We start from the raw sequence: 57,671 nt of genomic DNA, 5'->3' as shown, positions 1-57,671 counted from the left end.
GAACGGCAGCGGCCAGCCCAAGATCGACAAGAACAGCCCCGAATACCAAAGCGGCTACCAGGACGGCTACAAGAAGGGCACCGAGACCGCCGGCGGTGACGGAAAGAGCGGTGGCGGTGATGGCAAGGGTGGCGGCGGCGACGGCAAGAGCGGCGGCAGCAGTGGCGGCCCCGGCAACCAGGGCGACACCTCCGGCTCTAATCCGTACGGCAACAACCAGTCGAATCCGAACGGCGACAACAAATCTCCCGACCGGCCGGTCAAAACCCTGCCGACCAACCCGCCGGGCGGGCCGACCCCGAAAACTCCGAAGGAACTGCTCGACCAACTGCTACAGGGCAAGAATCCGTTCAAGGATTTGAGCCCGGAGACGATGCAGAAGATCGGGAAGGAGCTGCTCGGCGGTTTGAGCCCGGAGTTGTTGAAGAAGATGACACCGGAGGGTTTGCAGAAGCTGGGTTCGGATCTGCTGCAGAACATGACTCCCGAGCAGCTGAAGAAGTTCGGGTCGGACATTCTCGGTGGTCTCACCCCGGAGGGACTGAAGACGTTGAGCCCGGAAACGTTGAAGAACCTGGACGCGGAAACGATACGGAACCTGAGTCCGGACACGCTTCGCGATATCGCGAAGGTTCTGCCGCAGGTCCCGGGCGGTACGGATCTGCTCAAGACGCTGACCGACGGTTTGAACGGCTTCACGAAGACGATCAGCGATGTCGTCAAATCCGGCACCGACATACTCGCGGGTCTGGCGACCAACGGCATGCTCGGCATTCCTGGCATCGGCGAACTGCATCCCATGAACGTGGACAGTGCGCTGCCGAACAATTTGGTGACGGCGCTGCAGAATGGGGCGGGACTGCCAACTCATGTCGGTGGTCCGGGCCCGGGGCCTGGCCCGGGCGGTAACCTGCATCCGCCGCTGACAACGCACAACGCCCCGCTGGAGCCGTCGAGATTGTTCCCGCGGGCGGCGATCACGCCCGCCATCGAGGGACAGCAGATGCATTCTGCGTCGTCGAATGCCGGGTCTTCCGGTGTGCCCATGGGCCCTGGCCCCGGGCCCGGCGGGCATAACGCGAGCACGGAGTACAAGCGGGGCAAATTCCTCGATTCGGAGGCCAACCTGGATGACTTCCTCGGGCCCGACGTCGAGCGGTCGAAGCCGGTGGTCGAGCCGTGACCCAGCGCTGGGAATTCACCGCGCTCGAGTTCATCGTCCTGTGCGAGCATTATCTCGCGGGTCCGCCGCCGCTGCCGTTCCTCTTCGTCAGCGACGAGGTGGTCCTGGTCGACGAGCTGGAACGGCGCAAACAAGCGGCATGGACAGACCTGCGGCGCCGGCTCGACGGCTCGTTCGACAGCGTGATCGAGGTGCTGCGTACGCCCGAACTGTATGTGCTGGCGAGCACCTGGGACGAGAAGGACAGTCTCAACACCGAAAAGCACCTGAACCTGCACGCCGCGCGGTCGGGTGCGCTGGGGTACCTCTTCGAGCAGCTACCCGGAAAACTCACCTACGACTCGCCGATGGTCACGGTGACCGAGTGTCATCCGACCGAACTGGTCGTCGCGGTGGTGCGGGCGCTGCCGAAGGTGGAAGCCGGTCGGCTGCGCGACATTCCGATCGTGACCGACTCGCCCGATCAGGACGAGTCGAGCCAGGGTTTCAGCTTCGTCCGCGACGACATCGAGGATCGGCCGACCTATCGCACCAAGCAGTTCCTCAAGCGAACCGCCGATTGTGCCGGCATGATCGCCGTCGTGCAGGGCCGCTCGCGGTTCGGCCCGCGGGGGATCCACGAGACGACATTGATGTGGCGCGACGTCGCCGACGACGGGCGATATGTCTGGTCGCGGGAGGAGGCGCCGATCGCCGTCGGCACCAGCCGTAAACAACTGGCCGCCCGGCTCCAGCGCGATATCGACCATCTGATGGAACGCCTCGAAACCCATTGGGAATGGGGACGTCCCGAGGACCGATACTGAATTCGGATCGACAAGACAGGAGAGTGACATGCCCGCAGATGGCAGGATCCGCGTGGACACCGCGCGGTTGCGGCAGGCCGCGGCCAAGATGGAGGGGGTCGGCCGCAGGACCGGCGACATCATCAGTGCGCTGAAGAACAACCTGAACGCGCAGGGCGAACCGTGGGGCACCGACGACTACGGTGACAAGTTCACCAAGGGTGACAACGGCTATACGAAGTCGTCGAAGAACCTGCTGACCGGTGGCGACAACCTGACCGATTCGGCGGGCAAGTTCGACAAGGGCATGCGCGATGCCGCGACCAAGATGGACAACATGGACGGCGCCTCCTGATGGTGAACAATTCGCACTTATCCCGCTAGTTCCTTGACGGGGAAGCTGTCCCGATCCGTAATACCTATCGTGACAGCAGCCAGTCGCGGTCGGCCCATGACCACGGGCGCGGCGGAGTTCGCCATGGACTCCACGCTCCCTGGCGCCGCGGCACGGGGATTCGACGCGCATCGGCGTGGCTGGGAGGCGAAGTTCGGTCCAGGGCTGCCCACCTTCGACGCGGACACGACCGATGACTTCCGGGTCAAGGCGCATGCGGTCCTGATGGACAACGTGTTCATGGTCGACATCGATGGCGCCTCGGGCATCTCGACCGCGCACCCGTTGGCTGAGACGGACAAGGAAATCCAGCTGTACGTGGTGTCGCGCGGCGCCTACACGCTGCCCGATTCGTCCGGTCGCAGTGCGCACACCGTGTCGGCCGGGCAGTTCCTGCTCCAGCATTTCCAGCGGCCGCCGCAGTTGGACATGGCACCCGGCACCACGGCGAAGGTCGTCGTCACCACACCATCGCCCGCCCTTGCACCGCTACTCCGGAACCGGATGATCGCCGGACCCGCGGACTCGGCCGAGCTGCGGCTGCTGCTGGCCCACGCGGAAATGGTCCGCGCGACGATCGCAGACCTCGGCCCGGCCGGCATGAAAGCCGCAGGCAACGCCTTACTCGAACTGCTCAAGGGCGTGGCGCTCGGCCACATCGATGACGTGGAACCCCGACTCACTCCCGCCCTCACCCAGGCGGCAAAGAACCTCGCGGACCGCAGACTCGCCGATCCCGAACTCTCCCCGACGGCGCTGGCCCGCGAACTGAATGTCTCCATCCGCACCCTGCAACGAGCATTCGCCGCGGAGGGTGCATCGATTGCCGCCTACATCCAGCACCGGCGCCTGGAGGAGGCCCGACTCGCCCTCACCGCCCCCAACCACCTCAGCGTCTCCGAACTAGCCGCCTACTGGCAATTCGCGGACCGAAGCCACTTCATCCGAGCCTTCAAACGTGCCTACGGCCAGACCCCCACCCAATACGCCCGCGCCACAACCTGATCCAGTTCCTCTACTGCTGGGTTTTCCATCACCCGTTGCTGTCGGTCGATCGCACGACTGCCGGAGCCCGATCGGAAGCGGGAGAATCGACGCAACGCTTCGTAGCGACTATTCGGAGCCGGCGAAAGGCATTGCCGTGCGGTTTCTTTATGAAAAACTGGGGGCCACAATATTCATCCTGGTCGGCACAGCACGAGAACGTTGATTGCGCGATGGTGCAACAACGATTGAAACGCTCGGACCTGGGCGCTGTGCAGCAGTTGGCCGCAGGTGGCCAGGGGGTTGTCTACACCGCGCCGAACGCGCATATGGCGTACGCGGCGGCACTGGTCTACAAGGAGTACAAGCCGCAAGTGTTGCCTGCGGTGAATGTCGCGGCGCTGGAAGCGATGCCGGTATTCCTGGAATCGTTGCCGTTCGCCGAGGGCATCGATCTGCTCGCACGCGCGGCGTGGCCGTGCCGGCTGGTCGAGGAGGACACCTCGCCCGCGGTCATCGGATTCGTCATGCCGACCATTCCGAGCGAGTATTTCATCACCATGTCCGTCGCTTCGGGGACGAAGTCGACCACCGCGGAATTCCAGCACCTGCTCAATGACGACAATTTCTTGGCCCGGCGCAATATCGCACTGACGGACCGGCATCGGTACGAGTTGCTGATACAGGTCGCCAAGTCGCTGGTGATTCTGCACGGCCATCAGATCGCGATCGGTGACCTGTCACCGAAGAACCTGTTGTTCTCGCTACAGCCGGAGCGGATGGTCTACGTTATCGATTGCGACGCAATGCGATTGGGCTCCAGCACGGTCACCGACCAGGTCGAGACCCCCGATTGGGAGGTGCGTGCCGCCAACTCTGGTGAGGAACTGGCCACCCCGCAGTCCGACGCGTACAAGCTCGGCCTGCTCGTGTTGCGGCTGCTCGCCGGTAATCAGAGCACCCGGGATGCCGACCGGCTGCCCTCGTACGTGCCGACCGCGATCCGCCGCCTCACCAAGGCGGCGCTGTCACCCACTCCAGCATCGCGGCCCACCCCGGCCGAGTGGATATCGGCACTTACCGACGCTGTCAGCCTGGCGTCGACGCAACCACCACAGACCACGACACCTATCACGGTCGTCACGGGGCCGGTGCCGCCCGCTCACCTGCCGTGGCGGCCGCCGATTCGACCGGCCCCGATGCCCCCGTCCGGTCAGGCGCCGCGAAGGCCATCGCGGCGGTGGCGGCTGGCGGCGGTGGGCGTCGTTGCCGTACTGGCCGCCGCCGGGTTCCTGTTGTTCGATCGCGGTGGCAGCGGTGGCAGCGGCGGCGAAAACCCGAATCCCGGGTTCGCCGTAGCCCTACCGAACACCAAATGCACTGTCCCCCCGAAGTTCTCGGTCGCGCGAACCGCATCCGCAGGCGAGTCCCTTGATGTCACCCTCAATATCGTCGCGGGCTGCCCCGATGGTGACGTGCTGTCGTCGAGCCAGACTCAGGTGACGATTTCGATGGGCTCGGACACCATCGCTTCGGCTGCCTTCGACCTGGCGGCCGCACCCGTGCCGATGCCGTCGTCGTCCCGATCCACGCAGCGGGTCTTCCGGTTCCCCGCCGGGCAGTTCTGGCGGTCGGCGGACACCCTCCCCACCAGCGCGAATTGGACGGTCGCTGTGGACCAATCAGGTAGCCAGGGCATTATGAACGTGGCGAGTTCGTCGTCCGGTGGGGTCGTGACGGCGGCCGCCGCGGCAGCACCACCGGACGCCGAATATGTCGAGGCGAGGAGTCTGGCAGGACTGCAGTCGACCGCTGAGACAGACCGATCCGTTGTCCTGCAGAATCTCGCGGATCGCTGGGTACCGCAGCTCAGTTCGAAACGCTTCGGCCTCGTCGCCGAAGGAGTCACCTGGCACCATGCCGAGATCCTGCGCGAGCATCTCTTGCTGCGACAGCAGTACCCGAACGTACGCTTGCTGTGGTCCGGCGCCTGGTCGACCTTCAACTCGCCCGACTTCTGGATCACCATTGCCGGCGTCGCCTACCCGACACCCGACGGCGCGATCCAATGGTGCGCCGAACACGGCTTCGACCGAGACCACTGCTACGCGAAGCTGATAAGTGCGACCCACCCGATCGAGGGCAGCACCCGATACCAGCCGTAACTACCGGATCTCCTGGTAGGGCGACGGGCACATATCGATTCGTATACGGGCCGCCAGGATCTCGCGGCCCGTGTACCCGAACCTATTGCAGCCCGCCATGTTTCGTTGGCCACACGGCGACCAGCGTGCGATCGTCGTCGAAGGTTTCCCGCGAGAAGTCCAGGGTGTGGGCGAATTCGATCAGTGCGGGCACTCGGCCATGGAGCAAGGATCTGAACAGGGATCCGACGTCGCCGTCTCCACCGCCCAGTGGATCGCCGAAGCCGTCGGTCCCGACCAGCAGTACTTGGTCCGGTTGGATCAGCACATTGACGACTTCGATCTCCGGGGGGACTCGCGGTAATCCGCTGACCGCCGACGACGACAGTCCGGACTCGGCGGGTTGCTTGCCGCCGAGGACCTGGGTGAAATGGCCGTCCGACAGGATCCAGGCTCCGGAGTCGCCGACACCCGCCACGTATGCCGACAACCCACCTTCCGGGTGCGGTTCGCAGACAACGCAGGTGAGGGTCGTCGCCAGTGCCTGTTCGGCCTGCTCGGCACTCGCCTCCGGCAGCGAAAGCACGGATGCGGCGAGTTCAGTCAACTTCCATGCGGTGTTTTGGAACAGCGAATGCCAGTCGACGCCGGCGATGTCGCTGGGTGAGGTCTCCTCGAGCCATTGAGCCGAATAGCGCACAGCCGTTGTCGCGCCGATATGCGACTGCGCGGCAGCGGACACACCGTCAGCGACCGAAACGATCAGACGATCGTGATCCATGGGCAGTGCGACGGCGAAATCGTCCTGGCGCGGTGCCCCGTTGTATCGGTGCAGGTGCCCACGCACCGACGCCGCCCTGATCGCGAACGGGCCGCGAGACCACCCATCGATCAGCGTGTCCGGCCGATACGGCGTCCGGCGATACTCCTCGCCCACGGCGTTGGGCTCGAAGGTGGCCGTTGGCTCGCCGACCACGATCGGGTCGCTCGACGGCCAACCCGCCTTGACCGGATCGGGGACCTCGGCCGCGTCGTCGGGTTCTTCGCTCGTGACCTCGAGCTCGGCCGGTGCGTCGACGGTCGGTTGCTTTTCTTTCTTCTTGGTAAACCGCATCTACACGGTATCCACTGCGAGGGATACGAAACCGTCGGGCTTCGCGACCTGTAGCGATGCCTGTCCGGTCGCCAGCGCTTGCCCCGAGTTGATCACCGATTGGGTCAGTGCGGTGATGAACTTCGAGATCGCCACCCCGGTATCGGTACCTGCCGCGGTGATGAACGCATATTGCGGACTGGTGGCGACCATTCTGATGACATCCACATTGGCCTGACCGATCCCGAACGCGAGAATATTGGGGCGCGCCGGGAAACTCGTGAGGCGAGCGTGCGCGGCTTCCCAACCGTCGCCGCCGTTCGGTGCGCCGTCGGTCAGGAAGAACACGGCGGGCCGGTTCACCAGATAGCCGTCGGACTTGAGTTTGGCGATGTCCTGCGGGATTCGAGTGGTGAGCGCGTCGAATGCGGCGGCGAACGATGTCGAGCCACGCGCGGTCAATTCCGGCATGGCATCTATCTGCCGCAAATCGGCCGGTTCCAGATAGCAGATCGCGGTATCCGAGAACCCCATCACGCAGAAACGGACTTTGGCCGCGGCCATCGACTCACTCTGTAGTGCGTCCAGCAGACTCGTCAAGCCGATGTTCAGATCGGCGACGTCATTACTCATCGAATACGACTCGTCCGCTACAAAGTACACTGGCAGAATCGTCGCCCGGGGTTCACTCATGTGGCCACGCTTCCTCTCTTCTGAATCCGCCCAGCAGGTAACAGCAGCTCAGCGACGTCCCCAACGGTAGTCCGCACCAACGGATTTCACTGTCGTTCGTTCAATCGACACGGCATGTTCAGCGGTCCAGGGGAGGGGATAATCGCGGTATCGTCCGCTGTCGTCAGGTCGGCTGCTAAGAATTGACAGGGGCCCGACGGTAATACAAGGCTGTGGTGCGGCCCGGATCGAAAGTGGCGGTGCTCAATGAGACGCCCGCGTGCCGAGACCAATGGCTGAGTTACGGCTACTACGGTTTCAGTGCGGGACAACTTTCTTGACCCGCCGCGCCGCCACCCTCGCCGCGGCTGAGCGTGGTGAGGTGGTCAGCTGCGCTAGACGAGTTGGTCGAGGGCGATTTCGAAGGCCGTGCTCGCCACGTTCGTGGTGAGGTCCGAGCGGGCGTGGCAGCGGTCGAGGGCGGTGGCGATGGTGGTCGAGATGTCGCCGAAGATGGCCTCGTCCGACACCTCGACATCGCCTTGCATCAGCAACGCGAAAGCGCGGGCCATGCCGCAGTTGGCGATGAAGTCGGGGACGACCGCGACGCTCTTGTCCGCGTGCTCGTAGATCGGGCCGTAGAAGATCTCGGAGTCCGCGAAGGGCACGTTGGCGCCGCTGGCGATCACTTCCAATCCGTTCGACGTCAGCCGATCGATCTGGTCATGGGTGACCAGCCGGGACGCCGCGCACGGCAGGAACACCTCGGCGCCGAGATTCCAGATGCGGTCGTTGATCTCGTCGAACGGCAGTGCGCCGTCGGCGTGCAGCGCGTTACCTTGCTTGGCCAAGAACAACTCTCGGGTTTCTTCCAGGGTGTACCCGGCGGGATTGACAACCCCGCCGTCGCGATCGATGATGCCGACGATCCGGGCCCCGGCCTGCGCCGCGTAGTAGGCGGCGGCCGCGCCGACATTGCCCCAGCCCTGGACGATCACTCGTTTCCCGGCGAGTTCGCCACCGTAGATCCGATAGAAATGACGGACCGACTCGGCGACGCCCCAACCGGTAATCAGGTCCGCGACAGTGTATTTCCCGTTCGGATTCGGGGTGAAGCGCCGATCCTCGATCACCTTGGCCACCCCGAGCCGGAGTTGGCCGACCCGCTGGACGAGTTCCCGATCGTCAGTTCCGTAGTGCCCGTTGACAACTCCTTGCTGCGGGTGCCACAGCCCGTAACGTTCGGTGATCGGCACCACCTCGGCCATCTCGTCGACATTGAGATCGCCGCCGGTGCCGTAATAGGCCCGCAGCAGCGGAGCGACCGCCCGATACCATCGGCTGAGCACCTCGCCTTTGCGGGGATCGCGCGGGTCGAAATCGATCCCCGATTTCGCGCCGCCGATCGCGGGCCCGGAGACGGTGAACTTGATTTCCATGGTCTTCGCCAGCGATTCGACCTCATTGCGATCGAGTCCGCGGCGCATCCGCGTCCCGCCGCCCGCCGCTCCGCCGCGCAACGAGTTGATCACCACCCAGCCCTTGGCGGTGGTCTCGGAATCCTGCCACTCGAACACGATCTCGGGTGCCTTATCCTCGAACTGGGCAAGCAGGTTCTTCATGCGCGTGTTCCTCACCGGCCGGGAAGTGCAATGTGTCAGCCACTGTGTATTCCCGACGATTTCCGCGCAACCTGACTAGTGGTTCCAGCGCAACATGCGCAGAATGCCTCCCGTAACCGGACTGTGATGAGACAAGATGCCTAGTTGTCCGACAGCGCGATCATGCCAGAGGCGAGCCAGGTCCGCGCGGAGTGATTCGTCCGCCTTCGGCGGCCCGGAGCCCCCGGCAGTAGGGGCTCGCACAATCATCTGGCGCGCCGTAGCTTGAAAAATGGTTGCGGGTCTTGCACACCGACTCTCTTGGAGCGGGGCCCTCGGGAGTGCCACTCGGCGACGGCCTCTCTGGGCGCACGTTCAGTTGTGTGCTGCCCGATTTGCTCTGGGAGGTAGCAGGACATGGTACGAGTACATCGTTTCCCGCCCGATTGCACTGCGGCAAGGCGTATCTGGAGCGCGCGACAGTCGCCTCCGATGGTCGGGCAGCTTCAGTAACGGGTAAAGGCCTTCTCGGGTGGTGGGAGAGAAGGCCTTTGCACGCTGAACAGTCTCACGCTATTTCTCAAAAAGGCCGGTAGTTCCGGCCTTTCGGCGTGGGGGGGAGTATGCGCACGCATCGCCACATTCGTGTCGATGGACGTTGCCATGCCGTGATAGGGATCCACAAAGAGTTAAGGAGGGCGGTCGTGGTAACTCAGGCCGTTGAGATAATGCCGAGTGCATGGCTCCGTCATGAATCGTCGGTTAGTAAGTCTACCGAAGTAGTCGAGGTCATGGTAGCCGAAGAGTTCGAGTTGTCCAGAGTAGCGCTGGTGGCCCTGCTCAGGCGAAGCGAAAGAATCGATGTGATCGGCGCGGCGGGCGATAGCGATGACGCAGTGAAACTCGCCTCGCGACTTCGGCCATCGGTCGTAGTTGTCGGATCGGAGAGCGGTCAGACGAGCGCCGTCGGAGTTGCGGAGAAGCTGGCCGAAATTCCTGGATGCCGGACCATTTTGCTCGGTATGCGGTTCGACCGTGCCGTCGTTCGCCGGGCCTTCGCGGGGCCGATCGCCGGTCTGGTGCAGAAGGATGTGCCCACCCGCCAGCTTTTCGACGCGATTTACCAGGTTTATCGAGGTCAGCGGGTGTTCGATCCGGATATGACGGTCGCGGCGATGCAGAATGGCGACTGCCCGCTGAGCCCGCGCGAGATCACGGTGCTGGAGTGCGCGGCGCTCGGTGATACCGTCGCCGAAATTGCCGCGTGCTGCAATCTATCGGAGGGAACTGTCCGGAACTACCTTTCCTCCACCGTCGCGAAGCTCGGCGCGCGCAACCGGATCGATGCGGTCCGGGTCGCGCTCGAGGCGTCCTGGATATGTGCTCAATGACCTCGTCGTAGCGGTCCCTGGATCGCAAGTACTACCGATCGCTTGCTTGGTTCGAATCGTCCGTAGCCGCAGGCGTGTCGAAATATGGCGCGTCCTGCGGTGGTTATTTTCGAATAGTCGCAATGTGCATTCTTCACGGCGGTGATAGGTAATGTTCACGACCTATCGTCGGGTGATTTTTTGTATTGCCAGATGTTCGAAACGGCTGTTAGAGTTGAGGACGCCAGCATCGCCGGCGGTACTCACCAGCTGTTTCTTGCTCCTGAATTTACCGTCAGCGCATTGAATTGTATCGGTCCTGCAGCGGGGAGGATTATTCGGAAGTCGCTCGAGTCGGACCTGTCGTGAATCCGAAATCTGCCGGATATTCGCGCCTTTCACGATAGTTCCGGATTTCATGTAGCGCTTCGGCCCGGCTCGCACCGGGTGACGATGAGATGCCTGCGGCTGCTTTGTGATTCGTGCTGAGCCGATGGCATGCCGATAGCTGTGCGGAAGACGGCGTTGCGACGCCTGCTGCTCGGTCTCGACGGGCAGAATTGCTTTAAGGAGTACTTGTGCAGGTCAATGTCAAAGAGTCGGTCAAATTCGTACGCTGGCCCGCGGAAAGGGATATCCGCGAGCAGTGTAAAGCAGGCCAGCATCTCTGCCTCCTGATAGTCGAGCACGGCGCCCAACCGCCGGAGCAGTTGAGCCTCAACGAGGACTGGGTACGTCCGCCTATAGGTTCGGAAGATCTCTATGCCCGCGTTCGTCAGCTGGCCGCCCGCGCCGTGCTCAATTCGAAGCCGTTACTCGACCCGGCCGGCATTCTCTATTACAAGGACGCATCCGTCACGCTCTCCATGACGCAATGCGAAATGGTTGCGCCGCTGATCTCGCGCTACGGCAATCTCGTCTATCGCAGTGAACTGCGGCAGATACTCGAACATTCGGGTGCCAGCTCGTCCAGCAATGCGCTCGACCTGCATGTAATGCGATTGCGCCGCCGCCTGCAATTAATTGATCTCGCGGTGCGGAATATCTGGGGTCGCGGTTTCGTCGTCGAGCCCGCCTAGCCCCTGATCGGCGGCGACCGGTCACGGCCTGACAGACTCGGGAAAGAATCTCCTACGTTGCCACGCCTGCGGCGTATTCTCTTGTATCAAACGTAATGAAGTATGCGCCGGAGGCTGAGCGAAGTTGAATACAGTTTCGGATTTCTTCGAATCCACGGTTGCCGAGTCGCCCCATACTCCGGCGGTCATTTTCGGGGAGACCGTCGTCGACTATTCGGAGTTGAACGCCCGCGCGAACCGGCTCGCTCGACGCCTGATCGCGGCCGGCGTCGGGCCGGACGCACTGGTCGCGGTCGCGGTGCCGCGATCGATCCGGCTGATCGTCGCGGTGCTCGCGGTGCTGAAGGCGGGCGGCGCGTACCTGCCGCTCGACCCGAGCTATCCGGCAGAGCGGCTCGCGCACATGATCGGGGACGCGCGCCCGGTCCTGTTGCTGCGGACCGAGGACGTCACCGCGCTGCGGCTCGAGGTGCCGGAGATGGTGCTCGACGCACCGCCGTTCGAGGCGATGTGCGAGCGGGAACGCGGCGAAAACGTCACTGCGAGCGAGCGTCTGGCGCTACTGACGCCGGCTCATCTGATGTACGTCATCTACACCTCCGGCTCGACCGGCGTCCCCAAGGGGGTCGCGGTCAGCCATGCCGGCGTCGCGGATCTGGTCGCAACCCAAGCGCGGGTGTTCGATGTCGAACGCGGCGACCGGGTGCTGCAATGGGCGTCGTTCAGTTTCGACGCCTGGTTCTGGGACTTCACGCTGGCGTTGCTGCGCGGCGCGACACTGGTGATGGCCGACGCGGACGCGTTGCTGCCCGGCGATTCGCTACGCGAAACCTTGCTGAAGTACGACGTCAAACACGCGGTCCTGCCGCCGGTCGCGCTGGGCGGCACCGACAGCGCGGGGCTGCTTCTCGGCGGCACCATCACCTCCACCGGCGATGTGTGCACCGGGTCGCTGGCCGAGGCGTGGTCCAAGGGCAGGCGTCTGTTCAACGGTTACGGCCCGACCGAGGTGACCGTCGGTGCGGCGGTCGGCGGCCCGATCGACGGCGTCCAGGCGGAGGTGACCATCGGGTCGCCGTGGGACGGCGGCGTGGTGTACGTGCTCGACGAACTGGTTGGCGACTGCGGCGACGGCGACGAGGGCGAGTTGTACTTGGCCGGAACCGGATTGGCGCGCGGTTACCTGAACCGGCCCGGCCTGACCGCGGCTCGGTTCGTCGCCGATCCGTACGGCGCCCCGGGCAGCAGAATGTATCGATCGGGCGACCGCGGCAGACACGAAGCCGACGGCGAATTCTATTTCACCGGCCGGATCGATCATCAGGTGAAGGTCCGCGGCTTCCGTATCGAACTCGGCGAGGTAGAAGCGCGACTGGCCGGCCACCCGGCGGTGGAGATCGTCGTCGCGGTCGTCAGCGGTGCCGATGTCGCCACCGCGAGTGTCGCCGCCTACGTCAAAACCTCGGCACGGCACGCTGTTACCGAGGCGCAGTTGCGCGAACACGCGCGCCGGACGCTGCCCGAACACATGGTTCCGTCCACGTTCGTGCTGCTGGAGCAGTTTCCCACGCTCTTGAACGGGAAGATCGACCGCAAGGCCCTCGCTGAGCGGGCCGTGCGTCCGGCGGCCGAGCCGGCACCGTTCGCCGCTTCCGTCGCGAACGAGCCGAAGTCCTACGAACAGCTGCTGTGCGAGCTGGTGATGGAGACGCTGCAGATCAGCGGCGTGACGCCACAGGACAACTTCTTCGATCTGGGCGGCCACTCGGTGCTCGCCGCGAAACTGGCCAGCCGGATGCGCAAGGAGCTCGGTGTGCACGTGTCGATGCGAGCGATGTTCGCGGCGGCGAGCTTGGCGGAGTTGGCGCGGCTCATGGAGCAGGCAGAGCCCGTCCGGGCTTGATTCTCGAAATCAATTCACACACTATCGATCTGGAGGGCCGCGAGAATGTGCGGTATTGCAGGGTGGGTTTCGTTCGACTCCGATCTGACTCGTCGGTCGGAGGTGATCGACGCGATGACCGAGACCATGGCCTGCCGTGGACCGGACGGGCGGGGCACCTTCGTGCGGACGCATGCCGGGCTCGGGCATCGGCGGCTGGCGGTGATCGATCTGCCGGGCGGTGCGCAACCGATGACCGTGGCAACGCCGAATGGCGATGTCGCGCTGGTGTATTCGGGCGAGGCGTACAACTTTCTGCAGTTGCGCAACCGGCTTGCGGCGCTGGGGCACAGCTTCACCACCGACAGTGATACCGAGGTGGTGTTGCGGGCGTACCTGCAGTGGGGCGACGGACTGGTCGATGAGCTCAACGGGATGTACGCGTTCGCGATCTGGGACCAGCGTGACGAAAAGCTGGTGATGGTGCGAGACCGTATGGGGGTCAAGCCTTTCTACTATTATCCGACGCCGGACGGCGTGCTGTTCGGGTCGGAGCCGAAGGCGATCCTGGCGAATCCGCTGGCGCGCAAGACCGTCGAACTCGACGGTCTGCGCGAGGTGTTCGCGTACACGAAGCCGCCGGGCTGGGCGCTGTGGAAGGGGATGGCGGAGGTGCTCCCCGGCACGGTGATGACAGTGGACCGCAAGGGCATTCGGAAGCGCACCTATTGGAAGCTGACCCCGGCCGAGCATCATGACAGCCTCACCGACACCGTGGACCGGGTACGCCACCTGTTGACCGACACCGTGCGGCGGCAGTTGATTTCGGATGTGCCGCAGGGCGTCCTGCTCTCGGGCGGGTTGGACTCCAGCGCCATCACCGGCCTGGCGGCGCAGGAACTGGCGCGCAGGGGGGAGCGGGTGCGCACGTTCTCGGTCGACTTCATCGACCAGGAGAAGAACTTCGTGCCCGACGAGATGCATGACACCCCGGACTCGCCGTACGTGCGGGACGTGGCCACGCTGGTGCAGTCGATGCATCAGGACGTCGTGCTCGATCCTGCTGAGCTGTCCGATGTTTCGGTGCGCCACGCGGTGATCGGCGCCCGCGATATCCCGGTCACCTTCGGCGACCTGGACAGCTCGCTGTATCTATTGTTCCGGGCGATCCGTGAGCATTCGACGGTCGCGCTGTCGGGAGAGTCGGCCGACGAGGTGTTCGGCGGCTACAGCTGGTTCCATGACGACAGCGTGCACGCGAAGACGTTCCCGTGGCTGCCCGCCTTCCGGCAGTACCTCGGCAGCGCGGACTCGATCCTGCGCCCCGAGTTGCGGGAGCGAGTGGGTTTGGACGACTACATCGCCGACCAATACGCCACCGCCATCGCGGAGGTCGAGCACCTGGACGGCGAATCCGAGGTCGAGTACCGGATGCGCACGATCTGTCACCTGAGCCTGACGCGGTTCGTGCGGCAGCTGCTGGACCGTAAGGATCGGATGTCGATGGCGGTCGGGTTGGAGGTGCGGGTGCCGTTCTGCGACCATCGGCTCGTCGAGTACATGTACAACGTTCCATGGTCGATGAAGTCCTTCGACGGCAGAGAGAAGAGCCTGCTGCGGGCCGCCGCCAAACATGTGCTGCCCGGGTCGGTGGTGGAGCGGGTGAAGAGCGCGTTCCCGTCCACGCAGGACGCGGCCTACATCGGGAACCTGCAACAGCAGATGAAAGAACGCCTGGCCGAACCTGATTCGCCGATCTTCACGCTGGCCGATCGGGAGCGGGTAGAGAATGCGGTCGCGCTGGACCCGGCACGGATGCCCTTTCCCACCCGTGCGGGCCTGGAGCGCACGATCGCACTGGCTGTCTGGCTCGAACTGAACTCCCCAGAATTGCTGCTGTGAGCTAGTGCCTGGCCGCAGAAACAGCCGCACACCATCTGATGTCCCGCACAGCAGCTCGCCGCACTGACACGCGTGCGGATGTCAGAAGGTGTGCGGCTGCGGTGGGGTAGCGCAGCATCGTATCCGGCGGCGGCTTGGCCGACGTCGCGAAGCGGTCCTCGGGTGGAGATTCCCAGTCTGGCAATGGGAATCGTCGACCAAGGGCCGCTTCGTCGTGGTGCGGCAGGTCGGCTCAGTAGGCTGGGTCCCGCTTCATCAAGCCCACCGCGGTCAGTACCCGTGCGCCGCCGATGAACGCCGAAGCCAGCAGCATCTGAACCGCACTGAATCCGGTCGGCAAACTGAGGATCGTGGTCCGTGCGGTCTCGGGATCGCTGTGCGGACCGTACAGCCGAAAAACTGGCGGCACCTGGGAACCCCACCAGAGGTGAAATGCCAGCCGGGGATTCAGGAAGACCTCCGGACGCCACGGCGAGCAGCCGAGCACCTTCGCGAAGTCGATCATGTAGCGGGGGTAGTGCACCAGCGTCCGCAGCTCGGGATTGCCGAAGAAGACCTCGTTCTCGTATGCGGCCTGCCGCTCGATGTGGCCGAGGAGGCGGACGCGGTCGGGCAGCTGGAGTTTGCCACTGCACAGCAGGGCGAAGTAGCGGCTCTGCATTTCGGAGCAGGCAGGCACGCCGCCGGTGCCGGGCCGGGCCCATCCGATGAAAACTATGCCGGCGCCGAGATCGGGATGGATCATATGCTTGTACATTCTCCGCACGTCGTCGATGCGCACGTCCCGCACCAGACTGAAATCCTCGACGTATCCGGTGTTCAAGACGATGGTGTCGATATTCTCCCGGTGACCGTCCTTGAAGAGCACGTAATCCTTGCCGAGGCGGTCGATGCCGGAGGCGTTGACGGCCAGCTTGCCGTCGACGACCCGATGGATGAATGCTTCGTTCTTGGTATAGAAGTGATTGAAGAAGTGCTTGTTCTTCGAATTCCAATCGGCCACTGCCCTGGTGATGGCCGTCTTGCCGTACCTTTTACCCAGTTGGGCCCCCACTCGCTGCACCGCGGTGGCGGCCGGTAGCGGTACCGAATTCAACACGTAGGAGGTGTAGGTGTCATTCGTGAAGGTTCGGGAGCCTGGATATCTGGCGACGACAGGCTGATAGCGTCGCACGGACAGCGTGCAGCTCGCCGCCACCTGGGCGACCTCGTTCACGACATCCGCGGCCGTTTCGCCGATGCCGACGCAGAGGATTCGTTTTCCGCGAAATCGCTCGGCATTGCGGTAATAGGCCGAGTGCACGATCTCGCCGGTGAAGTCCTCCTGACCAGGGAGGTCGACGTAGTTCGGGATCCGGTGGGTGCCGGTGGAGACGACTACCGCATCGAACTGGTGCGCAGTGCGTCCCGCCGGGTCGTCGACCGGCGCGACCTCGACCGTATAGCCGCCGCTGTCATTCTTCGACACGCTCACGACATCCGTTCGGTAACGGATGGTCGAATCGACGCCGAATTTCTTGGCGAAATCCATCAGATATTGCCGATATTCGGCTGCGGACCAATATCGACGTTCGTCGTGCTGCGGCGGAAAGCTGGAGAAAGTCATCATGTAATTGGAGATGGTCAGCATCGTCGAGTCGTAGGCGCCCATTTCGTCGGGGCCGATTCCCGAACGGAATACTCCACCGAGTTCGGTGCTACGGTCGAAGCAGGTCACCGTGTGTTTTTCATCCAATAGCTCTTTCACCGCGACCAAGCCGGAGGGGCCGGCACCGATTACACAGACGTTCTTTCTCATTACTCAATGTTTTCAGGTGCGCCCGGCGACTGCGCGGACTCTTGCCGGTTTCTTTCCATCGGGTGCCCGCTTATCAGTGGCTCGCGAAGTGCACCGGAAGGCTGTCGCAGCCGTAGATGAAATTCGAGTAGAGGGGGCGGGGTGCCCCGCGCAGTTCCATCCGCGCGACGCCGGCCACCAGGGCACCAAGCAGCACCCGCAGTTCCGCCCGGCCGAGAAAGGCGCCCAGGCAGAAGTGCGGGCCGTGGCCGAGTGAGAGGTGCTTGTTGGGGGAGCGCGACAGCAGAAAACGGCGTGGTTGCGGAAAGGCCGATTCGTCATTGTTGGCGGAGACGTTCCACAGCGTGACGATGTCGCCCTTGCGCACCGCGGTGCCGCCGATATCCAGGTCCTGCACCGCGGTGCGCGCGACGTGCAGCGGCGGCGTCGTCCAGCGCAGCACCTCCTCCACCGCCGAGTCGACGGCGACGTCGCCGGACCGCAGCGCGTGCCACTGGTCGGGGTTCTCGATCAACGCCAGTACCGCCCCGATCGCCGATACTCGGGATGTTTCGTCGCCGCCGAGAATGAGGCTGTAGCAGTTGACCGCGATCTCCGCCACGGTGAGCGGCCGGTCGTCGACGACCGCGGTGGCGAGCATGCTGATCACGTCGCTGCCCGGGTCGTCCCGCCGGTCCTGGGTCAATTCCATGAGGTAGAGCAGTATTTCGTTGCGGGCACCGAGGGCGTCGAGCTCGGTGCTGTCGGCCCGATCCGACGACAACGCCATCTTGTTCCAGCGCAGCAGATCCGCGCGGTCCGCGGCCGGAATGGACAGCAGATCGCAGATCGTGTTCATCGGAATGTGGTCGGCGACCTCGGCGGCGAAGTCGAAGCTGTCCAGCCCGGCGACCGTCGACAACAGCTCGGTGGTGCGTTGCCTGACCTTCTCGACCACCTCGCCGAGCACCCTGGGCGTGAACGCGCGGTGCAGGACGGTGCGCAGCCTGCGGTGGTGTGGACCATCGGTGACCGCGAGCATGCTGCCGCCCGCCGAGTCGTCGCCGCGCAGTACGACATCGAGGACGTTGCCCCGGGCCGAGCTCAGCGCGGGGTTGCTGTACGACGACTGAACGTCGGAATAGCGGGACACCACCCAGAATCCGGGTTTCCGGTCGGTGGGATCGTGCCAGTAGACCGGATGTTCCGCCCGCGCTCGACGCCAGAATTCATGGATGTCGTTGCTGAGGAAGGTCGCCGGGTCGGTGAGGTCCAGCGAACGAACGTCTACCGTGAGCTGACTCATTGTTCCTCCGCCGAGTTGCGTTCCGCCGCACCGGGATTCGGTGGATACCGGGCGCTGATCAATGCACTTGCCTTGGGACCGCGCACGAAGAAGTAGCCGGTGCCCTCGACTGGTCGGCCGGTCCAGCGGTCCACGAGCACCGGGTCCGCCTCCGCGCCCGTCGCGGCGTCGACCAGGATGAGACTGCGATCCTGCGGCGCCAGTAGATGATTCCCCCACGCCGCCATGGCCAGGATGACCGGGCGCAGCGAACGACCGAGATCGGTGAGCCGATAGTTCCGGTCCCTCGGATTCGCGGAGTCGTGCTCGGTTTCGAGCAGCCCCTTCGCCAGCAGAGCGGCCATTCGATCCAGGAGAATGTCGGCGGGCGTCTCCAGATTCCGGCTGATCGACTCGAATTCGGTGTATCCGTCGAACATCTCGTGCAGGATCTCCAGGGTCCACCAGGGACCAATCGTCTGGGCCGTGCGCGCGAGCGGGCAATCGGGGATACGCGGTGTCGGCCCGGCCGCCGCTCGCCCGGCGCCGATCAATTCGCTACTCACCGTCGCCTCCGGACCCCGGGTTGACCGCCAGTGACCAGTACCGCCGCATTCCGTACAGCAGCGGACTCGACGATCGAACCGCCGGTGACACCACCCCGAACACCTCCCCGAAAACCACCATGTGGTCGCCGACGGACAGTGTGTCGCGCACCCGGCAGTCCGCGATCGTATGGGCGTCTTCGGTCAGGTGCGGCACCCCGGACTCCGGTTCCCGGACCCAGGCGACCCGTTCGAATCGGTCCGCCACGGACGAGGCGAACAGACTCGCCGCTGGTTCGGCCCGGTCGTGTAAGAGGTTGACAGCGAACGCGGACACCCGAAGCAGCGCCGCCAGCGTCGGGCTTTCCGCGCGCAGGCACACGAGCAAGGTCGGTGGTTCCAGTGCCACGCTGCATATGGACGAACAGGTCATCCCCCATGGCCTGCCATCCGGGTCCGTGGTGGTCACGACGGCGACCCCGGCCGGATGCGTTGTCATCAGGGACCTGAACTGCGCCACGTCGACTGGTGTTCGCAGCAGTGTGTCCGGTACGGGATCCCGCATGGTGAGCTACCTCCTCCTGGCCGCGGCGGCGATCACGAATGGATCCCGTGCCGCTGCCCGTCGCCGTCGCATTCGTCGACGAATTCCACCAGCCGTTGCACCCCGAGCTCGAGCTGTGCCGGATCCACACAAAAGGCGATGCGGATCAAATGCCGCGCCCATGGCGCGTAGCCGAAGGAACGGAGCCGACCCCGATCGTCCAGGTCGGGCCGCATGGCGAAGCCGTTGCCCGCCACCACCGCGACACCGGTGCGCGCGAGCAGCCGCATCGCGAACGTCTCGGCGTCGAGCCCGGTCCGGCTCACATCGAGCATCGCGTACCACCCGCCCGCGGGCAGTTCGCTGAGCAACCCCGCCTCGATCAGCGGCGACAGTGCCACATCCCGGCTGCGCTGCACCAACTTTCGATTGGTTGCCGCAGCGTCGGCCCGGCCGTGCAACGCGGCGATCCCGGCATGCTGAACCGGCGTCGACGTGCCGATGACATTGGCCTCCTGGACGACCTTCATGACATCCGCGGCCCGGTCGTTGGCCAGCGCGATATAACCGAGCCGATAACCGGTCATCGCAAAGCTTTTGGAGAAGGTGAAGACGCTGTGCACGATGCGCTCGTCCACCGGCACGTCTCGCTCGAGCGAGGCGACCGAGACGTGCTCGTCCTCGTAGCAGAAATGCTCGTAGGCTTCGTCGCTGATGACGTGCCAGCCCCGCCTGCGGGCCAGGTCGAGCACGGCGGCCAGCACCTCGGGATCGAGGGTGACGCCGGACGGGTTGGCCGGTGAGTTGAGCAGCAGCACCCGGGTGCGTGGCGTCGCGACGGCCGCGATCGCCTCGGGATCGGGCCGGAAGTCCGGCCCGAGCGGATACAGCACCGGCCGGAAACCCGCGAGCAGGCTTTGCTGCAGGTGCACGGGCCAATGCAGTTCCGGCAGCAGGATTTCGGCGCCTGGCTCGGCGAGCGACTGCATCAGGGCGGCCAGACCCTGACAGGAACCGGGGGAGATCAGCACCCGGGAAAACTCGGTGTCCACCGCGTTGTCCGCGCGCAGTTTGTCCACCACCGCCTCGCGCAGCGGAGTCAGGCCCTCCGGGCCGGTGTACTTGGTGTCGCCGCGGCGCACGGCATCGATGAACGCCTCGGCGACCGCATCGGAGGGATGGAAGTACGGCTCACCGACGTGCAGCTTCACCACCTCGGTGCCGGTCCGTTCCTCTTGGGTCTGCGCCGCTCGGAAGATGTCGTGCAGACACGACGACGGAATCGATCCAGCGACGGAGAAGATATCTGGACTCACGCTCGTACCACCTGTATTCGTCGAATTATCATCGGAGTCAACCGTTTTCACGCGGTGCGGCCGCCGTCGACCGGGATCAGCGCGCCGGTCACCCAGCTCGACAGATCCGGGTCGAGCAGCAGGCACGCCCATCGGCCGAGTTCGGTACTCGCACCGAGGCGTCCCATCGGGGTGGACGAGAGCAGGTCGGTGCGGAGCTGGTCGGTCGCGGCCTCGCTCAGACCGGTCTCGGTCCACATCGGGGTGTCCACCGGCCCGGGGAGGATGGCGTTCACCCGCACGTCCGGGGCGAGTTCCCTGGCCAGCGAACGAGTCAGGCTGTTCATGGCCGCCTTGGTCGCGCCGTAATAGGCGCGGCCCGGCATGGACAGCACGCCGCCGACCGACGAAATGTTGACCACGCTGCCATGATTGGCGCGCAGCTGAGGTAGCGCGCAGCGGATCAGGTCGGCGGGCGCCCGGACATTGACGGCGAACATCGCGTCGAACTGCGCGGGGTCGATCGCCTCCAGCCTGCCGAACCGGGCCGAGCCCGCGTTGTTGACCACGGCGTCGAGTCCGTCGAAGCGTTCGATCGCCGCCGCGACGATCCGTTCGGCGGCACCGAGTGCGCAGATATCCTGGACCAGCACCGCGGCCGCGTCCCCGTATCCATCCGCCAGCTCTCGCAGCGGCTCGGCGCGGCGCCCGACCATCGTCACGCTGGCGCCCGACTTCAGCAGGCATTCGGTGATTCCCCGGCCGATACCGGTGGCCGCACCGGTGACCACGATCGACTTGCCGTCCAGAGTCATTGCGGCACCCCGCTTTCCGCGAGCGTCGCGACGATGTCGCCGATCAGTTCGGTCGAGTCCGTGAGCGACTGGAAATGGCCGCCCGGCCAGGCCCGTAGGCCGAATCGGCCGGTACCGACCGCGGCCCACGCGACGAGCCGCGCACTATCCACCAGAGGATCCTCGGTGTTGTAGTAGCAGCGGACCTGGCAGCGTAGCGGTTCGGTCTCCGGCGCGGGACGATAGGTCTCGTGCAGCGCGATGTCGGACCGGAGCACCGGTAGCAGCAGCTCACGCAGCTCGGCATGGTCGGCGATGTCCGCCTCGATTCCGCCGAGATCCCTTAGAGCTGACCATAATTCGTCGTCGGTGGCCCGATGGGTTGTGCCGCCACCGGCCTGCCACGGCGCGGCCGCGCCCGAAACGAACAGGCAATCCGCCGGTGTTCCGTTGTTCTGCAACACTTTCGCGGTCTCGTAGGCGACTACGGCGCCCAGGCTGTGCCCGAACAGGGCGCAGCGAGCCGGATCCAGTCGAGCCAGTTCCCCGGCGACCGACGATGCCATCTCCGCTACGCTGCCCGCCGGCGCCGCGGCGATCCGATCGGCGTGACCGGGGTATTGCACCGCAATCAGTTGAAAACCCGCCGGCATCGCCGAGGCCCAGGCGCGATAGGTTGCCGCCGAGCCGCCGGAGTATGGGAAGCACACCAGCCGGACAGCGGGGTTGGCCACGCTGTTGAGGGCCCGCACCCACCCGCGGTCGCGGGTTCGTACCTGGTTCATGTCACCGAGAGTCGCACGCCGAACCCGGCGAAGTACCAGTATCTTTCGTCTCTCCGTCACCCCGCGCCGGACTCGGATCAGATCCTCGGCACCGTCGACGCGATCACCCGGTCGCACATTTCTGTCGCAGCTCTGTTGGGGCTCGGTACGCCGTCGAGGCCTTTGCCCGACGCTGAAGGCACGTTACCGAGGAGGACACATGCTGGACGGGTTCGTACCGTGGCCACCCGACTTTGCCGAGCGTTATCGCAATGCGGGCTATTGGAACGGTATCTCGCTCGGGCAGCTGCTCGCCGACAGTGCCCGCCGCCGCCCGGACAAGGTCGCGGCGGTGGACATGACACGTCGGGTCAGCTACCTGGAACTCGTCGACGAGGCCGATCGGATCGCGGCCGGGCTGCTCGAGCTCGGCATCGGCTGGCGCGACCGGGTGGTGCTGCACCTGCCCAACGTGGTTGATTTCCTCACCACTATCTTTGCGCTGTTCACCATCGGCGCGATTCCGGTGATGGCATTGCCCGGTCATCGCCGCGACGAGATCGTCCACCTCGCGCGCCAGTCGGCCGCGGTGGCCTATATCGGCCCGGATCGGTTCCAGGGTTTCGATTACCGAGCGCTTGCCCGCGAGGTTCGCGATGCGGTCCCCGGTCTACGGCATATCGTGATCGCGGGCGAGGCAGCGGAATTCACGCCGCTGTCCGAGATCGCCCGGGCCGCGGCGCGGGAACTGCCGCCGGTCGACGCGTCCGAGGTGGCGCTGCTGTTGCTGTCCGGCGGCACGACCGGGGTGCCGAAGCTGATTCCGCGGACCCATGACGACTACGCGTACAACATCTTCCAGTGCGCCAGGGCCGCCGAATTCGACAGCGGCGGAGTCTTTCTCGCCGCCAACCCGGTGCCGCACAATGCCGCGCTCGGCTGCCCCGGCGCGCTCGGCGCGCTGCTCGTCGGCGGGAAGGCCGTGCTGGCCGCCAATCCCAGTCCGGACCATGTCTTTCCGCTGATCGAGCAGGAGGGGGTCACCCTCACGGCGCTGGTGCCCACGCTGGCCCTGCTGTGGGCGGAGGCCGCGCAGCACACCCCCATCGACATGAGCGCGATGACCATGCAGGTGGGCAGCTCGAAATTCGGACAGACGGCCGCGGCTCGGGTCAGCGCGAGTCTCGGGTGCCGCATCATGAACTGGTTCGGCATCGGCGAGGGCCTGCTCACCCATACCCGCCTCGACGACCCGCCGGAGATCGTCTTCGGCACCGAGGGCAAACCGCTCTCGCCCGCCGACGAAATCCGCATCGTGGACGCCGACGATCATCCGGTAGCGCGCGGCGGAATCGGCGAGTTGCTCACTCGCGGCCCCTATACGATTCGGGGCTACTTCGCCGCGCCGGAAGTCAATCGGCGCGCGTTCACCGAGGACGGATTCTTCCGCACCGGCGACCTGGCCAGGCTGACCGACGCGGGGCACATTGTCATCGAAGGTCGGCTGAAAGACATCATTCACCATGGGGGAGAGAAGGTTTCGGCCGAGGAGATCGAAGGCCACCTGCTGGCGCACCGGCTGGTCCGCGATGCCGCGGTGGTCGGCATCCCCGACGATGATCTCGGCGAACGCCTCTGCGTCTTCGTCGTTGCCGGTGCGGAGGTAGCGGCGCCCGCGGTCTCGCTGCGGACGATTCGAGAGCATTTCCGCGATCGCGGTCTGGCGCCGTACAAGCTGCCGGATGAGCTGATCATCGTGCCCGAATTGCCTCGCACGCCGGTGGGAAAGATCGACAAGAACGCACTGCGTGCTGGCCAATTGCAGTCTCGCTGAATGGAATCGGACGAGGAGGGTAACGTCACGTGACAACCAATTCGCCAGCTACCGAACGTGATCCGGCGTATGGGGAAATACTCCGACTGGATGAACTCCTCGAAATCGCCTGTGTGCGTGACGAAGCTGACCGCACGCTGTTCTTCGCGACGCACCAGGCGTGTGAGATCTGGTTCGCGGTCGTGCTGCGCCATTTGGAGTCCGCGCGGGCGGCGTTGGACTCGGACGAGGCGGCCGCGGCCGCCGCGCAGCTCGAGCGACTGCCGCACATCATGCAGGTGATCAGCCAGCATTTCGCCGTGCTTGCTACCTTGACGCCGGAATCGTTCGACGAGCTACGGGCCACGCTCGGCACCTCGAGCGGATTCCAGTCCGCCCAGTACCGCGAGATCGAATTTCTGTGCGGCGCAAAAGATCCGCGATTCCTGAACATCACCGGGTTGACCGACGCCGAACGCGCAAGGATGCGGCGCCGCCTCGACGAGAAGTCGGTGTCCACTGCTTTCGCCGAGTATCGCGATCGGGTCGCCGCGGGGACACCGCACAGCGACTCGTCGTCGACCGAGCGGATATATCAGGCGCTCTCGAATATCGATGGCTCGGTGCGTGCGTGGCGGGCCCGGCATGCCGAACTGGCCGAGCTGTTTCTCGGCGGCGCGCAGGGCACGGCCGGCTCGTCCGGCGCGGCATATTTGTGGCGCTCGACCGAGCGCACATTGTTTCCAGAAATATTTACTCGAGCTGAGCGGCGCGAGGGCACGGTCATGACTATGAATTGCCCGATCTGAGATGGATCAGCCGATGTCGTCGAGCGAGTTACCGATGGTTAAGGAGAATGCAGCAATGTCCGATAATGGCAACAGAAAACGAGTCGTGATCGTCGGTGGTGGCACGGCGGGCTGGATGACCGCGTCGTACCTGGCGGCCGCCTTCGGCGAGCGGATCGATCTGACGGTCGTGGAATCGGACCAGATCGGCACCATCGGTGTCGGCGAGGCGACGTTCAGCGACATTCGGCATTTCTTCGAGTTCCTGCGCTTGGCCGAGTCCGACTGGATGCCGGCCTGCAACGCCACGTACAAGCTCGCGGTCCGGTTCGAGAATTGGCGAGAGCCGGGTCATCATTTCTATCACCCCTTCGAGCAGTTGGGATCGGTCGACGGATTTCCACTCAGCGACTGGTGGCTGCGGAACCCGATCACCAGCCGTTTCGACAAGGACTGCTTCGTGATGGCGTCGCTGTGCGACGCCCAGCGCTCGCCCCGCTACCTGGACGGCAAACTGATCGACCAGGATTTCGTCGAACACGATCTGAGCGATACCGCGGCCAGGTCGACAATCGCCGAATACCAGGGCGCGCAGATCCCTTACGCCTATCACTTCGAGGCCCATTTGCTGGCGAAGTTCCTGACGAAATATTCGACCCAGCGCGGCGTCCGGCACATCGTCGACAAGGTCGAGGATGTCGCGCTCGACGAGCAGGGCTGGATTTCGCACGTGCGCACCGCCGAGCACGGCGACATCACCGGTGACCTGTTCGTGGACTGCACCGGGTTCCGCGGGGTGTTGTTGAACAAGGCGCTCGGTGAGCCGTTCGTGTCGTACCAGGACACCCTGCCCAACGACAGCGCGGTGGCACTCCAGGTGCCGCTGGATATGGATCGTGAACCGTTGCGGCCGTGCACAACCGCGACCGCGCAGGACGCGGGGTGGATCTGGACCATCCCATTGATCAGCCGGGTCGGCACCGGATACGTCTATGCCAGTGAATACACCACGCCGGAGGAGGCCGAGCGCGTGCTGCGCGAATTCGTCGGCCCCGCGGCGGCCGACGTCTCGGCGAACCACATCAAGATGCGAGTCGGCCGGAGCCGCCGTTCCTGGGTGAACAACTGTGTCGCGGTCGGTTTGGCGAGCGGATTCGTCGAGCCTTTGGAATCGACCGGGATCTTCTTCATCCACCAGGCCATCGAGCAGATCGTCAAATACTTCCCGGCCGGGCGCGGCGACGACCGCCTGCGGGAGCAGTACAACCTTTCGATATCGCGGGTCATGGATGGTGTGCGAGAGTTCCTGTGTCTGCATTACCGTGGCGCGAAGCGTGCGGATAACCAGTATTGGCAGGATACGAAGACCCGTAAGATCCCGGATGAACTGGCCGAGCGGCTCGAGACCTGGAAATACAAGGTGCCGGACTCGGAGACGGTGTACCCGTACTACCATGGCCTGCCGCCGTACTCGTACAACTGCATTCTGCTCGGTACCGGCGGGATCGAGGTCCGCCATTCTCCGGCGCTCGATATGGTCGACGATCGGGCGGCGCTGCTCGAGTTCGATCGCATTCGGGCCAAGGCGGAGAAACTGGTACAGGAACTGCCAACCCAGAATGAGTACTTCGCCCATATGCGGGCCAATCAGTAGATTTTCTTCGATATGCTGATTCGAAACGAGTGAAATCGACGTGACGATGTATCTGTCGTACGACCAGCGATCCCTGGACATTCAGTATTCTCCGAGTTCGCGTGTCGCGGACATCAATGTCTATCTGCACGAGTACGCCGTGCGCAGCGCGGCGGCCAGAGACAGGTTGGCTGTGCGACGCGGTATACGTTATGGACCGTGGCCCGAGCAATTGCTCGACTTCTTTCCCTCGGGCCACGCGGGCGCCCCGGTGCTGGTGTTCGTGCACGGTGGCTACTGGCAGGAGCTCAGTCGACGAGAATCCGCCTTCATGGCCGAAGGCCTCGTCGCGCAAGGCATTTCGTTGGCGGTACTTGGTTACGGCCTAGCCCCGACATACCGGCTGCCGGAGATCATCACCATGGTCGCCGACGGAATACGGTGGATAGCTCGCAACACCGACCGGCTGCCCGGCGCTCCAGGGCAGATATATCTGAGCGGTTGTTCCGCGGGCGCGCACCTCGTCGCCATGGCGTTGCTCGACGAACCCGGTTGGCAGCGGTGCGGCATGCGGGCGGCCGAGGCGATCGGCGGCGCGCTGCTGCTGAGCGGCGTCTACGACCTCGAACCGGTCCGTCGAACCTATGTGAACGAACCGCTGGGACTGGACGCCGATTCGGCCCGCGCGTGCAGTCCCCTGTACAACCTGGGTGCCGCGCTCCCGCCGCTGGTCATTGCGCGCGGGGATAACGAAACCGACGAATTCGCCAGGCAGCACACGGAATTCGCGGCCGCCGTGCGCGCCCGCGGTGGCCGGGTGACGGATCTGGTCGCACCCAACCGAAATCATTTCGATCTGGCTTTCGACCTGGGAGATCCGGACACTGTGCTGGGCCATTCCCTGGTCGAGTTGATCCAGGCCGGGCAAGGGAGTTTGTAATGTCATCGGAGAATGTCGATCCCGGCGTGGGAAACCGGGATGCCCTGCGCGGCGCGGTGTCCGGCGTCCTCGGCATCGAATTGACCAGCGCGGACGACGACAGCAACCTTTTCGAACTCGGCCTGCAGTCGATGGAGTTGATGCGACTGACGAACCGGCTCAACGGTTCCGGTGCCGAGGTCACGTTCGCGCAATTGTCCGATGACCCGCGACTGTCGGTGTGGTTCGGACTGGTGACCCTCGCCGAGGGCGCGTCGCCGAAGGCGGCCTCGCGGGTTCCGGAGCAGTGCGACCGAACGGATCAGTCCTTCCCGCTCACTGCCGTGCAGCAGGCCTACCTGATCGGTCGCCTCCCTGATCAGCCACTCGGCGGTGTCAGTTGCCACAATTACATGGAATTCGATGTGGCACAGGTGGATCCACCTCGCCTCGAGCGGGCCGTCCGCGCACTGATCGACCGCCATCCGATGCTGCGGGCGCGGTTCGCCGATGACGCCACCCAGCACATCATGGCGCACTCGACCTGGCCGGGTCTGGCCGTGCATGACTATCGCGAATACCCGGCGGATGCCGCGGCCAAGGCCGCGCTCGATCTTCGGGACCGGCTGTCGCACCGATACATGAACGTCGATGGGGGCGAGGTCATCGATGTTCAGCTGACCCGGCTCCCCGGTGCACTGGATCGGCTGCACCTGAACGTCGAGATGCTGGTCGCGGACCTGGCCAGCTTCCGGTTGATGCTCACCGAACTGGCTGTCCTGTACGACAATCCAGACGGACTGGACGAGCTCACCTATACGTTCGGCCGATATCTCGCCGATCAGACCGGCATTCGCGCGGCGGAACGCGAACGGGCGCGCTCGTACTGGCGGCAACGGTTGCCGTCGCTACCTGGGGGACCGAAGCTGCCGCTGGCAATCGACCCGGAAGCGGTCGCCGCGCCCAGGTTCGTCCGCCGCTCGTTCGGGCTGGCCGAGGGCGAGTGGCGCGGGGTGGAGCGACGGGCGGCCGAGCTGGGTCTCACGCCTGCCGTGGTGCTGGCGACGGCGTTCGCGATGATTCTGGGTCGCTGGAGTGGCGAGCAGCGTTTCCTGCTCAATCTGCCGCTGTTCGATCGTGACCTCGACGCGCACCCCGAGATCGCCCGGCTGGTAGGCGATTTCACCGGAACCGTGCTGCTCGAGGTGGATCTGTCCGGGGAAAGCTTCGCCGAATGCGCGCGCACCGTGCAGAAGCAGATGCACGAAGACATCGGCTACGCCGCGTACACCGGCGTCGATGTGCTGCGCGACTTCGCGCGCGCCGACGCGGATACGCCCCGCTCGGCGCCGGTGGCGTTCTCCTGCGACCTGTCCGGGCCGCTGATTCCGGCCGAGTTCGCGGCCCGCTTCGGCGACGTGTCGTGGATGATCACGCAAACCCCGCAGCTGTGGCTCGACCATCAGATCTACCGCACCCCCGACGGCGGCGTGCGGCTGGTGTGGGATGCCGTGGACGAGCTGTTCCCGGAGGGCGTGCTCGACGCGATGATGTCGGGCTACGAGGGGTTGATCCGTGGCTTGACCGACGGCGCTGCAGACAGTGCGATGCCGGAGATCCCGCTGCCTGTCGGGCAGCGGCAGCGGCGGGCCGCGGTCAATTCGGTGACCCGCGATGTGACCGAAAACCTTTTGCATACCGTGTTTTTCGAGCGTGCCGAGGGCCGGTTCGGACGGCCGGCCCTGCTGTGGGGCGACGACGGGGCGATGGATCACGACGAGCTGGCTCGGCGCGCCCTGTGCGTAGCCGGTGCGCTGGTGCGGCGCGGTATCGGTCGCGGTTCGTATGTCGCGGTGATCGCGCCGAAGGGCGCGGAGCAGATCGCCGCCGTCCTCGGCGTGCTCGCGGCAGGCGCCGCGTACGTGCCGATCGGCGTCGACCAGCCGGCCGACCGCAGGGCCCGCATCCTCGAACTCAGCGGCGTCCGAGTGATTCTCGACGGCAGCGGGCTCGCGGAATCGGCCGCTGACGGCATCGAGGTGCTCACAATCGATGCGGCTATGCGCGCACGGCCACTGTCGGTACCCGTGGTCGCCGACCCCGGCGACACCGCGTACGTGATCTTCACTTCCGGGTCCACAGGCCAGCCCAAAGGGGTCGAGGTGAGCCATCGAGCGGCGGTCAACACGGTCGAGGATATCGATGAGCGGTTCGGCATCGGCGGCGGCGATCGCGTATTGGCCGTGTCCGCACTGGATTTCGACCTCTCGGTGTGGGATATCTTCGGATTCCTCGCGGTGGGCGGCGCGGCTGTCCTGGTGCCGGAGTCCGGCCGCCGCGACGCGCGCGAGTGGCTGATCCTGTGCCAGCGGCATGGCGTCACCGTCTGGAACTCCGTCCCCGCCTTGCTGGAGATGATGCTGACCGCGGCCGACGAACTCCCCGACACGCTGCGATTGGCGCTGTTGTCCGGCGACTGGGTCGGACTGGAACTGCCAGGCCGACTGGCTCGTTCGTCGCACGGACGATGCCGGATGATCGCCCTCGGCGGCGCCACCGAGGCCGCGATCTGGTCGAACGCGTACGAGGTTGCCGAGGTGCCGACCGGCTGGCGATCGATCCCGTACGGAAAACCGTTGCGGAATCAGAAGTTTCGAGTGGTCGACACCCGCGGCCGGGATTGCCCCGACTGGGTGCCCGGCGAACTGTGGATCGGCGGTAGCGGGGTGGCGCTCGGGTATCGGGGCGATCCCGAGCTGACTGCCGCACGCTTCCCTCGGCAAGAGGGCGAACGCTGGTATCGCACCGGCGATCTCGGCCGCTACCGGCCCGACGGCAACCTGGAGTTCCTCGGTCGCCTCGATCACCAGGTGAAGATCAACGGCTTCCGCATCGAGCTAGGCGAGATCGAAGCCGCCCTGCAAGCGCATCCGGCGGTGGCACAGGCGGTGGCCATCGCGACCACCGAGGGGCGCAGGGAATTGGTCGCCGCGGTGGTGGAACGCGCGTCGGCGCCGGCAGCGATCCCAGCCGACGCCGTCGGTACCGCCGTGGTCAAGCGGGAAAACCGCGCGCCGACAACCGATGCCGAGGCCGCCGCCGATCCTGATCTGCTCGAGCACCGATTGATGGAGGTGCTGCTTGCCGCGATCGTCGCGCCGATGGTCGATCCGGACGACGGCGCGCAACTGCCCGTCAGCACCGAACAGCTTCCGGTACTGGACATCTGGCTCGAATACCTCGAGCAACGCTCGGTCCTGGAACTCGCGGAGGCGGTCTACCGGCGCGGTCCTCGATGGGGTGAGGTCACCGATCCCGAGTGGATCAAGGAGCTTCGCGCCAGCGCCGGTGGCACCCATCTCGAGCACGCCGCGAACGCGCTGGCGTGGGCCGGCCCGCTCTTCGCGGCCATCCTCGGCGGCGATGCCGACCCGATCGCCTTGCTGGACGACCCGGTACTCGCTCCGGAAAGTCTCAACGATCAGGCACCAGGGACCGCGAAATGCCTTGCGGCCATTGCCGACGACCTGCGCGCCAGGGACGCGCGGACGGTCGCGGAGTGGGACGTGGCCGGTGGGCTCGGCGCCGCCCGGTTGCTCGCCGAACTCGCCACGGACACAGTCGAATACACCCTGCTCGGTACCGCGAAACCCCTATTGGCCGCGGCCGAGGCGCGGCTGGCCGAGCACGGATACCGCACGCGCACCGCGGTGCAGGGCGCCACGGCGATCGCCGGGCCACGCGCCCACGCGTTCGATGCCGTCGTGGCCAACAACGCCCTTCGTCGAATGCCGGACCCGGATCTCGCCGTCACGACCATGGCACTGCTGCTTGCGCCGGGCGGCCACCTCTACCTGCTCGAACGCGCCTATCCGAGGCCATTCGCGCTGGTCACCGAATTGCCTTTCGAAGCACTCGGGGATCGGTTCGGCGACGGCGGGGCGAATTCGGCCTGGTGCCAGAGCCCCGAGCGCTGGCGGCGGGCGTGCTATCGGGCCGGCTTCGATGACGTTCGAGTGCTGCGCAACGAGGACACCGGCGAATTCGTGCTCGCCGCGCGCCGCCCCGAGACGGCACTCGGCATCGATGCCGAGCGGCTGCGCCGGTGGGCGGCGGACCGACTGCCCGAGCACATGATTCCGGCGCACTTCGCGGTGCTGCCCGCGCTGCCGCTGTCCGCCAACGGGAAGGTCGATCGGCGACGGATCCAATCGGCTCTCGAGCAATCCGTGGAGGTGCCTCGCGCCGTTGGCGATTCGCCGCGCGGCGGTACCGAGGAATTGATCGCCGAACGCTGGACGACGCTGCTCGGACTGGAATCGGTTGGCCGGGAAGAGAACTTCTTCCGGCTCGGCGGCGACAGCCTGCTCGCCACCCGCTTCGTCGCCGAGGTGCGCGCGACATGGGGCGTCGACTTGCCGATGCGCGAGGTCATGCGGGCACCGACCGTCGCGGGGTTGAGCGCGCTGATCGAGCAGCTCGATGCGGGCCGGGACGAGTACGACGAAGGCGAACTGTGAACCGCGGGAACGAATCCCGTCCCTGATTGCGCTATTTTGCTGAATTTTCTTTGATGGAGGATGAAAAGCCGTGGATGTAGGCGCGATGTTTGCCAGCCTCACTGCCGAAGGCTGTGTGCTGTACGAAAAGGACGGTCAGCTTCGTTATCGCGCGCCGAAGGGAGTGATGACGCCGGACCGGCTGGCGCAACTGCGGACGCACAAGGGCGGGCTCCTGGACCTGTTGCGGGAGCGCGAGTTCGGCCCTGGACTCGTCGCCGATCCGGCCGCGCGGTTCGAACAGTTCCCGCTCACCGATATTCAGTCGGCGTATCTGCTCGGTCGGAGCAGGGCTTTCGATTACGGCGGCGTCGCTTGCCACGGCTATATGGAACTCGCTCTCCCACTGTCGTATTCGGCCCAGATCGAGCCGTCCTGGAATCGGCTGATCGACAGGCACGACATGCTGCGTGCGGTGATCTCGGCGGAGGGTTATCAACGCGTACTGCCGGAAGTGCCGCACTACCGCGTCGAACAGGAACGCGCGGAGTCGATCACGGCGACCAGGGCGGCGATGTCGCATCAGGTACGCCCGACCGATCAATGGCCGCTGTTCGATATGCGAGTGACGCCGACCGACCAGCGGTTGATCTTGCATATCGGGTTCGACCTGCTGCTCTGTGACTACCGCAGCATGCAGATGCTGCTCGGCGAGTTCGGCGCGCTGTGTGCCGGAGAGTCGTTGTCGCCCATACCGGAAATCACCTTCCGTGACTATGTGCTCGGCGCTCGCGGGGTGGTCGAAGGTACCCGTTACGGGCGCGATCGCGACTACTGGCTCGACCGCATCGACGCGCTGCCGCCTGCCCCGTCGCTGCCGCTGCGCAACGACGCGGTCGACGCGCCACCGAAATTCTCCAGGCACGAGGTGCGCTTGCCCGCCGAGCGGTGGCATTCGCTCAACGAGCGCGCGGGCGCGGCAGGCGTCAGCGCGTCGAGCGCGTTGCTGCAGGCGTTCGCCGAGACGATCGCACGATGGAGCCAGACGCCTCGCCTCACCTTGAGCCTGACCTTGGAAAACCGCCTGCCGCTGCATCCGGACGTGCCGCGGGTAATCGGTGACTTCAGCTCGACCAGCCTGTTCGCCGTTGACGTCACCGAGGGCGTGACCTTCGCGGACCGAACCAGCGATGGGCAGGCGAGGCTGTGGGAAGACCTGGACCACCGGCTCTACTCGGGTGTCGAGGTGATGCGTGAGCTGGCCAAGCGCCGGGGCCGCGCCGATGCGCTGATGCCGATCACGTTCACCAGCACCATCGGTGGCACCACCGCGGACGCCACGAATTCGCTGATGACCGGAGCCGAGATCGTTTACGGCATCACCCAGACGCCACAGGTGTGGATCGACTGCCAGATCACCGCCGACGCAGACGGATTGGTCGCCCACTGGGATGTGCGCGACGGTGTGTTCCCCGACGGCCTCACCGAAGCCATGTTCGACGCGTTCGCCCGGCTGGTGAACCGGCTGGCCGACGAGTCCGCGGTGTGGTCGGCGGCGGACCCGGTCGAGCTGCCGCCTGCGCAACGCGAGGTCATCGCGGCCGTGAACGACACCGCGGCACCGCGTTCGGTCGAGCCACTGCACGCGCGCGTGGTCGCCCAGGCGGCACGGACGCCGGACCGGGTCGCCGTGGTGAGCGGTGCGCGAACGTTGACCTACGCCGAGATCATGGCCGAGGCGGGGACGGTCGCCGCCGCGCTGGCCGCGGCCGGATGCAAGCCGGGCGACCGGGTCGGCATCGTGTTGCCGAAGGGGCCGGAGCAGGTGGTTTCGGTACTCGGCACGCTGCTGGCCGGTGGCGTGTACGTACCGATCGACACGACGCAACCCGCGCTGCGCCGCGATACGGTCATCGCCGACGCCGGGATTCGCCAGGTGATCACGGTGGCCGGGTTGCTCGACCCGCCCGCCGGCGTGCACCTGATCGAGGTCGATCGGTTGTCGCCCCGGCCGTGGTCGGCGCCGCATCGGCCCGCACCGGACGATCTCGCGTATGTCATCTACACCTCGGGGTCCACCGGCCGTCCGAAGGGTGTGATGATCAGTCACGCCGCCGCGCGCAATACCATCGATGATATCAATACGCGGTTCTCGGTAACCGAGGACGATCGCGTATTCGGTTTGGCGCAACTGGGTTTCGACCTCTCGGTCTACGACGTTTTCGGCCCGCTGTCCGTCGGCGCCGCGCTGGTACTTCCCGATGACGCGCTGCGCGGCGATCCGTCCCACTGGGCGGCGCAATTGGCCACCAACGGCGTCACGATCTGGGACTCGGTACCGGCCCAGATGCAGATGCTCACGGAATATCTGCGACACGATGCCGCGACCGAGATCTCGCGCTTGCGGTTGGCGATGCTGTCCGGTGACTGGATTCCGGTGGCGTTGCCGGATGCCATCCGGTCGCGGATTCCGAACCTCGAACTGATCGGCCTCGGCGGGGCGACCGAGGCATCGATATGGTCGATCTACCATCCCATTACCGAGGTCGATCGAGGCGCGCGCAGTATTCCGTACGGCAAGCCGCTGGCCAATCAGACCATGCACGTGCTCGATTCGATGATGCGGGAATGCCCGGTCCAGGTGATCGGCGAACTGTATATCGGCGGGGTGGGGCTGGCCAAGGGATATCTGGGCGATCCGGAGCGAACGAGCGCGCAATTCGTGCGGCACCCGGTGACCGGCGCGCCGCTGTATCGCACCGGTGACCTCGGTCGCCGTTATCCCGACGGGGTGATCGAATTCCTCGGCCGTATCGACCGGCAGGTGAAGCTGAACGGGCATCGGGTCGAGCTCGCGGAGATCGAGGCGGCGCTGCACACCTGTCAGGGTGTCGAGCAGGCCGCCGTCGCCGTGCGCGACGAGGGTCCGGCGCGGCGCCTGGTCGGCTTTGTCGAATCTGCCAAGATCACGCCCCGTGCGCTACCCGAGGGGCTGGCGCGCCAGGCGAGCGACAGCGGTGCCGAGGTCGCGCGCGGTATCGCCGAGGCGAACATCGCCGAGATGAGCGGCTTGCTCGATGCCGTCGCGCTCGACGCGATGGCCGAAATGTTCACCGCCGCAGACTTGTTCGCGACACCGAAGGCGACGCACACCATCGACGAGATCATCGACGTGCTCGCGGTGGCGCCCGGCAATCAGCACCTCATGCGGCGTTGGTTGACGGTCTTGGTGAGCGAGCGGCGGATCGCGCAGGATCTGCCCGGCGGTGCCTACCGCGGCAGGTTGACGGCCGATCCGGCCGCTCGCCGCGAAACATGGCGGCGGATCGATGAGCTTGCCGGACTGACGAATTGGGGCGCCGAGGTCCTTCGCTATCTGCGGATGACCGAGGCCAATCTGGCCGCGCTGCTGCGCGATGACGTCAGCGTGCTGTCGCTGCTGTTCCCGGAGGGCCAGTTCGGGCCGGCGGAGGCCACCTACCGAGAGAATCTGATCAGCCGATACAACAACGCGGTCGTCACCTCGACAGTGCGGGAGATCGCCAGGACGAACACCGGACCTGGTCCACTGCGGGTGCTGGAGATCGGTGCCGGTGTCGGCGGCACCAGTGCGGTGCTGATACCCGGCCTCGCCGAGGAGCACGTCGACTATCTCTTCACCGATGTCTCGCACTTCTTCCTCGGCGCCGCCAAGGAGAAGTATCAGGACTTCGACTGGGTGCGCTACGGATTGTTCGACCTGAATCGCGATTACCGCGCCCAGGGCATCGCGCCGAACACGGTCGATGTCATCGTGCTCTCCAACGTGCTGCACCTGGCGAAGCATTTGGGCGACGGTCTCGTCCGGTTGCGCGAAATGCTCGCGCCCGGCGGTTGGCTGGTTTTCATCGAGGCCACCCGTGAGGTCTACAGCATCATGACCTCGATGGAGTTCAATGCCGGGCTCAGCGGATTCGAGGACCATCGAAAAGACGACGGCAGCGTATTCCCGGATCGGGAAACGTGGCTGCGGTTGCTGAACGAGGCCGGCGCGCAGGTCGCGTTCTGCCTGTCCGAAGCGGGCTCCGCGCTCGCCGGGATCGGTCCGCAGACCTTCGCGGCGAGATTCAAGCCCGACCGCGCCGATGTACGCCAGCAGGAACTGCTCGGCCAGCTGGCTGCCCGGCTGCCCGGCTATATGATCCCGGCCGAAATCCAAGTGGTGGACGGTATTCCGTTGACCGGCAACGGAAAGGTGGACCGGTCGCGGCTCGACGCGTGGGCCGGGTCGGTGGAACAGGGGAGTGGGCGCCAGGCGGGCGGTGAGGCGCCGCACGCGGGCCTCGAACACACCATCGCGGCCTTGTGGACGGAGGTGCTCCCCGTCGAATTCGTCGCCCGCGACACGAATTTCTTCGACCTCGGTGGCGACTCACTGCTGGTGGCCCGGCTGGTCAGCCGGCTGCGCGAGGATCTGTCGCAGGCCGCTGAGCTGTCCTGGGACGAGGTGCTGCGGCTGGTGATGAACCGGCCGACGGTCGCCGCGCTGGCCGCCCAGCTCGGAGCCGACGGCACGACCCGGTCCGCGACCTCGGTGGTGCGGATCAACAGCGTCGCCGCCGACACCGCGACCATGGTCCTGGTGCACGACGGAACGGGCACGCTGGTTCCCTACCGTTCGTTGCTGCGGGAACTGTCCGGTCGGGTGCCGCTGGTCGGCCTGGTCATCGACGACCCGGAACTGTTCCTGTCCGGCGACCCGCGCACCGAGGTGGACGACCTCGCGAATCGGCATACCGCGGCGCTGCTCGCGGCCGGAATCGAGCGGGCGCACCTGGTCGGCTATTGCATGGGCGGGCTGCTCGTGCCCGAGATCGCGCACCGGCTCATCCAGGCCGGCGTCGAGGTGACCGGCATGACCGCGATCAGTAGTTATCGAGTGCCGTACCTGGTCGAGGACGATCTGATGGCCGAATACCTGTGCGCCAGAATGGTTCAGGTCGATCCGGCGGACCTCGGCTATCCGCCCGCCGACCGCGGTATGAACGAGCTGATTCAGGCCGTCGCGGACCGCAACGACAATACGATTCCGCAGGGCAGTCTCGCCGCGGCACCGGCGTCGGGGTTGAGCGAGGCGGGCGCCCTCGCGTTGCGCGAATTCCAGCTGCTTGCCCGACGTCCGCAGCAGGAGCGGTTGCGTGCCATGGGCGACAAAATGCCCGCGGGCGACGACGAACTCGGCACGGTCGAATGGCTGGCGGGATTCCTGCGCAATATCAAGCACAGCCTGATCACCGTGGCCAACCACATGCCGACGAAATACGAGCAGCAGGCCACCTTCATCCGCCAGACCGGTGACGCCGAGATATTTCCAGGCATGCATGCCGATATGACCGAATACTGGCAGCAGGTATGCGTCGGCGGACTGTCCATCGTCGACGTGCCGGGGGACCATTTCACCTGCATGCAACCGCCGAATGTCGCCATGATGGCCGATATCTTGCTGGCGCGGGACTGAACGGGTGGGCACGGCACAGTTGATCGGCGTGCTCGGCGGCTACGGGGCGGTCGGGTCGGTGGCCGCCAAATGCCTTGCCGCCGACGGGTTCCGGCTGCGGGTCGGTGGCCGGTCGGCGGCGCGCGGCGCGGCGTTCGCGTCCGAACTCGCCGACACCACGGCCATGGCGGTGGACGCCACCGACGCCGCGAGCATCGCCCGGTTCAGCGCGGGCTGCGACGTAGTGCTCAACTGCGCCGGGCCCGCGTATGAACTGGGCGTGCTGCCCAGGCAGGCGGTGCTCGCGGCGGGAGCGGACTACGTCGACGTGATGGACGGTGCCGCCGAAGCGTTTTCGCCGCCCGCGGACCGCGTCACGGTGTTGTCCGCCGGGCTGTTGCCTGGACTGTCCGGGCTGTTGCCGCGGCTGCTGACCGCCGGACTGTCCGAGGCATGCTTCGCCGGGTATTACGTCACGCTCGGCACCTTCACGCACACCGGCGCGATGGATTATCTGCTGAGTATGGATCGCGGGTACGGTACGGCGCTCGCCGAATGGCGCGATGGCAGCGTGGTTCCCGGTGCGCTCGACGTCGAACCCGACTGTGCCATCGTCGGAATTCCGCGCCCGGTCACCGCTTATCCCTATCTGACCACCGAATTGGTGCGGCAGGCGCGCCGGCTCGGGCTGAAAGCGGCCCGCTGGTACAACGCCTTCGACGGTGAGCACGGACTTCGCGTGCTCAACCGCTCCCATGCTTCGGGAAATAGGGCGGCGGTAGCGACGGAATTGGTGCGGGCCAGTGCGCTCGATGTGTTGGGGCGTGCTCCTTACCACGTGTTGTTCGGCACCGCCGACGGCCTTTCCGAGGATCGAATTCCGTTGCGGCGTACCGCGTTGCTCAGGGCCGAAGACGGTAATGCGCTGACCGGCATTGTCGGTGCCGTCGCCACGCGTGCGGTCGCTCGCGGCGGTATCGCCCCCGGTATTTGTCATGAGGCCGCCGACGTAGTGGCCGTCGATGTCGTGCTCGACGCGATCCGACAGCATCTGGCGGACGCCGTCGTGTCGATCTCCGAGACCCCATCGGCCGCCGAGGTCGAGGCGGACGAGGGCGTTCTCTGACCGAGTCTGGCTCGTGAGCCTTGCTCAAGGTACGATATTTGTACGCGTACTAGAAAGGTGAGAGAGTGTCGAACACGACTGGCCTTGCCGAGGCGAGAGAGCAGCCCGCAGCACCACCGGAGGCCGATCCCGCGGCGGCGAAGGGCGGCTTGGCGGCCCTGCTCATTCCGCATCGCTGGGGTTTCACCGCCGTGATCCTCTTGCAGGCCATCGGTGCCATCGCGGGCCTGGCGCCGTTGCTTGCGGTGGTCGAATTGGGCCGAACGTTGTTGTCGCCCGGCCCGATCGATAACGGTCATGTCTGGATCGTGGTGCTGTGGGGTGCCGTCGGCTTGTTCGTCCGGCTGCTGTTCACCGCCGCGTCGTCGGGCATCGGGCATCTGCTCGACAGCCGGGTGCAGCTGTCGTTCCGCCGGGAGCTGGCCGAGCACCTGGGCCGGGTACCGCTCGGCTGGTTCTCCCGGCGCAAAACCGGCGAGTTGGCGAAGGTGGTCGGCGACGACGTCAGTGCCGTGCACCCATTCATCGCGCACACCCCCGGCGAGATCGTCTCCGCGTTCCTGGTGCCGCTGGTGTCGCTGATCTACTTGTTCACCGTCGACTGGCGGCTCACGCTCATCACGCTGATCCCGGTGCTGCTGGCGTTGCTGTTCGTCCCCTTGATGATGACCCCAACCAAGATGCGCGAAGAACGCGAGTTCCAAGAGGGTTTGGGCCGAATCGGGGACACCGTCATCGAATTCGTGCAGGGCATCTCGGTGGTCAAGGCGTTCGGTGGATCCGAGCGCGCGCACCGCAAATTCTTCACGACGGTCGACGATTTCGTTCGCGTCTTCTACCGGTGGGTGATCGGCCTTTCGCCGATCGCGTCGGGGATGCAGTTGGCGCTGTCGCCGCCGTTCGTGCTGTTGGTCGTGCTGATCGGCGGTTCGGCCCTGATCACCTCCGGCGGCATGCCGCCTGCCGACCTGCTGCCGTTCCTGCTGCTCGGCCTCGGCCTGACCGCGCCGCTGGCGGCGCTTGGCCACGGCTTCGACGACATGCAGTCCGCCAGCGGCGCGGTCGGCCGGATCAAGCAGGTGCTCGCGGTGCCGCCGCTGTCGGAGCCGTCGCACCCGGTGACGCCGCGCGGGCATCGGGTGGAACTGCGCGACGTCCGGTTCGGTTACGACGCCGATCGCGAGGTGCTGCGCGGCATCGACCTGGTGCTCGAGCCAGGCACGGTCACCGCGATCGTCGGGCCCTCGGGCAGCGGAAAGTCCACCCTGGTCCAGCTGTTGCCGCGGTTCTTCGACCCGACCCATGGCTCGGTCACACTCGGCGGCGTCGATCTGCGCGAGCTCGGCAGCGCCGAACTACACCTGCTGGTCTCCTTCGTCTTCCAGGATGTCCGCCTGCTGCGCGCGTCGGTGGCCGAGAATATCGCGCTGGCGGTGCCGCACGCCGACATCGATGACGTGGTTCGCGTCGCCAGGCTGGCCAACATTCACGACCGGATCCTGGAGCTGCCGCGCGGCTACGAGACCGTGCTCGGCGACGAGGCCAAGCTGTCGGGCGGTGAGGCACAACGGATTTCGATCGCCCGCGCGCTGCTGGCCGACGCGCCCGTGCTCGTGCTCGACGAGGCGACCGCCTTCGCCGATCCGCACACCGAACAGGCGGTGCGCCGAGCGCTGGCCTCGCTGGCGGGGGATCGGACCATCCTGGTGATCGCCCATCGGCTGGAGACGGTCGCCGACGCGGACACCGTCGTGGTGCTGGAGGCCGGCGCGATCGTCGAGCGCGGCAAACCCGCCGAGCTGCTGAAGAACAACGGAAAGTTCGCCGAATTCTGGCAATCGCATCAGTCCGCGATTTCCGACGAGATCGACGGGCACGGCTACGTGCTCGAAGGAGATGAGCTTCGATGATTCGAATGCTGCTACGCGTGCTGGGAAACGAGTACGCGCCGCCGATGCGCCGCACCGTGATCCTGATGACGGCCACCGCGATAGTCGAAGGTTTGTCCTACGCGCTGCTGATTCCGGTGCTGCGGGAGCTGTTCGGCAGCGATCCCGGAGCCGCCCGGCCTTGGCTGATCGCGTTCGGTGCCGCGGTCGCGGTCTACGCAGTGCTGGATTATCTGAGCAGCCTGTCCGGCTTTCGCGTCGGCACCACCCTGCTGCAGGGCATGTATCACCGGCTCGGCGATCACCTGGCCCGATTGCCCATCGGCTGGTACAGCGGTGGTCGCGTTGGTGAGGTTTCCGCGATGGCCAGCCGTGGCCTGCTGATGGCGATGGGCGTGGCCGCGCATCAGCTGCGACCGCTCATCTCCGCCTGCGTGACGCCGTTGACGATCGTCGTGGTGATTCTGGCCTTCAACTGGCAGCTGGGGTTGGCCGCCTTGATCGCCGCTCCGATCGTCGTGCTGATCCATATCTGGACCGGACGCGCGATGGCCGCCGTCGACACGGAGCGGATGGCCCGCGGCGACGATGCCGCCGGGCGCGTCATCGAATATCTGCAGGCCCAGCCGGTGCTGCGCGCGGGTGGCCGGACCACCGAACGCTTCCGGTTGCTCGACGACTCGCTGCAGGGCGTCGAGCGTGCGGCGCGCCGTTCCATGCTTGCGGTGCTCCCGGCCACCTTCGGGCTGGCGTTCGTGGTGCAGGCGATGTTCACCGTGCTGCTGGTGCTGAGCGCCTACCTCGCGCTCGACGGAAGTGTCAGTGCGGCAGAGGTAGTGGCGATCCTGGTGCTCGCGGCGCGATGCGCGGATCCGCTGATGTCGATGGCGGAGTTCGGCGGCAAGATCCGCGCCGCCCGCGGCGAGCTGGCCAGGCTCGACGTGGTGCTGCGCACCGAGCCGTTGCCGGTCCCGAGCGACCCGATCCTGCCGCGACGCTACGACCTGGAATTCGAGTCGGTCACCTTCCGGCACGGCGACCGTGCGGTGCTCGAGGAGGTGTCGTTGTCGGTGCCGGAGGGCAAGCGGCTTGCCGTGGTCGGACCGTCCGGTGCGGGCAAGAGCACGATGCTGCAGTTGCTCGCGCGGTTCTACGACGTGGACAGTGGCGCAGTCCGCATTGGCGGCGTCGACGTGCGCGCGATCGACGCCGACGCGTTGATGGAGCGGATCGCCATCGTCTTCCAGGACGTGTATCTGTTCGACGGCACGATCGAGGAGAACGTGCGCCTCGGCCGACCCGGCGCCAGCGACGCCGAGGTGCGGGCGGCGGCGACGGCGGCGCGGTTGGACGAGGTGATCGAGCGGCTGCCCGGCGGCTGGTCGGCGGACGTCGGCGAGGGCGGCGCGATGCTGTCCGGCGGTGAGCGCCAACGTGTTTCGATCGCGCGGGCGCTGCTGAAGGACGCCCCCATCGTGCTGCTGGACGAGGTGACCTCGGCGCTGGATCCGGTGAACGAGGCGGCCGTGCACGAGGGCATCGAGCGGCTGATGGCGGACCGGACGGTGATCATGGTGGCGCATCGGCTGCGGACCGTCCGGCGCGCCGATCACATCGCCTTCCTGGCGGACGGCGGGATCGTGGAACAGGGCAGCCACGACGAGCTGCTGCGCGCCGGTGGCCGATATGCCGACTTCTGGAGCATTTCCATGAAGCCGGTAGCCAGTGAATGAGCCAGGGCGAGCCTTCGCGTTTCGCCGGCTCGCCCCGCGCCCGTATGCCCGCGCCCGAGTGCTGTTGTTTCCGCATTGCGGCGGCAGCGCGAGCTATTACCGGACGTGGGTCAACGAGGCGCCCTGGGATATCGAATTCCTCGCCGTGCAATATCCGGGTCGAGAGGATCGGTATGCCGAACCCATCCCGCCGGATATGAAAGGTTTCGTCGCCGCGTTGGCGGCCGATCTGCCGCTCGACGGCCCACCGCTGCCGACTGTGCTGTTCGGGCACAGCATGGGGGCCATCGTCGCCTATGAGATGGCCAGGCAGCTGTCGGCGGCCGGTGCGCCGCCGGTGGGGTTGGTCGCGTCCGCGCACCCCGCTCCCGCCTTGACCCGGCCGGGTCGGATACATCTCGGCAGCGACGAAGACCTCGTCCGGGAACTGCGCAGAACCGGTGCGACGCACCATGATCTGCTCGACAACGACACCATGCTGCGGGCATTTCTGCCCATCATCCGCAGCGACTATCGGGTGGCCGAAACCTACCGGCCACTACCCGGTACGAAGCTGCGCGTTCCGGTGACGGTGTGCTACGGCAGTCAGGATTCCGAGGTCGACTCGTGGGAGGCGACGGCATGGCGCGACGCCACCGGCGGGCCCTGCGAATTCCGCGCTTTCGAGGGCGGTCATTTCTATCTGGATGAGCACCGCCGGTCGGTGGTCGATCTCCTCACGGCACTCGCGCGTGCGGCGTCGGACCGGTCGGTTACCCCGTGGCTGTCCACCCCGTAGTCTCCTGATCCCGCCGCTGGGGGCGGGATCAGGAACCCGGGCTACTGGCCTGCCCGGGAACGATCGTGCGAGCAGGAATCGGCAGGCAGCAATCCGTCGACGATGGCCATCAGCGCCTGCCGATGGGAATCGCGGGTGGTGAGTTCGACCCAGCGATCGGCGACCGCCGCGAGGCGCGGATGGATATCGGCGGGCAGCTCGGCGATGGCCTGATTCTGATCGTCCGGTGTGCCCGCCCTGGCCAGCCGGCGGGCCCGGTTCACCCGGACGGTCAGGTTGCCGACGATGTAGTACCAGATCGTCCGGTACACGTGCACGGCTTCCGCCGGCGTGCAGCCGTATTCGACTGCGGCGCCGATCATTTGCTCGACGAACCACATGGCGGAGGGGGCGAAGAGATCGTCGCCCGCCAGCACCTCCACGATCCACGGGCGCTCGGCGAGCATGTCGTAGAGCGTGACGGCCACCGCCGTGACCCGCTCGCGCGGATCGTCCGGAAATTCCGGATGCGGCAGGCGCTTGGCGTGCGACTCCAGCACGTGCATCAGTAGTTCGTCTTTGTCCCGCACGTGGTAGTACAGCGCCATCGGTGCGCTGTCCAGGTCGCTGGCCAGGCGGCGGATCGACAGCTTCTCCGAGCCTTCGGCCGCCAGGATGCGGTCGGCCGCGGCGATGATCGCCTCCACCGACAGACGCGGTGGCCTGCCGACGCTCCTTGCGCTATTTGTTTCTGCGGGCATCTGCCAATCTTCCACGGTGAGTTCCGGTCAGTAATGGTCGGGGGTGCCGAGATCGCTGGTGAATATGCGGTCGGTCGAATATCGATTTTCGTGAAAGTTGCCCCGTTCGGGTTTGTCTCGATAGGTCCGAAAACATGGTTTCGCCGCGTGTCCGGGTACGCCGGGAAATGCCGGTCGTGGAGGCTGCCGTCGTGACTGAACCCGGGTCGCCGATCTCGAGCGTCGGATAGTGCGGCAACGGCGTCTCCGGTCCAATTAACGTACGCGTACGAATGCCGATCATACCCTGAAACAGTCTGCCTCGCTACGGGTTCCGTGGTCGCGCCGAAGGCGGCCCGGTGGTCCTGAGGTGCGGATGTTCGCTGAAGGTGAATATTTCCCGTATGCGTACGAAAACTGGCTGATTTCCAGTATGGTGGGTTGGTACCCAGTGACTACCGCAGCTGAGGGGCTGCCCGTGTCGAGACCTGTTCCGCCCGAAACCTGTTGTGCACCTGCACCTGTCGGGCCGACCTCGACCATGCCGGGCGAGTCCCTCGGCGCGGACACGTCGCTACAGCCGAGACGAGGACTTCGATATCGTGACCGTACAATCCATTGATCGCCGTATCGACTTCCGAATGAGCCCACGGGATCTCATCAATATCGGAATATTCGCCGCGCTCTTCATCGTTACCATCAGCGTGTTCAACCTGCTCGAATTCATCGGTCCGCTTGGGCTGCTGATAGGGGGCGCGATCGGCATCGTCGCTGGGGGCGTGCCGTTCATGCTGTTCCTCACCCGGGTGCGGCACGCAGGTATGGTCACCATCTTCGCGGTCATCGTCTGGGGATTCCTGCTGGTCTTCGCGAACCCGCCGATAGCGGTGGTCCTCGGGGTCGTCGTGGCGCTGATCGCCGAGGTGCTGCTGTGGCTGGGCGGATACCGTTCCCGGCGGATGAGCGTGCTCGCCTACGCCGTTTTCAGCGTGTCAGCCACGGGGCCGTTCGTGCCGTTGTTCTACGCCCGCCACGAGTACCTGTCCAGCGCGGCAATGCAGCAGATGGGCACCGACTTCCTCGACGGCATGGACACGTTGCTCTCGCCGACGGTGCTCATCGCCTACGCCGTGTCAACGCTGATCCTCGGGCTGGTCGGTGGCGCGTTGGGACTTCGGTTGCTGGACAAGCACTTCCGTAAGGCCGGGTTAGTGTGATCAGCACGCTCGGACGGCCGAATCCGGTCATGCCGGAATCGGCCGTACCGCCGGAACCAACCGTCCGAGCGGGGCTGGACCCGCGCACCGCGGTGCTGATCCTGCTGGCCGCGTCCATCGCCATCCTGGCGCCCGGCGGCGAGCGGTTCATTCCGGCGGTGCTGATCGGCGGTGTGCTGCTGGCGATCTTCGAACGAGCCTGGCGACGCGCGCTCGGCTTGCCGGTGGCCGCGGCGATCACTGCCGCAGCGGCCTACCTGCTGCCGTTGACCGCCGCGTCACCGATCGTCGGTCTCGTCGGAGTGCTCGCCGCGTACACCCTGCGGCTGGTGGCCGTGGGAGGTATTGCCGCACATCTGATTCAGACGATCCCGCCGACCCGGTTCATCGTCGCGCTGCGATCGCTGCGGGTGCCATCGGTGTTCACCGTGCCCGGCGCGGTGATGCTGCGGTTCGCGCCGACGATCGTCGCCGAGGCGCAGGCGGTGCGTGATGCCATGCGGCTGCGCGGACTCGGCGGCCGGTGGGCGCTGCTGCGGCATCCGCTCCGCAGTATCGAGTACTTCACGGTGCCGCTCATCGCGTCGAGTCTGCGAGTGGCCGAGGATCTTTCGGCGTCGGCGCTGTTGCGCGGGCTCGGCGCGCTTGCGCGGCCGACGACGATGCGGCCGCTGCGATTCGGGCCCGCCGACGCCGCGGCCGCGGCCATCGTCGCGGTGCTCGTTGCGGCGTCGGCGCTGTGGGTGCCGCTGCCGTGATCGAGTTGAAGAAGGTCGGGTGGTCGTACCAGGGCGGTGGCTCCGTCGTACTGGACGGCATTGACCTGCACGTCCGGCGCGGCGAAACGGTGGTGTTGTGCGGGCCGAGCGGATCCGGCAAGAGCACGGCCCTTCGGTTGATGAACGGGCTCATTCCGCACTTCCACGAGGGGACTCTCGACGGGGCGGTCCGCGTCGACGGTGCGCCGATCACCGATCTTGCGCAGATCGGGCGGATGACCGGGACGGTGCTACAGCATCCGCGCCGCCAGTTCTTCACCGACGCCGTCGACACCGAATTGGCTTTCGCCCTGGAGAATTTCGGCACGCCGCCGCCGCGAATCCGCGAACGGGTCGCCTCGGTTATCGCCGACTTCGGGCTGGCCGAGTTCGCCGACAGCCGGTTGCGGGAACTGTCGGGCGGTCAGCAGCAGCGGGTGGCGTGCGCGGCGGCGATGACCCACGAACCGCCGGTGTTGCTGCTCGACGAACCAACCGCCAACCTGTCCACGCAGGCCATCGCCGATCTCACCGCGATGCTGCGCCAGCTCAAGAAGCTCGGCGCGACCCTCGTCATCGCCGAACATCGTCTGCACTATCTGCGCGAAGTTGCCGACCGGATCGTCGTGCTTCAGCATGGACGTATCGAAAAAGAATGGGCCAGTGCGGAATTCGCCGGACTGACCGAGGCGATGATGCGCGCGGAGGGGCTACGTGGCCTGCGCGAACCCGAAAGCGTGGCGCTGGTTTCGGCTTCCGCGCATGGACCGAGCGTCGCGACGGGAGCCGCCGCGCCGCGGGCCATGGTGCCGGTGGCCGCTGCGTCGAACTCGGCCGCGAATGATGTTGTCCTGCAAGACATCCGTTGCACTTTCCGGGGTCGCCGGGTACTCGACATCGCGGCGGCGCGGCTACCCGCCGGTGTCATCACCGCGGTCACCGGTCCCAACGGCGCGGGCAAGAGCACCCTGGCCAGGATCATTGCCGGGCTGCAGCGCCACTCCGGCCGGGTGCTTCGGCATGGCCGCGCGCTGTCGCGCGCGCAGCGCCAGCGCGAGTCCGCGCTGGTGATGCAGGACGTGCAGCGGCAACTGTTCACCGACAGCGTCACCGCCGAACTGCGTCTCGGCGCCGTCGCCGAGCCCGGCGGCACCGTGCTCGCCGATCTCGGCCTGGACGGCCTCGACGACCGGCATCCGTTGTCGCTGTCGGGCGGTCAGCAGCAGCGTCTCGTCGTCGCGACGGCCCGGCTGAGCGGGTGCCGCATCGTCATCTTCGACGAACCGAGCTCCGGTATCGACCGCCGCCATCTTCGCTCGATGACGCGAACCATGCGTGAGATCGCCGCCGACGGCGCGGTGGTCGTCCTCATCAGCCACGACGCCGACCTGCTGGCCCTCGCCGCGGACCAGGAGCTGCGTCTGCGCTCGGTCCGGTGAATGAACCTCGCTTGGCGCGCACGCGCGCAGCCAGGGCGTTCGTAGCGCCCTGGTGCTTTGACAGATTGTTTGATCAGGGGCTCGTAATGACGATCGATGTAATGGTTTCCGACACAATGCAATTATCCCGCTCCGCGCTCGTCGCACTGCTCGAGGAGCAAGTCGAGATCAGTGTTGTCGGATCCGCGAGTAGCAGCAACGAGACACTCGAACTCGCTGCGCGGTTCCGCCCCAACATCGTGGTGATCAGTGCCGAGGGCGCTGATACCGGCGGCGTTGTCCTTGCCGAGAAGATCGCGACCATTCCGGAATGCCGGAGCCTGCTGCTCGGTACCGCGTTCTCGCGTTCGGTTGTGCGCCGGGCCTTTACCGGCACCGTCGGTGGTCTGGTGCACAAGAGTGCCCCGCCCCGTCAGTTCTTCGAAGCGATTCACCAGGTGCATCACGGCCAGCGTGTCTTCGACACCGAGTTGACGCTGGCGATGCTGCGCAACACCGATCTTCCGTTGACGCCCCGCGAGATCGCGGTGCTCGAGCAGGTGTCGCTAGGCGATACGGTGCCGGAAATTGCTGCGCGGGTGCATCTTTCGGAAGGAACCGTGCGGAACTACCTGTCCTCCACCGTGGCGAAGCTCGGTGCCCGCAACCGCATCGACGCCTTGCGGATCGCGCGGAAAGCGAACTGGATCTGAGGAAAGTCCCGGGGATAAGTATCGACACGCGCGATCGTGCGATCGCGCCGATCAACCAGCGACGATATCGACAAGTGAGTTCGAAGGAGTACGAACATGCGTGTACCGATTTATATCGCTGCCGCCGCGGCCTGGATCCCGCCCGCCGCGTCCGCCAAGGAAGCCGTCGCGAATGGTGAATATTCGCAAGATGATCTGGCGGGCAACAATGTGATGTGCCTGCCGATCGCGCCGGACGGGGAGACGGCGTCGAGCATGGCGGTCGCGGCCGGTCGCCGGGCACTCCAGCGCGCGGCGGGCGTGATCCGCGAGCGGATCGACCTGGTCCTGCACGCGTCGATCTACCATCAGGGCCACGGGCACTGCTGGACGTCGGCCTCGTTCATCCAGCGTGAACTCGAACTCACCGGCGCGTTCGCGATGAATATCGACCAGGCGTCCAACGGCGGCATGGCCGCGGTCGATCTCGCGGGCGCCTACCTCGAATCGGGCCGCGCGGCCAATGTTCTGGTCACGACAGCGGATCGGTTCTCGTCCCCTGGCTTCAACCGCTGGGAAAGTACTTACGGCGTTCTATTCGGTGACGGCGCAACGGCACTCGTGCTGTCCAGCCAGGGGGGATTCGCCCGGATCGTGGCGATGGAGTCGATGACGGACGCGTCCCTGGAACAGCTGTACCGCGGCACCGAGCCGCTGACCTCGACGGTCCAGCCCGGGCCGGTCGACCTGCGCGAGCGCCAGCGTTCCTATGTGGCCGAGGTGGGGTTGGGTTCCGTGCTGCAGCGGTTCTCGGTCGCGCTCTGCGAGGTAGTGGGGCGGGCGCTGGCGAAATCCGGGTACGAACTGCGGGATTTCACGAAGATTCTGCTGCCGAGCATCGGGCATGTGCTGATGGGCCTGAAGTTCCTCAAGCCGCTTGGCATCAGCGCCGACCAGACGCTGATGAGCTGGGGCTCGCACACGGGCCACCTCGGCGCGGGCGACCAGATCGCAGGCATCGCCCGCCTGGTGGAGAAGAGTTCGGTGGCACCGGGCGACCGGATGCTGCTGATCGGTGCCGGTGGCGGGTACTCGGTGACGGTCGCGGTGGTCGAGATCGATTCGCTGCCCGAATGGCCGGACGTCAGCACTGATTTCGAACTCCCCGCCGATATCCGAACTGTATAGCCGTAATTCACGAATGGCGCGCTGACCGAACGCTGACGCGATTTCGCAGGCGCTGTCAGCAGGAAATCAGCGGGCTCGGAAATACTGGTGCAGCCACGGAAAGCAGGAGCGTGGTCAGGAAAGCGAGCGGAGTGTTTCCTATGAGCATTATCCACGAATCCACCGAAGACCTTGCGACCCAAGATTTTACGACGGTCATTCATCAGCTGGAACTGCTCGACCGGCAACTGCGCAGCTCGCCGCGCTGGCGCGTCCCCGAGGTCTGGGCCGCCTGCGATGCCCTGGCCTGTGCCGCTGCTCTGCTGCGTACGCAGCAGAGCAGCCCGGTCGGCCCCGCCGGCGACGCCACTCTCCTGCAGGACGCTATCGCCTTGGCCCGCAGCACCGTTGAGGCTACGAAATTCGCCGCCCGCGAACGCATCGGGACACGATTCCAGAACGTCGGCGAGCGGATTTGAATCCTCGGTTGTCACAACGTGATACGCGCTTGCACGAGCGGCGAGCGCAGATCGTGCCGGAGGATGCGCCCCAGCGTGGCGTGCAGCGCGGGGCTCGGATCCAGGCCCAATTCCGAGCCGAGCAGGTGCCGGAACGCGTGGTAAGCCTCGACGGCCTCCGCGTGCCGTCCGGAATATGCCAGCGCCATCATCAACTGCTCCCGAAGGCGTTCCCGGAGCGGATACTGGACAATCAACTCCTGAATGTCCAGGGTCACCCGAAAAAAGTAGCCGAGGGTGAGCAATTCCTGCATGAGATCCTCGTGCGCGGCGATCTTCAGTTCGTGCAGATGATCCCGCGCCTGACGGCAGATCAGCCCGTCGCCCGCGTCCACCAGCGCGGGTCCGCGCCACAGCTCGAGTGCGGTTTCCAGTGCCGCCAACCTTTTGTGCGGCTGCTGCGGCGCGACGGCGGACGCGGTGGCCAGCGCCGCGGCGAAACGGTTGGTGTCGATGCGATCCGGCGATATCCGCAGGCAGTACCCGGATTCGTGGGTCCGCAGCAGTTCGCGGGCCTGGAACCGCTGGTCCAGCCAGGTCCGCAGCCGGGCGACATGGGCCTGCAGGCTGTTGGTCACCTGTCGTGCGGAGCCGGTGATGCGCAGTTCCTCGACCAGCGCCGCGGTGCTCACGACGGTGCCCGCCCGCAGCGCGAGCACCGCGACGAGCGCTCTGCGTCGCGCTCCGGGCAATTTGTGCTCGAAACCGTCGGCAGCAATTGCCAACTCGCCGAGCAGGCGAATATCGACTCCGCTTGATTCCGCCGTGGCGGAGTAGCGTCCGATTGATCGGCTCATCATCGCTACCTCAGAAATAGACGCTCGGATTTCGGAGGCCGGGAAGCCGCAGCACGGCTTCCCGGCTAACCGACGGACGCGACTACGGGCGTCATTTGCTCGCGTCGACCTTGGTGACCAGGTAGTTGCCGAGCACCAGGTAGTCGATCTCCGTGCCGAGGAAGCAGTTCAACGCGTCGGCCGGCGCGCAGACGATCGGCTCGCCCGCCACGTTGAACGAGGTGTTGATCAGGCAGGGCACGTCGGTGAGCGCGGTGAACCGGCGCAGCAGCGCCGCGAGCCGCGGGGTGTCCCGATCGGTGATCGTCTGAACCCTGGAGGTGCCGTCCACGTGGGACGCGCCGGGGATCACGTCTTGGAACTCCGGCCGCACCGGGAACACGAAAGTCATGTGCGGCGAACTCGTTTTACGGCCCATGTCGAAGATCTTCGACGCATCGGACTCCAGCACGATCGGTGCGAACGGCCGGAACGGCTCGCGGTGCTTGATCCTGATGTTGATGACGTCCTTGATGTCGGAGAACTTGGGGTTCGCCAGGATGCTGCGGTGGCCCAGTGCCCGCGGGCCGTGCTCGAGCCTGCCCTCGTAATAGCCGATGACGACCTTCTCGGTGAGCAGCTTGGCGACCTGGTCGATGACCTCGTCGTCGCTCAGGCGGCTCCACGCCACTCGATCGCCATACTCCTGCAACGTTTTCAGCATCGTCGCGTCGTCGTACTCCGGCCCGAGGTACGGGGTGATCGACGGCGTGGACTTCACCTGTTCGGCGTTGTCCGGGTGGGTGGCCCAGGCGTAGACGGCCGCGCCGAGCACGACGCCGGTGTCGCTGGCGCCGAAGCTCACCGCCATATCCTCGAATTGCGAACCCTCCAGCAGGAGCGTGTTGTTGACGCAGTTCATCGCCAGGCCACCCTCGAGCACCAGGTGCTTCAGATCGGTCTTGGCTTCCAGCGCGCGGACCTGGTGGCTGGTGACGGCGGTGATCATCTCCTGGGCCGCCGCGGCAAGCCCCGCCTTGTATTCGACGGTGTCCTGCAGCGGACCGAAATGCTGCTCCAGCAGGGGATCGAAGCAGCGGGAGTTTTCCAGATCGTGCGGTCGGCAGAGCGCGTAACGCCCGTTCTCGCGGAGCTCGACGAAGTGCTCCAGCAACGGATTTGGCGAGGGCGGCGCCGCGAATCCGGACAGGCCCATCACCTTGTACTCGTCGTTGTTGGGCACGAAGCCAAGGAACCGGGTGATCGAGGCGTACAGCAGCGCGAGCGAATCGTTGCCACCGATGGTCGACTCCTGGAAGACCCGGATCTTGCCGTCCCTGATCTCGCCCATCATCGACGAAAACACCTCGGCGCGACCATCACTGATCAGGAACGCGGTGTCCCGCATGCCCGCCATGTACCAGCCGGTCATCGCGTGGCCGAGGTGGTGCGGCACGAACACCACCTTGTCCGGATCGGGGGTGAAGCCGGTGCGCGCGGCGAAATCGGCGAGCACCGTTTCGCGGTTGAAGACGCCGGTGACCAGCTGACCGAGCCGATCCAACCGGCCGAACTTCTCCTTGACGTCCATCGGCGTCGACACCAGGTCGGCCAGCATGGGGTCGAAGACCTCGGCGGACAAGTTCCAGGGGATGGCGATCAGATCGATATCGGAGAACTGCACACCCGCGTGGTCCAGGCACCAGCGCACCGCGTTGACCGGAAAGTCGGAGGTCTTCTTCTCCCGGTTGAGGCGCTCCTCCTCTACCGCGGCGACCAGCTTGCCGTCGACCATCAGCGCCGCGCCCGCGTCGTGGCCGAGGATGTAGTGCTTATCGATGCCGACCGCGCCGAACAGCCTGCCGAACGCCTCAGCCGCGCCGGTAAAACCGTTGCAGCCCAAGATAATCATGCCAAATTCTCCTTCTCAGTTGCTGTGTCGCGTGCACCGAGCGCCGACCGGCCGGCAAGGCTATGACGGCATCGGACGGGGAGATATCGCGGAATTATCGGAATACCCACTGCACGGCCGCCCGCGACTGGTTCCATGCCGGATCGACTTTCGAAATACAGAAGGTATCCGAAGGAATCTTCGGTATTCTCTGTGGTGGCCGACGTCCTCCCCGAAGTTACCAGCAGGAATCTACCGGTCGCAATATGAGAATTGCACCAGGTGTGCGTGAATCTCTCACATCCGCAGGCGATCCGGCGGTCTCATCGTCGTGCCCATGAACAGGTGGGCGCGGCTCGGATCCGCTGTGTGGTTCACCAGCGGCAGCCGATCGTCGCGGGTTGCCGAGCCTGCCGGACGCCGGTGGCGGGGCCGTCCGCGTGCTTGTCCATCCAAATTCTTGATTGGGTGGCCTGCCAGGCGATTTCGAGTTAAGCTTGGCAATGGTACGCGTACGAAAATGGGAGGTGCCGTGCAGGAGACGACCACTCGATCGCTGGACTACGGTCTGGTGCGCCGACCGGTGCCCGCTGCCCGGCGGTACGCGAGCTCGGGTTCGGGAAGGGGTTACTGCCCGCGTTCCTGAATAAATAGTTTGGCGACCAACGGCACGGCGGGCCGGCTGTTCCGATGCGACCGCAGTAGGCGGTGTCGCCTGGCTCAACGCTGTCAATTCGGCCGAATGCTATACCGAGAGGAATTTACGATGTCATCGACTACGGCCACTTCGGCCGGGCGGGGCGGGGTGGATAAGCAGGCAACAATTCCCGGGGCCACACTGTGCCTGGTGATGGTGTGCATGGCGAATTTCATGTTGCTGCTGGACGCCACCATTGTCACGGCGGCACTCGCCGACATCCGCAGCGAGTTCGACGCCACCATCGGCGGCCTGCAGTGGGTTATCGACGCGTATTCGCTACCACTGGCCGGATTGTCGCTGACCTTCGCGGTGCTGGCCGACCGGCACGGGCGCAAGCGCGTGTTCCTGGCCGGGCTCGCGGTGTTCACCGGATCTTCGCTGGCGCTGGCGCTCTCGACAAGCATCGCGATGCTCGATGTGCTTCGGGCGGTGCAAGGCATCGGTGCCGCAATGCTTTTCGCGGCCGCGCTGCCGCTGCTCGCGGTGGCATATCCGGGCCGGGAGGCGCGGCTGAAGGCGATCGGGATCTACGGCGCGGTGATCGCCAGCGCCACCGTCGCGGGTCCGGTGGTCGGCGGTGCGTTGGTGACCGCCTTCGGCTGGCGCGCGGTATTCCTCATCAACGTTCCGGTCGGCGCGGTGCTGCTGGTGCTCGCCTACCTGCGCATGCCCGAATCGGTGAAACCCGGTGGGCGCCGGACCGATTGGCTCGGTTCGGTGCTGTTGACCGGTGGTCTGCTCGCCGGGGTCTTCGCGCTGATCCGCGGCAACTCGGTCGGCTGGACCTCGGCGGAAATCCTCGGCCTGCTCGGTGCGGCCGCGGTCTTGTTGATCGCGTTCCTGGTGTGGCAGTTCCGGGCCGCCGATCCGATGTTCGATGTCGCGATGGCCAGGAAGGCCGGATTCGCGGGCACCGCGATCGTCTCGACCGTGTACGCCGCGACGATCATGGCCACCGTCACCTATTTGGGCTTGTACCTGATGAATACGCTCGGTTACACGCCGTTGCAGATGGGGTTGCGGCTGGTGCCGATCAGTTTGACGGCCTTCCTCACCGCACCGCCCGCGGCGGCGTTGAGCAAGCGGGTGCCGATATCGGTCTCGCTGACGATCAGCATGGTGCTGGTCGGCTTCGGCATGTGGCTCATGAGCGGCATCGCGGTCGGCGACTCCTGGCTGCACTTCCTGCCCGGAATGATCGTGGCGGGCATCGGGCTCGGCGGTATCGCCTCGATCAGTAACGCCGCCGCGTTGAGCTTCGCGCCGGAAGAGAACGCGGGCATGGCGAGTGCGACCTTCGGTACCTTCCGGCAGGTGGGTTTGGCGATCGGCATCGCGGGGCTCGGCGCGTTGTTCAGTCACACGGCCATCGATCGTGTCCAACGGGATATCGACCTCCTCCAGAACGACTCTCGGGCGCAACTCCCTGGCGGCGTTCGCGAACAGTTCGTCGACGCCGTCGGTTCGGGCGCGGGTTCGTCGGTGGTCCATTCGCTGCCGCCGCAATTCGAAGCCACGGCGGGCCGGCTGACCGAATCGGTGGACAGCGCGTCCGCCGACGCGCTCAACAGCATTCTCGGCGTCGGTGCGGTGGCGGGCCTCGCCGCCGCCGTGGTGGCCGCGATCGCCTTCGCGCTGGGACGGCGATTCGGCGATACCTCAGAAAGTACGCACTAACCTTCGGGCGGCATCGCACGCGGCGGACTCGTTGCCGATTTCGCGCACCCCTCCAGCGTCAGCGGGAGGGGTGTTTGCCGTGCCAGGCTCGTGTCGAGCGAGCATATGTGAAACACATATCTATACGTGTAAAATTACTGTATTGTGATGCGGTCTCCTGCTGGTAGCGTCGGTCTCGTTCCGCAAATCGAGACAGACGAGTTCGCGGCATCCTCGTAATCCATAGGACCGATCGCGGTAGGTAATCCGACAATTCCTGTGGTGGTGTCGCGACGATGGCGGGCGCCGGGCCTTCGGCGCGGTCGTCCTGCATGGGAGATAGTGTGTCGCAGCAATTCTTAACCGCAAATATGCCCTGGGCTCGCGTGGCGAATTCTATCGAATTCATTCCCGCCGAGTATTCCAGTAGAACTCAGCCGGAATCCGTGGCCCGCGAGATGCTGCGCTGCGGAACGGCGGAGATCGACTGCCTCGTCGACGCGGGTCTGCCGTTCGAGGAGCGAGCAGGCGTACGCCATTTCGACGCGAACGATCTGTACAACCTCGGCATGTATTCGAATACCTCGAAGACGCAGCCGGAGCTGGCGTTCCGCATGCTCTTCCGGTTCGCAAGCCGGCCGGTCGGCGATCTGTTGCGCGCGAAGACCTGGGATTTCCGGGTTCGCCTGGAATGTGTCGAGTGTGCGGGGGTCGCGCCCTGGCGTCTGGAGGCACCGGACGTCGTCCGATTCGGCGGAAGTCTCGTCGATGTGACGGCGCCGACGGCGAGCGCGGGTGCCGCGGAATACGCGGCGACGGTCACCACGACCGGCGCGCTGACCCCGCTGACCTCGCCGGTGTTGCGGCGGCTGACCCGCGAGTATCTCGACGCAGGCTACCGCTGGCAGATGATCCCGGTGGCCATGCAAGCCGACTACGCGCTGGTGCACGCCCTCGGCGCGACGAGCTGTATCGCCGCGAGCCTGTTCCTGGCCGAGCAGTTCCGTGCGGCCGGGTATCGGGCCGAGGCGAAACGCGGCTGGTTCTGCGGAGTGGTCGGCGGCGCACTCGACCTGCCGCACGCCTGCGTCGAGGTCGAGGACGACGACGGCACGCTCAAGACCGTCGATATCGCCAAGGCACAGCTAGCCGCGCGGCTGTCCCCGGATACCGCGGAGTTCCAAGAACTGTGCCAGGGGTCGATCTACAACAAGGTGATTCCGTCCACCGCTTCCGGTAATGCACCCTTCGGTTATCACGAATGCGGGTCGCAGGTCCCCGTTCAGGTGCATGCCGATATCCGATCGACGCCTCGAAGCTGAATCATCGAGCAAACTCGTTGGAAAGAAGAGTGGTAATGGCAGTACGCGAAATCGAGCCGGTGCAGCTGGAGCTGGATCGGCTGGAAAATATGGCCGAGTCCGGCTATTACAACCCCTACACGATGTTCGACTGGCCGGACACGATCGAGCACGACAAGCCGTGGATGAGCGAAAACCTGGTCACCCTCGCCGGCACGCCGATGTGGGACAACCTGACCCGGGAACAGCAGCTCGCGCTGACCCGTGAAGAATCGATGAACTTCTTCAGCCTGAACATCCACGGCATTCGCGAGCTGCTGAGCGAAGTCGTCATGCGCATTCACGATCGGGTCTACGCCGATGTCTCGGAGTTCCTGCACCATTTCATCGGTGAGGAAAACGAGCACATGTGGTTCTTCGCCCAGTTCTGCCTGCGCTACAGCGGCAGGCTGTACCCGGCCCAGCCCACCCTGCAGGCCAGTTCGGTGGAACACCTGTCCGAGGTCGCGCGCGAGCTGATCGTCTTCGCGCGAATCCTGATCTTCGAGGAGATCGTGGACTACTTCAACGCGCTCATGGCGACCGACCAGACGCTGCCCGCCATCGCCCGCGAGATCAACCGGGTCCATCATCAGGACGAGAGCAGGCACGTCGCGTTCGGCCGGATGATCTTCACCAACCTGGTCGGCCAGGTCGCGAAACGGGATCCGGCCGAATTGCCAACGGTGGCCGCGTATCTGGAGAACTACCTGCAGTACAGCATCGGCACGCTGTACAACCCGGCCGCCTACCGCGCCGCCGGAATCCCCGACGCGCTGGCGTTGCGCCGCGAGGCGATCAACCATCCGGCCAGGATCGCCGAACACGACAAGATCCTGAATCGGACGCGCAAGTTCCTGACCAAGTCCGGCGTCGGACGAGAGGCGATCAACTGATGTCGAATCCGATGACGGCGGTGCGTGAATTCATCGGGAGCCGGAATCCGCAGTTCGCCGATATCGACCCGACCCTCGACCTGATCGACAGCAGGGCCATCAATTCGCTGGCCTTCGTCGAGTTCATCTTCCTGCTCGAGGAACTCACCGGCGAGGCGATCGATCCGGAAGAGCTCGACCTCGGCGACTTCCGCACCCTCAATGCGATCGAAGCACGATTCTTCAACCAGAAAGCAGCATGATGACCACCGCGACCGACAACGGCTTGAGAATCCTGGACGGCGGCCAACTGCGTTTGCTGCGTGCGATCGATGCGTTGTTCCTGCGCTGGGCCGAAGGGTGGGACGCGCCGGAGTTCCGGTTCCCGTACCTGATGCGGTGCCGGGACCTCGACACCTTCGACTACTACGACAATTTTCCGCATCTCGGCCTGACCGCGACCCGGCTCGATCCGCAACGCCTCGGCGCCGTGCTGGCCGAGGGGTCACGGCCGGTGGAGGAGATGCCCGCCGCGGTGATGGAGCCGTCCGCGTTCGCGTTGCCGTCGGCGGCCTGCTACTCGATCTATCTCGATCTGTCCGATGCGGTGCTACCCGATGAGGGGGTCATGCGGACCACGGTCGGCACGTGTTTCCGCAACGAGGACCACTACGACGGATTGCAGCGGCTGCTCGGATTCTCCATGCGGGAGATCGTTTTCGTCGGACCGGAGGACGGCGCCAAACAGCACCTGATCCGCGCCAAGGAGACCGTGCTCGCCCTGTGCACCGAGCTCGGTCTGAATGTCCGGCTCGAGGTCGCCACCGATCCGTTCTTCGACAAGAACGGCGGTAAGGCGAAAATGCAGCGGCTGTTCCCGGTGAAGGAGGAGTTCGTCGTCAACGGCCTGGCGATCGGCTCGGTCAATTACCACCGGAACTTCTTCGGCGAGCGGTGTGCCATCCTGGCCGGCGACGGCACGGCCCACACCAGTTGCCTCGCTTTCGGTTTGGAACGCTGGGTGCACACCTTGACCGATCGTTTCGGCGACACCGCCGCCGCACTGGCCGCGGTCGAGGCACTGGGCTGATGCGCGCCACGTTGGCGGAGGTGCTCGGTATCGACGTGAGCCTGCTGCAGTCGGGCATGGGCGGCGTCGCGGGGCCGGAGTTGGCGTGTGCGGTATCCAACGCGGGT

General features: G+C 65.6%; 44 protein-coding genes (2 of these 44 only partly in view). 31 read left to right on the top strand and 13 right to left on the bottom strand.

What is annotated here, in order from left to right; all coding sequences use genetic code 11:
* The 5 genes from ACIA8C_RS23345 to ACIA8C_RS23325 all read left to right on the top strand — a co-directional run.
* A protein-coding gene (locus ACIA8C_RS23345) for a hypothetical protein (protein WP_397137972.1) crosses the window boundary here: on the top strand, nucleotides 1-1,183 show its final stretch. Its footprint begins 1,322 nt before the window's first position; only the last 1,183 of its 2,505 coding nucleotides appear in the window; the start codon falls outside the window, past its left edge; it ends in the stop codon at nucleotides 1,181-1,183.
* Nucleotides 1,180-1,989 (top strand): ESX secretion-associated protein EspG, encoded by an 810-nt coding sequence (locus ACIA8C_RS23340; RefSeq protein WP_397137970.1) that lies wholly within the window; start codon nucleotides 1,180-1,182, stop codon nucleotides 1,987-1,989. The genes ACIA8C_RS23345 and ACIA8C_RS23340 overlap by 4 nt, the downstream gene beginning before the upstream one ends.
* 28 nt (nucleotides 1,990-2,017) lie before the next feature.
* Nucleotides 2,018-2,323, top strand: a complete 306-nt coding sequence (locus tag ACIA8C_RS23335) for a hypothetical protein (protein ID WP_397137968.1) — start codon at nucleotides 2,018-2,020, stop codon at nucleotides 2,321-2,323.
* A 123-nt stretch (nucleotides 2,324-2,446) separates the two neighbouring features.
* Nucleotides 2,447-3,367, top strand: coding sequence for a helix-turn-helix domain-containing protein (locus tag ACIA8C_RS23330; protein WP_397137966.1), 921 nt, complete (start codon nucleotides 2,447-2,449; stop codon nucleotides 3,365-3,367).
* 227 nt (nucleotides 3,368-3,594) lie between these two features.
* Entirely contained in the window at nucleotides 3,595-5,511 is a 1,917-nt protein-coding gene (locus tag ACIA8C_RS23325; RefSeq protein WP_397137964.1) for a hypothetical protein, read from the top strand.
* Between the two features lie 82 nt (nucleotides 5,512-5,593).
* Here ACIA8C_RS23325 and ACIA8C_RS23320 read toward each other — a convergent pair whose 3' ends face one another.
* From ACIA8C_RS23320 to ACIA8C_RS23310, 3 genes are all read right to left on the bottom strand, one after another.
* Entirely contained in the window at nucleotides 5,594-6,604 is a 1,011-nt protein-coding gene (locus tag ACIA8C_RS23320) for a protein phosphatase 2C domain-containing protein (RefSeq protein WP_397137962.1), read from the bottom strand.
* Nucleotides 6,605-7,216: a hypothetical protein gene (locus ACIA8C_RS23315; protein WP_397137960.1), complete on the bottom strand. Its 612-nt coding sequence runs from the start codon at nucleotides 7,214-7,216 to the stop codon at nucleotides 6,605-6,607.
* Nucleotides 7,217-7,650: 434 nt separating this feature from the next.
* On the bottom strand, nucleotides 7,651-8,877 hold the full coding sequence (locus tag ACIA8C_RS23310; protein WP_397137958.1) for a Glu/Leu/Phe/Val dehydrogenase dimerization domain-containing protein: 1,227 nt from the start codon (nucleotides 8,875-8,877) through the stop codon (nucleotides 7,651-7,653).
* Between the two features lie 683 nt (nucleotides 8,878-9,560).
* On the opposite strand from ACIA8C_RS23310, the gene ACIA8C_RS23305 reads away from it, so the two are divergent.
* From ACIA8C_RS23305 to asnB, 4 genes are all read left to right on the top strand, one after another.
* The gene (locus ACIA8C_RS23305) at nucleotides 9,561-10,247 is read left to right on the top strand and encodes a response regulator transcription factor (protein ID WP_397137956.1); all 687 of its coding nucleotides are present in this window, start codon (nucleotides 9,561-9,563) and stop codon (nucleotides 10,245-10,247) included.
* A 557-nt stretch (nucleotides 10,248-10,804) separates the two neighbouring features.
* Nucleotides 10,805-11,305, top strand: coding sequence for a winged helix-turn-helix domain-containing protein (locus ACIA8C_RS23300; RefSeq protein WP_397137954.1), 501 nt, complete (start codon nucleotides 10,805-10,807; stop codon nucleotides 11,303-11,305).
* A gap of 124 nt (nucleotides 11,306-11,429) precedes the next feature.
* Entirely contained in the window at nucleotides 11,430-13,208 is a 1,779-nt protein-coding gene (locus ACIA8C_RS23295) for a non-ribosomal peptide synthetase (RefSeq protein WP_397137952.1), read from the top strand.
* A 45-nt stretch (nucleotides 13,209-13,253) separates the two neighbouring features.
* The gene (gene asnB, locus ACIA8C_RS23290; RefSeq protein WP_397137950.1) at nucleotides 13,254-15,089 is read left to right on the top strand and encodes an asparagine synthase (glutamine-hydrolyzing); all 1,836 of its coding nucleotides are present in this window, start codon (nucleotides 13,254-13,256) and stop codon (nucleotides 15,087-15,089) included.
* Nucleotides 15,090-15,321: 232 nt separating this feature from the next.
* On the opposite strand, the gene ACIA8C_RS23285 is transcribed toward asnB, so the two are convergent.
* The 7 genes from ACIA8C_RS23285 to ACIA8C_RS23255 all read right to left on the bottom strand — a co-directional run bounded on the left by ACIA8C_RS23285 (nucleotide 15,322) and on the right by ACIA8C_RS23255 (nucleotide 22,114).
* Nucleotides 15,322-16,887, bottom strand: coding sequence for a flavin-containing monooxygenase (locus ACIA8C_RS23285; RefSeq protein ID WP_397137948.1), 1,566 nt, complete (start codon nucleotides 16,885-16,887; stop codon nucleotides 15,322-15,324).
* Nucleotides 16,888-16,960: 73 nt separating this feature from the next.
* Nucleotides 16,961-18,172, bottom strand: a complete 1,212-nt coding sequence (locus ACIA8C_RS23280) for a cytochrome P450 (protein WP_397137946.1) — start codon at nucleotides 18,170-18,172, stop codon at nucleotides 16,961-16,963.
* A complete protein-coding gene (locus ACIA8C_RS23275; protein WP_397137944.1) occupies nucleotides 18,169-18,717 on the bottom strand; it encodes a winged helix-turn-helix transcriptional regulator in 549 nt (182 codons plus the stop codon). The genes ACIA8C_RS23280 and ACIA8C_RS23275 overlap by 4 nt, the downstream gene beginning before the upstream one ends.
* Nucleotides 18,710-19,261, bottom strand: coding sequence for a flavin reductase family protein (locus ACIA8C_RS23270; protein WP_397137942.1), 552 nt, complete (start codon nucleotides 19,259-19,261; stop codon nucleotides 18,710-18,712). Before ACIA8C_RS23270 ends, ACIA8C_RS23275 begins: the two co-directional genes overlap by 8 nt.
* A 32-nt stretch (nucleotides 19,262-19,293) precedes the next feature.
* Nucleotides 19,294-20,556 carry a pyridoxal phosphate-dependent aminotransferase gene (locus ACIA8C_RS23265; protein WP_397137940.1) on the bottom strand — a complete coding sequence of 421 codons (1,263 nt, stop codon included), beginning with the start codon at nucleotides 20,554-20,556 and terminating at the stop codon, nucleotides 19,294-19,296.
* Between the two features lie 47 nt (nucleotides 20,557-20,603).
* On the bottom strand, nucleotides 20,604-21,350 hold the full coding sequence (locus ACIA8C_RS23260; RefSeq protein ID WP_397137938.1) for an SDR family NAD(P)-dependent oxidoreductase: 747 nt from the start codon (nucleotides 21,348-21,350) through the stop codon (nucleotides 20,604-20,606).
* Nucleotides 21,347-22,114 (bottom strand): thioesterase II family protein, encoded by a 768-nt coding sequence (locus tag ACIA8C_RS23255; RefSeq protein WP_397137936.1) that lies wholly within the window; start codon nucleotides 22,112-22,114, stop codon nucleotides 21,347-21,349. The genes ACIA8C_RS23260 and ACIA8C_RS23255 overlap by 4 nt, the downstream gene beginning before the upstream one ends.
* A 199-nt stretch (nucleotides 22,115-22,313) precedes the next feature.
* On the opposite strand from ACIA8C_RS23255, the gene ACIA8C_RS23250 reads away from it, so the two are divergent.
* From ACIA8C_RS23250 to ACIA8C_RS23205, 10 genes are all read left to right on the top strand, one after another.
* Entirely contained in the window at nucleotides 22,314-23,927 is a 1,614-nt protein-coding gene (locus ACIA8C_RS23250) for a (2,3-dihydroxybenzoyl)adenylate synthase (RefSeq protein WP_397137934.1), read from the top strand.
* A 29-nt stretch (nucleotides 23,928-23,956) separates the two neighbouring features.
* Nucleotides 23,957-24,715, top strand: a complete 759-nt coding sequence (locus ACIA8C_RS23245) for a tryptophan 2,3-dioxygenase family protein (protein WP_397137932.1) — start codon at nucleotides 23,957-23,959, stop codon at nucleotides 24,713-24,715.
* Between the two features lie 55 nt (nucleotides 24,716-24,770).
* Nucleotides 24,771-26,348, top strand: a complete 1,578-nt coding sequence (locus ACIA8C_RS23240) for a tryptophan halogenase family protein (RefSeq protein WP_397137930.1) — start codon at nucleotides 24,771-24,773, stop codon at nucleotides 26,346-26,348.
* A gap of 46 nt (nucleotides 26,349-26,394) precedes the next feature.
* A complete protein-coding gene (locus tag ACIA8C_RS23235; protein WP_397138169.1) occupies nucleotides 26,395-27,267 on the top strand; it encodes an alpha/beta hydrolase in 873 nt (290 codons plus the stop codon).
* Nucleotides 27,267-31,766 (top strand): amino acid adenylation domain-containing protein, encoded by a 4,500-nt coding sequence (locus tag ACIA8C_RS23230; RefSeq protein WP_397137928.1) that lies wholly within the window; start codon nucleotides 27,267-27,269, stop codon nucleotides 31,764-31,766. The genes ACIA8C_RS23235 and ACIA8C_RS23230 overlap by 1 nt, the downstream gene beginning before the upstream one ends.
* Before the next feature lie 70 nt (nucleotides 31,767-31,836).
* Complete coding sequence (locus ACIA8C_RS23225) at nucleotides 31,837-37,242, top strand: amino acid adenylation domain-containing protein (protein WP_397137926.1); 5,406 nt, start codon at nucleotides 31,837-31,839, stop codon at nucleotides 37,240-37,242.
* A gap of 4 nt (nucleotides 37,243-37,246) precedes the next feature.
* Complete coding sequence (locus ACIA8C_RS23220; RefSeq protein ID WP_397137924.1) at nucleotides 37,247-38,347, top strand: saccharopine dehydrogenase NADP-binding domain-containing protein; 1,101 nt, start codon at nucleotides 37,247-37,249, stop codon at nucleotides 38,345-38,347.
* A 65-nt stretch (nucleotides 38,348-38,412) separates the two neighbouring features.
* Nucleotides 38,413-40,257, top strand: coding sequence for an ABC transporter ATP-binding protein (locus ACIA8C_RS23215; protein ID WP_397137922.1), 1,845 nt, complete (start codon nucleotides 38,413-38,415; stop codon nucleotides 40,255-40,257).
* Nucleotides 40,254-41,969 (top strand): ABC transporter ATP-binding protein, encoded by a 1,716-nt coding sequence (locus ACIA8C_RS23210; protein WP_397137920.1) that lies wholly within the window; start codon nucleotides 40,254-40,256, stop codon nucleotides 41,967-41,969. The genes ACIA8C_RS23215 and ACIA8C_RS23210 overlap by 4 nt, the downstream gene beginning before the upstream one ends.
* Nucleotides 41,962-42,747 (top strand): thioesterase II family protein, encoded by a 786-nt coding sequence (locus tag ACIA8C_RS23205; RefSeq protein WP_397137918.1) that lies wholly within the window; start codon nucleotides 41,962-41,964, stop codon nucleotides 42,745-42,747. Before ACIA8C_RS23210 ends, ACIA8C_RS23205 begins: the two co-directional genes overlap by 8 nt.
* A gap of 41 nt (nucleotides 42,748-42,788) precedes the next feature.
* On the opposite strand, the gene ACIA8C_RS23200 is transcribed toward ACIA8C_RS23205, so the two are convergent.
* Nucleotides 42,789-43,487 carry a TetR/AcrR family transcriptional regulator gene (locus ACIA8C_RS23200; RefSeq protein ID WP_397137916.1) on the bottom strand — a complete coding sequence of 233 codons (699 nt, stop codon included), beginning with the start codon at nucleotides 43,485-43,487 and terminating at the stop codon, nucleotides 42,789-42,791.
* Nucleotides 43,488-44,107: 620 nt separating this feature from the next.
* On the opposite strand from ACIA8C_RS23200, the gene ACIA8C_RS23195 reads away from it, so the two are divergent.
* The 6 genes from ACIA8C_RS23195 (at nucleotide 44,108) to ACIA8C_RS23170 (ending at nucleotide 49,197) form a co-directional block, all read left to right on the top strand.
* The gene (locus tag ACIA8C_RS23195) at nucleotides 44,108-44,683 is read left to right on the top strand and encodes an MptD family putative ECF transporter S component (protein ID WP_397137914.1); all 576 of its coding nucleotides are present in this window, start codon (nucleotides 44,108-44,110) and stop codon (nucleotides 44,681-44,683) included.
* The gene (locus ACIA8C_RS23190; RefSeq protein WP_397137912.1) at nucleotides 44,680-45,441 is read left to right on the top strand and encodes an energy-coupling factor transporter transmembrane component T; all 762 of its coding nucleotides are present in this window, start codon (nucleotides 44,680-44,682) and stop codon (nucleotides 45,439-45,441) included. Before ACIA8C_RS23195 ends, ACIA8C_RS23190 begins: the two co-directional genes overlap by 4 nt.
* On the top strand, nucleotides 45,438-46,880 hold the full coding sequence (locus ACIA8C_RS23185; protein ID WP_397137910.1) for an ABC transporter ATP-binding protein: 1,443 nt from the start codon (nucleotides 45,438-45,440) through the stop codon (nucleotides 46,878-46,880). The genes ACIA8C_RS23190 and ACIA8C_RS23185 overlap by 4 nt, the downstream gene beginning before the upstream one ends.
* Before the next feature lie 11 nt (nucleotides 46,881-46,891).
* Entirely contained in the window at nucleotides 46,892-47,572 is a 681-nt protein-coding gene (locus tag ACIA8C_RS23180; RefSeq protein ID WP_397137908.1) for a response regulator transcription factor, read from the top strand.
* A 96-nt stretch (nucleotides 47,573-47,668) separates the two neighbouring features.
* Nucleotides 47,669-48,739, top strand: a complete 1,071-nt coding sequence (locus ACIA8C_RS23175; protein WP_397137906.1) for a ketoacyl-ACP synthase III family protein — start codon at nucleotides 47,669-47,671, stop codon at nucleotides 48,737-48,739.
* A gap of 140 nt (nucleotides 48,740-48,879) precedes the next feature.
* A complete protein-coding gene (locus ACIA8C_RS23170) occupies nucleotides 48,880-49,197 on the top strand; it encodes a hypothetical protein (RefSeq protein WP_397137904.1) in 318 nt (105 codons plus the stop codon).
* An 11-nt stretch (nucleotides 49,198-49,208) separates the two neighbouring features.
* Here ACIA8C_RS23170 and ACIA8C_RS23165 read toward each other — a convergent pair whose 3' ends face one another.
* Both ACIA8C_RS23165 and ACIA8C_RS23160 read right to left on the bottom strand, forming a co-directional pair.
* On the bottom strand, nucleotides 49,209-50,033 hold the full coding sequence (locus tag ACIA8C_RS23165; RefSeq protein WP_397137902.1) for a BTAD domain-containing putative transcriptional regulator: 825 nt from the start codon (nucleotides 50,031-50,033) through the stop codon (nucleotides 49,209-49,211).
* A 91-nt stretch (nucleotides 50,034-50,124) separates the two neighbouring features.
* Nucleotides 50,125-51,924, bottom strand: a complete 1,800-nt coding sequence (locus ACIA8C_RS23160; RefSeq protein WP_397137901.1) for a carbamoyltransferase — start codon at nucleotides 51,922-51,924, stop codon at nucleotides 50,125-50,127.
* Between the two features lie 745 nt (nucleotides 51,925-52,669).
* Here ACIA8C_RS23160 and ACIA8C_RS23155 point away from each other — a divergent pair.
* The 6 genes from ACIA8C_RS23155 to ACIA8C_RS23130 all read left to right on the top strand — a co-directional run.
* Nucleotides 52,670-54,280, top strand: coding sequence for an MFS transporter (locus ACIA8C_RS23155; RefSeq protein ID WP_397137899.1), 1,611 nt, complete (start codon nucleotides 52,670-52,672; stop codon nucleotides 54,278-54,280).
* Nucleotides 54,281-54,645: 365 nt separating this feature from the next.
* Nucleotides 54,646-55,581 carry a hypothetical protein gene (locus tag ACIA8C_RS23150; RefSeq protein ID WP_397137897.1) on the top strand — a complete coding sequence of 312 codons (936 nt, stop codon included), beginning with the start codon at nucleotides 54,646-54,648 and terminating at the stop codon, nucleotides 55,579-55,581.
* 35 nt (nucleotides 55,582-55,616) lie between these two features.
* Nucleotides 55,617-56,495: a diiron oxygenase gene (locus ACIA8C_RS23145; protein WP_397137895.1), complete on the top strand. Its 879-nt coding sequence runs from the start codon at nucleotides 55,617-55,619 to the stop codon at nucleotides 56,493-56,495.
* Entirely contained in the window at nucleotides 56,495-56,737 is a 243-nt protein-coding gene (locus ACIA8C_RS23140) for a hypothetical protein (RefSeq protein ID WP_396989585.1), read from the top strand. The genes ACIA8C_RS23145 and ACIA8C_RS23140 overlap by 1 nt, the downstream gene beginning before the upstream one ends.
* Complete coding sequence (locus ACIA8C_RS23135; RefSeq protein ID WP_397137893.1) at nucleotides 56,737-57,564, top strand: hypothetical protein; 828 nt, start codon at nucleotides 56,737-56,739, stop codon at nucleotides 57,562-57,564. Before ACIA8C_RS23140 ends, ACIA8C_RS23135 begins: the two co-directional genes overlap by 1 nt.
* Nucleotides 57,564-57,671, top strand: partial view of an NAD(P)H-dependent flavin oxidoreductase gene (locus tag ACIA8C_RS23130; protein WP_397137891.1) — the 5' end (the start) only. Its footprint extends 876 nt past the window's final position; 108 of the gene's 984 nt are visible here — the first part of the coding sequence; it begins with the start codon at nucleotides 57,564-57,566; the stop codon falls past the right edge of the window. The genes ACIA8C_RS23135 and ACIA8C_RS23130 overlap by 1 nt, the downstream gene beginning before the upstream one ends.

Source organism: Nocardia sp. NPDC051321 (genome assembly GCF_044455225.1).
Classification (GTDB): domain Bacteria; phylum Actinomycetota; class Actinomycetes; order Mycobacteriales; family Mycobacteriaceae; genus Nocardia.
Note: the sequence above shows the minus strand (reverse complement) of the source record. Positions and strands in the feature narration are given on the sequence as shown.

Bases quoted from the DNA above. Each gene is read 5' to 3' on its own strand.
- ACIA8C_RS23335 (WP_397137968.1), top strand. From the start codon at position 2,018: ATGCCCGCAGATGGCAGGATCCGCGTGGACACCGCGCGGTTGCGGCAG.
- ACIA8C_RS23330 (WP_397137966.1), top strand. From the start codon at position 2,447: ATGGACTCCACGCTCCCTGGCGCCGCGGCACGGGGATTCGACGCGCAT.
- ACIA8C_RS23320 (WP_397137962.1), bottom strand. From the start codon at position 6,604: ATGCGGTTTACCAAGAAGAAAGAAAAGCAACCGACCGTCGACGCACCG.
- ACIA8C_RS23315 (WP_397137960.1), bottom strand. From the start codon at position 7,216: ATGAGTAATGACGTCGCCGATCTGAACATCGGCTTGACGAGTCTGCTG.
- ACIA8C_RS23310 (WP_397137958.1), bottom strand. From the start codon at position 8,877: ATGAAGAACCTGCTTGCCCAGTTCGAGGATAAGGCACCCGAGATCGTG.
- asnB (WP_397137950.1), top strand. From the start codon at position 13,254: ATGTGCGGTATTGCAGGGTGGGTTTCGTTCGACTCCGATCTGACTCGT.
- ACIA8C_RS23285 (WP_397137948.1), bottom strand. From the start codon at position 16,887: ATGAGAAAGAACGTCTGTGTAATCGGTGCCGGCCCCTCCGGCTTGGTC.
- ACIA8C_RS23280 (WP_397137946.1), bottom strand. From the start codon at position 18,172: ATGAGTCAGCTCACGGTAGACGTTCGTTCGCTGGACCTCACCGACCCG.
- ACIA8C_RS23270 (WP_397137942.1), bottom strand. From the start codon at position 19,261: ATGCGGGATCCCGTACCGGACACACTGCTGCGAACACCAGTCGACGTG.
- ACIA8C_RS23260 (WP_397137938.1), bottom strand. From the start codon at position 21,350: ATGACTCTGGACGGCAAGTCGATCGTGGTCACCGGTGCGGCCACCGGT.
- ACIA8C_RS23255 (WP_397137936.1), bottom strand. From the start codon at position 22,114: ATGAACCAGGTACGAACCCGCGACCGCGGGTGGGTGCGGGCCCTCAAC.
- ACIA8C_RS23250 (WP_397137934.1), top strand. From the start codon at position 22,314: ATGCTGGACGGGTTCGTACCGTGGCCACCCGACTTTGCCGAGCGTTAT.
- ACIA8C_RS23240 (WP_397137930.1), top strand. From the start codon at position 24,771: ATGTCCGATAATGGCAACAGAAAACGAGTCGTGATCGTCGGTGGTGGC.
- ACIA8C_RS23235 (WP_397138169.1), top strand. From the start codon at position 26,395: ATGTATCTGTCGTACGACCAGCGATCCCTGGACATTCAGTATTCTCCG.
- ACIA8C_RS23230 (WP_397137928.1), top strand. From the start codon at position 27,267: ATGTCATCGGAGAATGTCGATCCCGGCGTGGGAAACCGGGATGCCCTG.
- ACIA8C_RS23210 (WP_397137920.1), top strand. From the start codon at position 40,254: ATGATTCGAATGCTGCTACGCGTGCTGGGAAACGAGTACGCGCCGCCG.
- ACIA8C_RS23200 (WP_397137916.1), bottom strand. From the start codon at position 43,487: ATGCCCGCAGAAACAAATAGCGCAAGGAGCGTCGGCAGGCCACCGCGT.
- ACIA8C_RS23195 (WP_397137914.1), top strand. From the start codon at position 44,108: ATGAGCCCACGGGATCTCATCAATATCGGAATATTCGCCGCGCTCTTC.
- ACIA8C_RS23175 (WP_397137906.1), top strand. From the start codon at position 47,669: ATGCGTGTACCGATTTATATCGCTGCCGCCGCGGCCTGGATCCCGCCC.
- ACIA8C_RS23170 (WP_397137904.1), top strand. From the start codon at position 48,880: ATGAGCATTATCCACGAATCCACCGAAGACCTTGCGACCCAAGATTTT.
- ACIA8C_RS23165 (WP_397137902.1), bottom strand. From the start codon at position 50,033: ATGAGCCGATCAATCGGACGCTACTCCGCCACGGCGGAATCAAGCGGA.
- ACIA8C_RS23160 (WP_397137901.1), bottom strand. From the start codon at position 51,924: ATGATTATCTTGGGCTGCAACGGTTTTACCGGCGCGGCTGAGGCGTTC.
- ACIA8C_RS23155 (WP_397137899.1), top strand. From the start codon at position 52,670: ATGTCATCGACTACGGCCACTTCGGCCGGGCGGGGCGGGGTGGATAAG.
- ACIA8C_RS23145 (WP_397137895.1), top strand. From the start codon at position 55,617: ATGGCAGTACGCGAAATCGAGCCGGTGCAGCTGGAGCTGGATCGGCTG.
- ACIA8C_RS23140 (WP_396989585.1), top strand. From the start codon at position 56,495: ATGTCGAATCCGATGACGGCGGTGCGTGAATTCATCGGGAGCCGGAAT.
- ACIA8C_RS23135 (WP_397137893.1), top strand. From the start codon at position 56,737: ATGACCACCGCGACCGACAACGGCTTGAGAATCCTGGACGGCGGCCAA.